Origin of the sequence: Pseudomonas sp. 8Z (genome assembly GCF_902506535.1) — a bacterium.
Lineage (GTDB): Bacteria > Pseudomonadota > Gammaproteobacteria > Pseudomonadales > Pseudomonadaceae > Aquipseudomonas.
The window spans coordinates 1,581,552-1,637,907 of the sequence record NZ_LR733827.1; the positions used below are offsets into that span (position 1 = coordinate 1,581,552).

The window sequence follows — 56,356 nt, forward strand, 5'->3', positions numbered from 1 at the left end:
ATGAGCCAACCATGATGGTCTTGCTGGTCGACGACCAGGCCATGATCGGCGAGGCCGTGAGGCGAGCACTGAGTGAAGAGAGCGACATCGACTTCCACTTCTGCTCCGACCCGCAACAGGCGGTGAGCGTGGCACAGCAGCTCAAACCAACGGTGATTCTGCAGGATCTGATCATGCCTGGCGTCGACGGTCTGGAACTGCTCGCCCAGTACCGCAGAGCGCCGAGCCTGCATGATGTGCCGATCATCGTGCTGTCGACCAAAGAAGACGCCAAGGTCAAAAGCGCCGCGTTCAGCGCAGGCGCCAACGACTATCTGGTCAAGTTGCCGGATGTGATCGAACTGCTGGCGCGCATTCGCTATCACTCACGCTCCTACCTCACCTTGCTGCAACGTGACGAAGCCTACCGCGCCCTGCGCGAAAGCCAGCAGCAGTTGCTCGACACCAACCTGGTGCTGCAGCGACTGATCAAGTCCGACGGCCTCACCGGCCTGGCCAACCGCCGTTACTTCGACGAGTATCTGGAGATCGAGTGGAGCCGCGCCCTGCGCGACCAGAGCGAGCTGTCGCTGCTGATGATCGACGTCGACTACTTCAAGGCTTATAACGACAAGAATGGGCACGTTGAGGGCGACGATGTCCTGCGCCGCGTCGGCGACACCCTGCGCGCCAGTTGCTCGCGCTCGACCGACCTGGCGGCGCGTTATGGCGGCGAAGAATTTGCCGTGATCATGCCCGGCACCGCCGCTGGCGGCGCACGTCTGCAGGCCGAGAAGATCCGCCGCGCCGTCGAGGCACTGGGCATCCCTCACGACCTACCTACGCCCGGCTCGTCGATCAGCGTCAGCATCGGTATTGCCACGTTGCGCCCGTCAATGGATAGCGAGCCGCTGAGCCTGGTGATCAAGGCCGACGAAGGCCTGTACCTGGCCAAGCACAGTGGACGTAACTGCGTCGCGCAGATGAGTGAAGGGGGCTGATGTGCGCCATGCTGAGCGGTAATCGCCCACATTTGCCGCCCTCGCCTGCACGGAGCGGCTCGCCTGCATCCCCTGCCCTGCCGGTGTTCTGCGCTTTCGGCACACGCACAGGCGCACAGCCCAAGGCCTGCTCGCAGAGTCGAGCGATTGACTGAATTAACCAGTTAGTACATTTTCTCGGGCGTTCGTCACAACAACAAGAGACGCCCCCATGTCACCCTGCATTCTGGTGCTCAACGGCCCCAACCTGAACCTGCTGGGCACGCGCGAGCCTGCCACTTATGGCCATGAAACCCTGGCCGATATTTCCCGTCTGTGCGCCGACACCGCTGCCGAGCGCGGCCTGAGTGTCGAGTTTCGTCAAACCAACCGCGAAGGCGAGCTGATCGACTGGATCCATGGCGCACGCGGGCGCTGCGCCGGCATTTTGATCAACCCAGCGGCCTGGACGCACACATCGGCGGCCATCCGCGATGCCTTGTTGGCCAGCGAGCTGCCGGTCATCGAGGTGCACCTGTCCAACGTGCACAAGCGTGAACCGTTCCGCCACCACTCGTTCGTCTCGGATATCGCCGTCGGGGTGATCTGCGGTCTTGGCAGCCAGGGTTATCGCCTGGCGCTCGAATATTTCGCTCAGTCGCTCAAGGGGTAAGCCCATGTCTTCGGTTTCTTCCGGCATTCTCGCCGGGCTCATTGGTCGCGGCATCCAGGCCTCGCGCACCCCAGCCATGCACGAGCGTGAAGGCGACGCACAGGGCCTGCGTTATCTGTATCGACTGATCGACCTGGATCAACTCGACCTCGATATCGATGCCCTGCCCGGCCTGCTCACCAGCGCCCAGCAAATGGGCTTCACCGGCCTGAACATCACCTTCCCGTGCAAGCAGGCGATCATCCCGCTGCTCGATGAACTGTCTGCCGAGGCCCGTGGCATCGGCGCGGTCAATACCGTGGTGCTCAAAGATGGCAAGCGCGTCGGCCACAACACCGACTGCCTGGGCTTTGCCGAGGGCTTTCGCCGTGGCCTGCCCGACGTCAGCCGCCGCCGCGTGGTGCAGATGGGCGCTGGCGGCGCCGGTGCTGCAGTCGCGCATGCGCTGCTGGCCGAAGGCGTAGAGCGCCTGTGCCTGTTCGAGGTGGAACCCGGTCGCGCCCAGGCGCTGGCAGACAACCTCAACGCCCACTTCGGCGCTGGCCGCGCCGTGGCTGGTGAGGATCTGGCCGGTGAAGTCGCAGCCGCTGACGGCCTGGTCAACACCACCCCCGTAGGCATGGCCAAACTGCCCGGCACGCCGCTGCCGGTGGAGCTGCTGCATGCCGGGTTGTGGGTAGCGGAGATCATCTACTTCCCGCTGGAAACCGAACTGCTACGCCACGCCCGCGCGCTAGGCTGCCGCACGCTCGATGGCGGCACCATGGCGGTGTTCCAGGCGGTGAAAGCCTTCGAACTGTTCAGTGGCCGTGAGGCCAATGCCGAGCGTATGCAGGCGCACTTCGCCAGTTTCTGAAAAACTGAATCGACAAGCCCCTGACCGCAATGCTGCGGCCAGGGGCTTCTTTTTGGGTTCTTCGCGGAGTCACGGGGAATAGTCTTGATAGCGGACTGGCAATACGGTGTTGATGTTTTGGATGTTTGTTCCGGATTGCCAGCCCTGTATTAACCAAGCAGCCCTCTAAACAACAAAGAACCTCTTCTGCAAAAGCGAAAATCAGCGCTGGATATAGCGCAGCACCGCGTCACAGATCATGGTCTTGTGCCGCTGGCGGACATCCTCGTCCGGCAGGTCGACCTGAAAAATCTCACCGATGGTGTGCCGGTTCGAGACCCGGTAAAAACAGAACGAGCTGATCAGCAGGTGCACGTCGAGCACCTCGATACCCGCGCGGAACACGCCCTCCTGTTCGCCACGGCGTAAGGTTCTACCGAGACTTTCAAGCACCACGCTGCTCATCTGGCGGATGGCCGGTGACTGTTTGACGTACTCGCCGTAGTGGATGTTCTCGATGCTGACGATCCGCACGAAATCGACGTTGTGGTCGTGGTGGTCGAAGGTGAATTCCACCAGCCGCCGGATTGCCAGGGCTGGCGGCAGCGAGTCCAGATCGAGGCGGCTTTCGGTGCCACGGATGTCGCCGTAGAGTTTGACCAACACCTCGACGTAGAGCTGTTCCTTACTGCCGAAGTAGTAATAGATCATGCGCTTGGAGGTGGCCGTGCGCTCGGCGATGGCATCGACACGGGCGCCGGAAAGCCCTTGTTGGACGAACTCGGTGATGGCGGCCTGGAGAATGCTCTCGCGAGTTTTCTCGGGGTTATTCTTGCGCGCCTTGCGCACGGCCTCGACGGGTGCGCTGGCGAAACTTGCGGCGGCTTCGGTCATACGGCTGGCTTCTTCTTATAGGTATGAGTGAGGCGGATTATGGCAGGCGGCGCAGGCACCGGGCAGTAAACTCGGCGCCATCACGGCTCACAGCCTCGGGCGTTTTAGCCCGCCGCTGCGCGCCTTGGCCATGGCCGCCAGACGTACCGCGACATTGGCCGCGCCATAGCCGACGTAACCACTCTTGCGCTGGATGATCTCGAAGAAGAAGCGTTCCTCGAACGGCTCGGTATAGACGTGGAACAGCTCGCCACCCTGAGCATCGCGGTCATACAGGACGTTGTAGTACGCCAGCTCGCTCAGGAATTCGTCATCGAAATCGAAACGCGCGGCCAGATCGTCATAGTAGTTGAGCGGGATTTCCAGCAGCGGTACGCCCGCCTCCTTGGCCCGCGCCACTTCGGCGAAGATGTCCTCGCAGGAAAACGCGATATGGTGCACGCCAGAGCCACGGTAGCTCGACAGCGCATGGGCGATGGCGGTGTTGCGGTTTTCCGAGATGTTCAGCGGCAGGCGCACCGAGCTGCAGCGGCTGCGGATGGCGCGGCTCTTCACCAGACCATAAGGGTCGGGCAGCACCACTTCGTCGTCGGCCTCGAAATCCAACAGGCTCTTGTAGAACAGCACCCAGCTATCGAGTGACTCGGCAGGCAGTGCCAGGGCCATATGGTCGATACGCTGCAGCCCGCCACTGGCCGGAGCACTGGCATCCAGGCTGAAGTCAGTATCATAGAGGCTTTGCCCCTCGGCGCCCTGCTCGACCAGATAGATCAGGCTGCCATCGGGCGCGCGTACCGCCGGCACCTCGCGCTCGTTGGGGCCGACCAGACCACGATAGGGCTGGCCACGATAGTCGCAGGCGCGTTGCAGGGCCGCCGACTCGCTCTTGACCCGCAGCGCGGTGGCGCACAGTGACGGGCCGTGTGCTTCGAAGAAGTTGTGGGCAAAGGAATACGGCTCGGCGTTGAGCACGATATTGATATCACCTTGGCGCAGCAGGCTGACATCCTTGGAGCGGTGCTGACCGGCGCGGGCGAAACCGAGGCGCTCCAGCCAGTTGCCCAAACGTGCGCCAACCGCCTCGTCGACGGCAAATTCGAGGAACTCCACACCGTCGTAGCGGCTGGCAGGCGGCGGCGTGAACAGCACCCCAGGCTCGATGGCGTGGCCCTCTTTTTCCAGACGCTTGTGGGTCTTCTCCTCCAGATACAGCAGCGAGCGCAGACCATCGGCGGCATTCTGCCGGGTCGGCGCGGCGCGGAAGCCATCGTTGAAAACTTCCAGCGACAACGGGCCGCGATAGCCGCTACACAGGATCGGTGCAAGAAAACCCGCCAGGTCGAACTCACCCTGCCCAGGGAAGCAGCGGAAGTGGCGGCTCCACTCCAGCACATCCATGGCCAGAATCGGCGCATCGGCCATCTGCACGAAGAAAATCTTGTCGCCGGGGATCTCGGCGATGGCGCTCGGATCGCCCTTGAGCGACAGGGTGTGGAAGCTGTCGAGCAGCACGCCGACCGCCGGATGATCGGCCTGACGCACCAGATTCCAGACCTGCTGGTAAGTGTTGACGTGGCGCCCCCAGGCCAGAGCCTCGTAGCCGATGCGCAGACCACGGGCACCGGCACGCTCGCCAAGCAGGCGCAGGTCATCAACGAGAATTTCCTCATCGCCCAGAGAGTCGGCGGCGACGTTGCTGCACACCAGCACCAGGTCGGTGCCCAGTTCCTGCATCAGATCGAATTTGCGCTCGGCACGGTCGAGGTTGCGCTGCAGGCGGTCGCGGCGGCAGCCCTCGAAATCGCGGAACGGTTGGAACAGGGTGATGGCCAGGCCCAGGTCGGCGCACCGCTTGCGAATCTCGCTGGGGCTGCCGTCGTAATAGAGCAAGTCGTTCTCGAAAATTTCCACCCCATCGAAACCCGCGGCGGCGATGGCTTCGAGCTTCTCGGGCAGGGTACCGCTGAGGGAAACGGTGGCAATTGAACGCTGCATAAACAGACGACTCCGGGTTGGAACGGCGCCGTGGCAGGCAGGTGAAGGATGGCTTGCGGCCTCATCACGCAGCCGGTTAGTCGGCGCTCATGAATTGTTCGTAACCTGGATTATTGGCAGCGCTGCCGCGCTCGGCAACGCAAAATGGACGAACCGGTTAGTTTTTAGTTCGATAATCGCACACTGCTTATTTCTGCGAACCCTTGCGGCTCTGCCATGCGGCGGTCAGCCCGCTCAGGCAGATGATCACAATACCGATGAGCGCCGTGGAGTCCGGCGTGTGCTGGAACGCCAGCCATCCCAGTAGCCCGGCGAAGATAATCTGCACATAGCCAAATGGCGCCAACAGCGCAGGCGCGGCATGGCGGAAGGCATGCGTCAGCAGCAGATGGGCGCCCATACCGCAACCGCCCAGCGCCAGCATCATCAGGCCATGGGTAAGGCTGGGCACCTGCCAGAAGAAGGGCACCATCAGGCTCATCACCAGCGTATTGACCAGCCCTGCGCAGAAGTTGCTCGTGGTAGCGCTGTCTATTTCACTCAAACGCCGAGTGAGGATCTGATACAGGCTGAAGCACAGCGCTGCCGCCAGCGGCAGCAGCACCGCAGGGGTGAACAGACTGCCGCCTGGATGGACGATCACCAACACACCGATAAAGCCGATGATCACGGCCACCCACTGTCCACGATTGACTCGCTCGCCAAGCAGCGGCGCCGATAGCGCCGTCACCAGCAAGGGGGCGAGGAAGATCACCGAGGTTGCCTCAGCCAACGGCATGAACATCAAACCGGAAGTGAACAACAAACTGACCGCCAGCAGGCATAACGCGCGCAGTACCTGTAGCCCAGGGCGTTTGGTGCGCAAGACGCGCAACCCCGATTGCGGCAGGAAGATCCCGGCCATCAGCAAGGTATGCACCAGATAACGCGCCCAGACGATCACAACGATCGGGTAGAACCCGGAGAGGTATTTGGACATCGCATCGTGGCTGGCAAACAGAAAAGTCGCCAGTACCATCAGGCCGATCCCTTTGAGGGGATGATTGCTACCGGACAGGGGAGTGAGGCTCATGCTGTACCTGAATGACGGGGCGCTGCTGCAGGATAGTAAGGCAACTAACTATACACCCATCGTCCACTGCGACCAGCCGCGCGTAGAGGACTGCCTGGCGCGCAAGCTGCAGCCCCAGCGCCGCTCGCCAAGACTTGCCAACTGCGGGCAATACCCGCGCCCAGTGCATGTGGAACGAGACACCAAGCGGCCTTGCCTCTGGATACAGGTCGCCAGACGCGCGATACTGCGGGCTACGAAGAATGTACTAACCAGTTCGTTCTTGTTCGTTTATCGAACAAAACCCGATTTGACGAATTGAAATGGCCCGTTGGGTCGGCCCACTATGCCGACACGCCAGAAACGTAGCGCGTCCTGCCTGATACTCAGCGCTTCGTCCATTTGAGCAACCAATAAATATAAGAAGGTCGATTAACATGCCCCAGCCCAAGCACTTGCGTGCCCCGGCCATTGCAGCGTCCACAGCGGTCGCTGCCCCCTCCAGCTTCGGCGTCATGCTCGATAACTGGACATCCCTCTCTCCCTTCGCCGTACCGGTTCTGGCCACCAGCGCCATGACCAGGCGACCTGCGCCCGCCCATTACGGTCTACTCGCTCGGCTGCCCTGGGCTCGACGCCTAGGTGCCGCCTAAGTCCCCGATTCCTACCAACGCCCTCATTCTGTCGGAGCGATAGCATGAACAAGACAGACAAGATGCTGGTCGGCGAGCGCACCTTCTGCGCGCTGCTACTGGTATTCAGCCTGGTGATTTTCTATCTGGCCTACCAGATTTCCGGTTTTTCCTCGGCCAACTCACCCGGCGCCTTCCCCATTGGCGTAGCCGTGGTGATGCTGCTGTCGGCCATCAAGATCACCCTTGAGATGCTCGGTAAGGCCAAGCCGGACTGCGACGGTTGGCTCGATGCCTTCCAGCAGTTCCGTCGCCAGCATTTTCCCAAAGCCGTCCTGATCTTTGGTCTGCTGGCCGTGGTCTACCTGGCGGCGATCCAATGGGCCAGTTTCTACGTCAGTACCTTCTTTTTCCTGGTGCTGTCGATCGTCTACCTGCGTGGCGGTAGCCGCGTGCTCAACGCTGTGATGATCGCAGGTGTGCTGCTGGTAATGATCTACCTGCTGTTCAGCCTGGCTTTCAGCGTTTACCTGCCATAACGAGGCGCCTGAGATGAGCGATAATTTTTCCTACCTGCTGATGGCCTGGAGCGACCCGCAGTTGCTGATGCTGACGGCGCTGGGCACCTTCGCCGGTATCTACATCGGCGCCATCCCTGGGCTATCGGTGACCATGGCGGTGTCGATCCTGGTGTCCTTCACCTTTTCCTGGGACGTCAACGACGCTCTGGCGCTGATCGTCGGCATCTTCATCGGCGGCGTGTACGGCGGCTCGCGCAGCGCCATCTTGCTGAACATTCCCGGTGCGCCCTCCTCCGTCGCCACGGCGTTCGACGGCTATCCGCTGGCGCAGCAAGGTGAAGCCGGGCGCGCCATCGGCCTGAGTACGGTGATGTCGGTGATTGGCGGCCTGGTCGGTACCCTGGTGCTGGCCAGCGCCGCGCCGGTGATCGGCGACCTGGCGCTGAAATTCGCCCCCCGCGACTACTTCCTGGTCGCCGCCATCGGCCTGCTGCTGGTCGGTAGCCTGTCCGAAGGTTCGCTGGCCAAGGGCATCTTCGCCGCCGCCCTGGGCGCGGTAATCGGTCTGGTGGGCATGGACCCGGTCACCGCCGAAGGGCGCTTCACCCTCGGTCAGGTCGAGCTGATGGGTGGCATCCATTACGTGGTGCTGATGATCGGCCTGTTCGGCGTCGCCGAAGCCTTCTATCAATTGCACAACCTCGACAGCCCAGCCGTGCGCCAGAAGGTGGACAAGATCCTGCCGTCCTTCGCCATGGTGCTGAAGTTCCTGCCGCTGTCGGTCCGCACCTCGCTGATCGGCGTGATCGTCGGCGTGCTGCCCGGCGTGGGTGGTGACATCGCTGCGCTGATGGCTTACGACCATGCCAAACGTACCGTAAAGAACCCGACCAAGCCGTTCGGCAAAGGCGCCTACGAGGGCCTGATAGCCCCGGAAACCGCCAACAGCGCGGCAGTCGGCGGCGCCTACGTGCCGATGCTGACCCTGGGCATGCCCGGCGATGCGGTAACCGCGGTGATCATCGGCGCCCTGGTGGTGCATGGCCTGAACCCCGGCCCGATGCTGATGGTTGAAAACCCGCACATTTTCTACTTCACCGTCGGTAACCTGCTGCTGGCCAACATCTTCCTGATGATCTTTGGCCTGATGGGCGTGAAGCTTTTCGCCAAGTTCGTGGAGATGCCCAAGGCCGTCCTGATCCCGCTGATCCTGGTACTCTGCGTGGTCGGTACCTACTCGATCAACAGCAGCATGACCGAGGTGTACTGGATGCTCGGCTTCGGCGTGCTTGGCTACCTGATGAAGATTTTCGGCTTCCAGATGGGCCCGATCATCCTCGGCGCCATCCTCGGCCCGCTGATGGACACCTCGTACCGCCAGGCTATGTCCTCGGCAGGTGACCACCCGCTGGAGCTGCTGCAAGGTCTGGTCACCAGCCCGTTGTCGATGATTCTGACCGGTGGCGTGGTGCTGATCCTGCTGAGCAACACGCCGCTGCTGAAAAAGCTCAAGAACAAACTCAGCCCAGCCTCGACGCGCGGCTGATCCGATTTCACCCGGCATGCCCCGGCCTAAAGGGGCTCACAACAACAACCGATGGAGAGTCTCCACATGCTTAAAGCTCTACTGACCGGCGCCGCTCTGGGCCTCAGCGCCCTCACCCTGGCTCTGCCGGCCCATGCCGAATATCCCGAACGCAGCATCCAGGCGGTCATCCCCTGGGGCGCTGGCGGTGCTACCGACAACGTCATGCGCAGCCTGACGCCCTACGTGGAAAAAGAGCTGGGCGGCAAATTCATCCTCAATAACCGTCCGGGCGGCACCGCCGTCATCGGCAGCACCTTCGTCAAAACTCAGCGCCCTGACGGCTACACCATCCTGCTCGGCGCCGAGAACCCGCAACTGTACAAGGTGCTGAAACTGGCTGACTTCGACTACGCCGACTTCTACCCGGTAAGCATCATCGGCCAGAACGTGGTGGTCATCGCCGCCAACGCCGACGCGCCGTTCAACAACATGGCCGAGCTGCTGGCCGCCGCCAAGGCCAAGCCGGACACCCTGCGCATGGGCTCCACCGGTGCAGGCGGCCTGCCGAGCACCGTCAGCGCAATGATCAACGCAGTCGACGAGCTGAAAGTGCGTGAAGTGACCTTCGGTGGCGACGGCCCCGGCATCACCGCGCTGATGGGCAATCACATCGACTTCATGCCGCTGAGCCTGGCCGCCGCGCGTGAGCTGGTACGCAGTGGCAAGCTCAAGGCACTGGCCGTGTTCGCCAAGGAAGAAACCCCTGAGCTGCCGGGCGTGGAGCCGATCACCAAGTCGCTGCCGGCCATCGCCGAGTACCTGCCGTGGGGCCCGTTCTGGGGCGCCTTCGTGCGCAAGGACACCCCGGATGACGTCAAGCAGAAGCTGGTTGACGCCTACGCCAAAGCCATCGCCAACCCGGAATTCCAGGGTTTCCTGAAAAACTTCGGTGCGCAGAGCCTGAACCTCAACGGTGCCGAGGCTGAGGATTTCCTCAAGCGCTGGCAGTCGGTCACCACCTGGTCGATGTACAAGGCCAAGGCCATCGAAATCGCACCGGACTCGGTTGGCATCCCCAAGCCCTGAGCCCGCGCTAATCCGCCGCCGGACAGTTGCAACCGGCGGCAACGCCCTGGCGAACACGACAGGGATTATGCACACTGCACATTCACCCAATAAAAACAAAGAGGCACAACAACAATGAAAAACACCCTTACCCCTCTACTGCCAAGCACTCTGGCACTGGCTGTCATCGCTGCCCTGCCGGTTGGCGCTCAGGCCGCCGGTTTTGTCGATGACGCCAAAGTCTCGCTGAACCTGCGCAACTACTACTTCAACCGCAACTACATCAACCATTCCGGGCCACGCCTGAACGGTGATGATCAAACCCAGGCCGAAGGCTGGACACAGAGCTTTATCCTCGATGCGCGCTCGGGCTACACCGAAGGCACCGTCGGCTTCGGCCTCGACGTGCTGGGCCTGTACAGCATCAAGCTCGACGGCAGCGACACCGTCGCCAACAGCCAACTGCTGCCGATTCATGACGGTGGCGAGCCGGCCGACCAGTTCGGTCGTACCGCCGTGGCCGCCAAGGCCAAACTCTCCAAAACCGAGCTGAAGGTCGGTGAATGGCTCGCCGTGCTGCCGATCCTGCGTGGTGATGACGGTCGCTCGTTGCCGCAAACCTTCCAGGGCGCGCAAATCACCTCCAACGAAATCGCCGGTCTGAGCCTCTACGGCGGCCAGTTCTGGAAAAACAGCAAACGCGATGACGCCAGCCGCGAGGAAATGGCTTTCAACGCAGGCGGCAACTTGGGTGTGGTCGAGGGTGATGACTTCAACTTCGGCGGCGCCGAATACCGCTTCAACGGCAACGCCACCATGGTAGGTGCCTGGCACGCGCGCCTGGAAGATGTCTACCAGCAGAGCTTCGTGCAACTGACTCATAGCCAACCTGTCGGCGACTGGGTGCTGGGTGCCAACCTCGGCTACTTCACCGGTAAGGAAGAAGGTGCGGCCAAAGCTGGCGACTTGGACAACAAGGTGTACCAGGCCAGCTTCTCGGCCAAAACCGGCAGCAACACCTTCACCGTGGCGTACCAGAAACTCAGTGGCGACACCAAGTTCCTGCGTATCGACGGCGCCAGCGGTGGCAGCCTAGTCAACGATGGCTTCACCGCGTCCTTCGACAACCCCGAAGAGCGCTCCTGGCAACTGCGTCATGACTACAACTTCGCAGGCCTCGGCATCCCTGGCCTGACCTTGATGAACCGCTACATCAGCGGCGACAACATCGAGGCCACTAACCGCAACAACGCCGAAGAGTGGGCCCGAGAAACCGAGCTGGCCTACACCATTCAGGAAGGCACCCTGAAGAACCTCAGCGTGCGCTGGCGTAACTCGGACGTCCGCCGTGACGCCGGCCAGGACGCCCATGAGAACCGCCTGATCGTCAACTATCCGCTGTCGATCCTGTAAGCGCTGTACGTTTGACTCCAATGTGTTGCGACACTTTCAGCCCGTCCTTGTGACGGGCTTTTTTCTGTAGCGCCCATAAAAAAGCGCTACCCAGATGCGTGGTCAGGGCAGCGCTCCATTCGGTTGTCAGAGGCCGAAAAATCAGCCTTCCAGCGACTCCACACCCAGCTCGTCCCACAGCGCCTCGGCCAAGTGGAAGGTGGCGTTAGCCGCCGGGATGCCGCAGTAGATGGCGCTCTGCATGATCACTTCCTTGATCTCTTCGCGGCTCACCCCGTTGTTCTTCGCCGCACGCAAGTGCAGCTTCAGCTCGCCCTCGCGGTTCATGCCGATGAGCATGGCAATGGTGATCAGGCTGCGAGTGTGGCGCGGCAGGCCCGGCCGGGTCCAGATATCGCCCCAGGCGTGGCGGGTGATCATCTCCTGAAACTCTTCGTTGAACGGCGTCAGGTTCTGCAGGCTGCGGTCGACGTGGGCGTCACCGAGCACTGCGCGGCGCACCTGCATACCGGCTTCGTAGCGTTGTTTTTCGTCCATCGATCAATCCTCGAATTGGGTCTGTAGGAGCGGCTGGGCGGCATTACGTTTTAGCCGCGAAGTCGAATCGCGGCTGAAGCCGCTCCTACAAAAAACTGTGTTCAGGCCGTCAGGAAGGCCAGTACGCGCTGGCTGAAGTCATCGCCGACCTGCACGTTGGATAGGTGCGCGGCATGGAACTGAACCAGTTCGGCGCCTTTGATGCGTTCCTGCATGAAGCGGCCATGCTCGACCGTGGTGACCGGGTCGCCGCTGCCGCAGACGATCAGCGTCGGCGCCGTGATGTTGCCAAGCTGCTCGCGGTAATCGGCATCACGCACCGCCGCGCAGTTGGCCGCGTAACCCTCGGGCGAAGTCTGCGCCAGCATGCCGACGATGGGCTCGACCTTGCCCGGATTGGCCTCGGCGAAGTCGGTGGTGAACCAGCGCGAGATCGAGGCATCGCGCAGCTCGCCCATGGCCTGCGCGCCGCCAGCGAGCACGGTTTCGATGCGCGGGTTCCACACCGCCGACGTACCGATCTTGGCCGCAGTGTTGCACAGCACCAGGCGCTCGATGCGCTCGGGCGCGTTGATGCCCAGCCACTGGCCGATCAATCCACCCATGGACAGGCCGCAGAAATGCGCCTTGGCGATACCCAGCGCATCGAGCAGGGCCAATACGTCACGGCCGTTCTGCTCGATGCTGTACGGGCCTTCACTCACCAGCGAGGCGCCATGACCACGGGTGTCGTAGCGCAGCACCTGGAAGTGCTGGGTGAAGGCCGCAATCTGCGCATCCCACATGTGCAGGTCGGTGCCCAGCGAGTTGGACAGCACCAGCACCGGCGCACCGGCCGGGCCTTCCAATAAATAGTTCAAATCGCCATCGGCGAGACGTACGGCAGGCATGGACAACTCCTAAGAGGAAAATTGCGTGTGTTCGGCAACGGCGCGCTCGACCCAACGGCGGGCCTGGCCCAGGTAATGCGCCGCATCGAGCAGAGAATCCAGCTCGGCAGCAGAGAGTTGTGCGCTGACTTCGGCGTTGGCACCGAGCACGGCACGCAGGTGGGCGCCTTCGCGCACCGCCTGTTTGCAGCACTGTTCGATCAGGTGATGGGCGGCATCGCGACCGATCTTCTGCGCCAGGGCGATGCTGACCGCCTCGGCCAACACCAGCCCCTGGGTCAGCTCCAGATTGGCGCGCATGCGTGCGGCATCCACCTCCAGCTCCGGCACTACCACTAGCGCCTGCTGCAGGGCACCGGAGACCAGGCAGCACAGCTCAGGCAGGGTGTCCCACTCGGCGTGCCACAGGCCCAGGCTGCGCTCGTGCTCCTGCGGCATGGCGGCGAACATGGTCGCCACCAGGCCCGGTGCACGGGTGGCGGCGCCGATCAGCACGGCGGCGCTGACCGGGTTGCGTTTGTGCGGCATGGTGGACGAGCCGCCCTTGCCCGGCGCCGACGGCTCGAAGACTTCGCCGGCTTCGGTCTGCATCAGCAGGCTCAGATCGCGGCCCAGCTTGCCCAGGCTGCCGGCGATCATCCCCAGCAGGCTGGCAAATTCCACCAGGCGATCACGCTGGGTGTGCCAGGGTTGCTCGGGCAGGTGCAGTTCCAGTTCCTGCGCCAGCGCACCGCTGACCGACCAGCCAGCATCACCGAGCGCCGCCAGGCTGCCGGAGGCGCCGCCGAACTGCAGGCACAGCAAGCGCGGCTTGAGTTCTTTTAGGCGCTGGCGATGGCGGGTGAGCGCGCCGAGCACGCCAGCGAGCTTCATGCCGAGGGTCACCGGTGTGGCCTGTTGCAACCAGGTGCGCCCGGCCAGCGGCGTATCGATATAGCGTTCGGCCTGCACGGCAAGGGCATCGGCCAGCTTCGCCAGATCGCTTTCCAGCAGGGCGATGGCCGCGCGCAGTTGCAGCACCAGGCCGCTGTCCATGGCGTCCTGGCTGGTGGCACCGAGGTGCACATAGCGTTCGGCTTCCGGGGCGGTGGCAGCGATGCGCTTGCCCAGCGCCTTGACCAGCGGGATGGCGGAATTACCTGCCGTGGCGATGGCCTGGGCCAGCGCCGGGTAATCGTAGAATTCGGCCTTGCAGGCCGCCTCGATGGGCGCCACGGCCTCGGCGGGGATCAGCCCCACGCGCGCCTCGGCACGTGCCAAGGCAGCCTCGAAGTCGAGCATGCCCTGCACCCGCCCGGCGTCGCAGAAGATCGCGCGCATGGCCGGCGCGGTGAAATAGGCATCGAAAAGTTGGTTGCTCACGCGCGCAACGCTCCTGGGAAAAATGTACGGCTAGTGTGGCATCAACCTACAGCGCCGCGCACGGCACCGTGGGAGGGGCTTTAGCCGCGACGGATTAAAAGCGTCGCCGCTGAAGCGCCTCCCACAAGTTTCAGGCCGTAGGGTGGGCCGGGCGGCGATCCGTTTTAGCCCACCGCCGTAAATGGTGGGCTAAAGCCCACCCTACGCGCCCGCCTCACACCCGCTCGATGGCCAGCGCCAGGCCCTGGCCGACGCCCACGCACATGGTCGCCAGGCCGAGTTTGCCGCCGGTATTTTCCAGATGGTGCACGGCGGTCAGTACCAGGCGGTTGCCGCTCATGCCCAGCGGGTGGCCGAGGGCGATGGCGCCGCCGTTCGGGTTGACCTTGGCGCTGTCGTCCGGCAGTCCTAGGTCGCGGGTGACGGCCAGGCCTTGAGCGGCGAAGGCTTCGTTCAGTTCGATTACGTCGAACTGAACGATGCTCAGGTTCAGCCGCGCCAGCAGCTTGCGCACCGCCGGCAGCGGGCCGACGCCCATGATGCGTGGCGCGACGCCGCCGCTGGCCATACCCAGCACCTTGGCGCGGGGTTTCAAGCCATATTTCGCAACGGCTTCGGCAGACGCCAGGATCATCGCCGAGGCACCATCATTGAGGCCCGAAGCGTTGCCAGCGGTGACGGTCTTGCCTTCGCCGTTGACCGGCTTGAGCTTGGCCAGGCCTTCGGCGCTGGTGTCGGCACGCGGGTGCTCGTCACGGTCGACGACGATCTCACCCTTCTTGGTCTTGATCACCACCGGGACGATTTCCTCGGCGTAGTAGCCGCTCTCCTGAGCCGCTGCCGCACGCTGCTGGCTGCGCAGGCCGAAGGCATCCTGGTCGGCGCGGCTGACGCCGTAGTCCTCGGCGACGTTGTCACCGGTGACCGGCATCGGGTCGACGCCGTACTGCGCTTTCATCAGCGGGTTGACGAAGCGCCAGCCCAGGGTGGTGTCTTCCAGCTTCTGGCCACGGCCAAAGGCGCTGTCGGCCTTGCCCATCACGTAAGGCGCGCGGGTCATGGACTCGACGCCCGCGGCGATGGCCAGCTCCATCTCACCCGAGGCGATGGCGCGGAAGGCGGCGCCCACCGCCTCCATGCCCGAGGCGCACAGGCGATTGAGGGTCACACCCGGCACCGTTTCCGGCAGGCCGGCCAGCAGCAGCGCCATGCGCGCGACGTTGCGGTTGTCCTCGCCGGACTGGTTGGCGCAGCCCATAAACACTTCATCAACCGCTGACCAGTCGACCTGCGGGTTGCGCTCGACCAACGCCTTGAGCGGAATCGCCGCCAGGTCGTCGGCACGCACCGCCGACAGCGCGCCATTAAGGCGGCCAATCGGCGTGCGGATGGCGTCGCAGATAAAGACCTCGCGGCTCATTCGTCACCTCCGGCCTGGCCGTGGGCAGTGGCGGTACGCGCTTCAAGATCGCGCAGCGCGGCCAACTCCTCGGCGGTCGGCGCCTCGGTAGTGGTCACGCTGTCGGCGAAGCGAATTTGCCAGCCGGTGTTCTCGATCACCTGCTCGCGGCTCACGCCCGGATGCAGCGAGGTGACGATGAACTCATTGCTGCCGGCTTCCGGCTCCATGATGCACAGGTCGGTGATGATCGCCACCGGGCCGTCGCCCGGCAGGCCCAGGCGCTTGCGGTGGTCACCGCCCTCGCCATGGCCGACCGAAGTGATGAAGGCCAGCTTGTCGACGAAGGTGCGATGACCCTGCTTGAGGATGATCAGCACCTTCTTCGCGCTGCCTGCGATTTCCGGCGCGCCACCGGCGCCCGGCAGGCGCACTTTCGGGTTGTGATAGTCGCCGATCACAGTGGTGTTGATATTGCCGTATTTGTCGACCTGGGCGGCGCCGAGAAAGCCCACGTCGATGCGCCCGCCCTGCAGCCAGTAGCGGAAGATTTCGCCGGTCGGCACCACGGTGTCGGCGGTTTCAGCCAATTCGCCGTCACCGATGGACAGCGGCAGCACGCTGGGTTTGGCGCCGATAGGGCCGGATTCATAGATCAGCACCACTTCCGGCGCGTGAGTCAGGCGCGCCAGGTTGGCGGCCTTGGACGGCAGGCCGATGCCAACGAAGCACACGCTGCCATTGCCGAGGCGGCGCGCGGCGGCCACGGTCATCATTTCATTGGTGTTGAACGCGCTCATCACTTGGCCTCCCCATTCACTTTCGCCTGGTACTGCGCAAAATCCTCGGTGCCACGGATGTACTCATCGATCCAGGCGCTGAAGGTGTCGCGGTCGCGGGCAATCGGATCCCAGGCTTGGTAGAAGCGGTTGTCGCGCTCGTAGTAGCCGTGGGCGTAGGACGGATGGGCGCCACCGGGCACCACGCAAACGGCGCTGATGGCCCAGGTCGGCAGTACGCAGGCGTTCATCGGCGCCTCAAGGTCGTCGACGATTTCCTCGACAGTGACGATGCAGCGCTTGGCCGCCAGAGCCGCTTCCTTCTGCACACCCAGGATGCCCTGGATCAACACGTTGCCCTTGCGGTCGGCCTTCTGCGCGTGGATCACGGTGACGTCCGGGCGCACGCTGGGGATCGCCGCCAGCTTTTCGCCAGTGAACGGGCAGTCGATGAATTTGATGTCCGGGTTGACCTTCACCAGATCCGAGCCTTGATAGCCACGCAACACGGCGAACGGCAGGTTGGAGGCACCGGCGACGTAGGCATTGGCCATGGCGGCGTGGCTGTGCTCGCTGATTTCCAGCTTGTGCGGCCAGTGCTTCTCGACCGCATCGCGCAGGCGATGCAGCGAACCGACACCGGGGTTGCCGCCCCAGGAGAAGGTCAGCTTGCGCGCGCAACCGGCACCGATCAGCAGGTCGTAGACCAGATCCGGCGTCATGCGTACCAGATGCAGGTCTTGCTTGCCCTGGCGGATCAGCTCATGGGCAGCGGCAGTGGGAATCAGATGGGTGAAGCCTTCGAGGGCGATGCAGTCGCCGTCGTTGACGTGGCGCGAAATGGCGTCGCGCAGCGTGATGATGTCGGCCATCGTATTGTTCTCGTCAGGTGGCAGTTACCGGGTGAATGCCACCTTAAAAAACAGCCTGAACGAGAACAATCCGATAATCGCCATACAGGGCGATTATCGAACACCTTCCATTCACAAAGGCCGGAACACCTGCCCGCTCAACTCACGGCTGGCGCTGAGCATCAACGGCAGGAAGCGCTTCTCCAGTTCGGCGATGGGCACGCGGCTGGCGTGGGTGCTGATGTTCATGGCGGCCAGCACGTGCCCAGCCGAATCGTAGACCGGCACCGCCAGCGAACGCAGGCCCTGCTCCAGCTCCTGGTCGACCACGCACCAGCCCTGGTGACGCACGCGCTGCAGGCATTCCCACAGTGCTTCGGGGGTGTGCAGGGTGCGGCTGGTCTTGGGCTGCAGTTCGGCGTGGGCCAGGTAGTCCTGCAACTGGTCATCATCCAGCGCGGCCAGCAGGATGCGCCCCATCGATGTGCAGTAGGCCGGCAGGCGGCTGCCGACGCTCAGATCGACCGAGATCAGCCGCTGCGGAATCGCCGAGCGTGCCAGGTACAAGACCTGCTCCCCTTCCAGCGTGGCCAGGTTGCAGGCCTCGTGCAGTTGCTCGCTGAGACGGTCGAGAAAGGGCTGTGCGGACACCGCCAGCGGCGTCGAGGACAGGTAGGCATGGCCCAGCGTCAGCACCTTGGGCAGCAGCGAGTAGGTGCGCCCGTCGGTGGTCACGTAACCCAGCTTCATCAGCGTATACAGACAGCGGCGCACGGCGGCGCGCGGGATCTCGGTGCGGTGGCTGATCTGCGCGATGGTCAGGTGGCGCTTGCGCTCCTGAAAGGCATTGATCACCGCTAGACCGCGCGCCAGAGAGGTCATGAAATTGGGGTCGCCAGCGAACTCTTCGATGCGCTTGGCCGGCGACACGTAGGGCGGCGGCGCCAGGCTGGGCAGGGGCGGACGGGTTTCGCTCATGAAGCCTCCGATGCGGGGTGAACAGCGCTTGGCGATTATCGAACCAGCGTGCGGTTATCGTAAATAGGCGAAAACAAGGAGCCTTGGGAGTAATGCCAGTCATTCAAGGGGCCATATGTGGCGTGGTTTCCCAGGCTCTCAATCATGTAGGAGCGAATTTATCCGCGATCATGGTCAGGCACGGTGCCAAACCCTATCGCGAATAAATTCGCTCCTACAGTGGCAAGCCTTATCTGACCGGCATTAGCCGTGGGAGGGGCTTTAGCCGCGACTGCCGTAGATTCGAATGGGCTTCAGAAGCTCGCCGCCCAAGCGCCTCCTACACGCATCAGCCGGGTAATAACCCTTGCCAACGCAACAACGCCAGCACCGCACTGACACTGATGAACGCCAGCACCGTGCACGCCACCAGGGCAGCAGCGCAGCGCTCTTCAAGGCCGAAACGCTGCCCTAGGATGGGGAACACGCTCATCATCGGCGCGCAGGCGAATAGCAGGCCTGCAACCATCAATGCCGGATCGACGCCCGGCATCAAACTGAGCGCCACGAACATCAGCAAGGGGTGCAGCAGCAACTTGCCGATGGACGTTTGCGCCACATCGGCAGCCATGCCGCCGACCTTGAGGCCATTGAGCGCGGCGCCAATGACGAACAGCGCCACCGGTGCCGAGGCCCCGGCGAGCATGTCGACCACCCGCGCGGCCACCGCCGGCAGGCGCAGTTCCAGCAGTGAGATAGCCAGACCCAAGGCAATGGCGATGATCAGCGGGTTGCGCAGCAAACGCAGCGACGTCTCGCGCACCACGGCCCAGCCCTGCCCATCCTGGCGACCGGCCTCGGCGATGGCCAAGGCCAGTGGAATCATCAACAGATTCTCCACCAGTACGCCCAGCACCAGCGCCAGCGCCGCCGTGTGGCCGATGACCATGGCGGCGATGGGGTAGCCGATGAAGCCGCTGTTGGACACCGACATGCCCATGGCCAGAATCGCGCTGTGCGATAGGCTCTGCCCACGCCAGCGCCGCGCCAGCAGCAGGCCGAAGCCGAACAGACTCAGCGAGGCCAACGCATAGGCGGCCATATAGGGCCAATTGAGCACCTCCCCCAGGCTGCGTTCGGCCAGCACCTTGAACACCAGCGAGGGCAACGCGAAATGAATGACGAAGCTGCCCATGCCACGCGCCTGCTCGCGGTTGATCAAACCGATGCGCGCGGAAAAAAAGCCCAAACCGATCAGAATGAAGATAGGCGCGGTGATACCTAGAACAGCCAGCATGCCAACAGCTCGTCTCAAAAAGAATCAGAAGGTGTCACGCTGCGCGCTCACGGCGCAACTGCGCCAGGCGGCTGCGGGTACGTGAGAAATCTTCATGGGCAACGCCTGCGCACAGCTCGTCCAGCGCGAGCGCACTGTGCAGCCACAGCTCGCGGCCACTGTCGTAGGCGATATCGACGAAGTTCACCAGACGCTGCTGCTCATCCAGCGAGCAACGCGCCAACGCGGGCACCTCGCCAACAACCAGATGGGTGAAGCGCTGGCACAACTGTAGGTAATCGCTGCTCGCCAGTGGTTGCTGGCACAGTGCGGCAAAATCCAGCCACAGGGTACGTGAGTCCATGCCGCGCAGTGTCAGGCTACGCCGCGCCAGAGGCAACTGCGGCACTGTCGGCAAATGCGCCAGGCGCTGCTGCAAATGCCTAGGCGACGCGTGCAGATACAACCCCCAGTGCTGCGTACTGGCGACGCGATAGTCGGGGCCAGCATCGATTTCCAGCACCAGGCAGCGTTTTTCCAGCAGGCTGGCGAACGGTTTGAAACGGCTGCGATACAGCGGATTGGGACACAGTTGTGCAGGGGCGTAGTTGGAGCTGAACAACAGGATGCAGCCACGCGCGATCAACGGCTGCAGCAGGCGCCCCAGCAGGATCGCATCACCGATGTCATGCACATGAAATTCATCGAGGTAGAGCAGCCGCGCCTGCTGGGCCAACTCATCAGCCACGCGCAGTAGCGGGTCGGCCTGGCCGACATGCGCCAGCATGCGTTGCTGCACTTCCTGCAACAGCGCATGCACGTGCACGCGGCGCTTGCTGGCCAGTGGCGCCGCCTCGAACAGCGCAGCCAGAAGCAAACTCTTGCCGCGCCCGACGCCACCCCACAGGTATGCGCCGACCGTAGGCCGACGGCGCCAGAGCGAAGGCTGCAGACGCACCTGCAACCACTCCACCAAGCGCGCCAGAGTGCGCTGCTGGGCGTCATCCAGATGCAGGCCGCGTGCCTCGATGAGGTGCGCGGCCTGGGCATACAACTCAGAAGTCAAAGAAGACCGTCTCGCCCTCACCCTGGATATGGATGTCGAAACGATAGGCTGGCTTGCCATCGACTTCGCAACGCTTGGCGATCAGCGTCTCGCGGCGCTGCGGCTGCTCGATCAGGTTGAGCACCGGATCCTTGGCGTTGGCCTCGGCTTCATCCTCGAAATACAGGCGGGTGGCAAGGTGGATGTTGATGCCACGGGCGAACAGCGCGACGTTGACGTGCGGCGCCATCGGCACACCAGCGGCGTTGTGCACCACACCCGGTTTGACCGTGTAGGCGAACCACTCGCTACCGGCATCGAAGGTGGTAGCGGTACGGCCAAATCCGTTGAAGGCTTTGGACTGGTCGTAATCCTCGTCGTAGTGGCCCTGATGGTCGGCCTGCCACAGTTCGAGGAAGGCATCGCGCACCAGATGACCATTGCCGTCGTAGACGTGGCCAAGCAGCACGATGTGCTCACCCGGTGCATCAGGCCGCGCCATCTGGTTCCAGATTTCCTGCTCGCGGGTCGGGTTGCCGGCCGCAGCCAGGGCCAGACCGATATGCACGTAAGGGCCGGCGGTTTGCGAAGGGGTTTCCGGCAGCAATTCAACAGGCATGGTCATCCCTCCTTATTTGTTCTCGAAATGAGTCTGGCGCTGCCCACGCAGCACGATATCGAAGCGATAGGCCAGGCAATCCATGGGATTGGCCGTGCTCATATCCAGCTTGGCAATCAGCGTTTGCACCGCGTCCGGGTTGGCGATGGATTTGACGATGGGGCACAGCGGAATCAGCGGGTCACCCTCGAAATACAGTTGGGTGATCAGGCGCGTGGAGATCGACGGGCCACTGATGGAGAAGTGGATATGCGCCGGGCGCCAGTCGTTGGGGTTGTTGCGCCACGGATAGGGGCCGGGCTTGATGGTGCGGAAGATGTAACGCCCCTCACTGTCGGTCAGCGCGCGGCCGACACCACCAAAGTTGGGATCGAGCGGCGCCAGGTAGCGGTCGTTCTTGTGCCGGTAGCGGCCACCAGCGTTGGCCTGCCACATTTCCACCAGGGTATGTGGGATCGGCTTGCCGTACTGATCCATCACCCGCCCGGAGACGATGATGCGCTCACCGATGGGCAAGCCACCGTTGTTGAAATTGAGCAGCAGATCGTTGTCGTGCTCGGCGAACTTCAGGTGCGAAAAGTCCGGCCCGGTGGTTTCGGAAATCGACTGCGGGATGCTCACCAACGCCTGGCGCGGCGAACGGGCGATGGAGGTCTTGTAGTCGGGGGTGAAGGCTTTCGGGTGCCAGTTGCGGTCACGAATGACGAAACGGCGATGATCCTCGGCAGGCATGGTGCACTCCTGTTATGGGTCTTGTGGAGTCACCCCGAGGGCATGCGCTCGGGGCAGTTGGCGCAGTTTCAGCCAAGGCCCGTCGCCTGAAAATTGAAAAGACGCCGCCGATACATAACCTATTGGTTATGGAAAGAGGTCTTCTCGGTAAGCCTGCGCCACCTCGCGCAATGCTTCACAGAAGCGCTCGGCAGCCAGTGGCAAGCCCAGCGCGCCATTGCGGCAGATGCCCACCGAGCCGCCCGGCTCGCGAACATGCAGTTGCAGCTCGGCCAGCTCGCCACGCTGCACGTCCAGGCAGACGGAATCCTGCGGCGCCACCCACAGCGCATCGCTGCACAACACATAGCGCCGACTCAACGCGGGGGACAGGGTTTCCAGGCGCTGCCGCGAAGGCGTCACGCCGCACTGCACGAACAAGCTGTCGGCATGCTTGCGGATGGTGGTGCCTACCGTCGGCAGCACCAACGGGTAGTCACCCAGGCGCGCCATGGTGGCCTCGCCTGCGGCGAGCAGCGGATGGCCTGGGCGCACCACCAGCGTCATGGATTCGCTGTACAGGTGCTCGAAGGTCAGGCCCTGGATATCCGGGCTGTCGGTCATGCGGCCAATCACCAGATCCAGTTCGCCGACGCGCAACTGGCTGAGCAGATAAGCGCCGGGGCCGGTGGCGACGCTGACCACCAGCGCCGCGTGACGCTCATGCAGGCGCCGCACCACCTCGGGGATCAGCAGACTCTCCACGGTAGACAGCACACCGACACGCACCTGCCCGGCCTCGTGCTCGCCCTCGCGCAGGCTGTTCACGCCATCGCGCAGAGCCTGCACGCAAGGCCCGGCGTAACGCATAAAAGCGACCCCGGCGGCGGTCAGCGTCACGCCTTGCTTGCCGCGCTCGAACAGGCTGGCACCGAGGATGTCCTCAAGCTCCTTGAGCGTCTTGGAGATAGCAGGCTGGCTCACCGCCAGCGTATCGGCGGCCTTGGCAAAACTGCGCTGGCGGGCGATTTCGAGGAAGCACAGCAAGTGGCGGAATTTGATGCGGGTGTCGACGTTCATCAGGAGCACCAGAGGCAGATGCCTGCGATGATGCCGCAAAGCGCGGCAACGGCCCATGCCTGGCGAGGACAAAAAGGCTCAGAAAGAGCGCGTGCGCCACCTAGAGCTTGTGGCAATCGCCACCAACTGAGCCAATCGACATCAAGCCCTTCGACACCCTGAACGCAAGCTATAAAGTGCGCCTGGCGCACTGCCCGTTACGAATAAATTCACCCTTACGCTTTGCCCGCATGGCGCGCCTCTGCTAGTGTCGCGCGGTTTCCAAGCTGCCCGAGACCTGCCGCCATGGCCCGCAAGAAAGCCGCCCCCGACTTCGAACACTCCCTCGCCGAGCTGCAGGCTCTGGTCGAGCGCCTGGAGAGCGGCGAGCTGTCGCTGGAAGACTCGCTGACCGCCTTCGAACAGGGCATCGGCCTGACCCGCGAATGCCAAGCTGCTCTGGCCCAAGCCGAGCAGAAGGTGCAGGTGCTCCTCGAACGCGACGGCGAGTTGCAGGCTGCCCCTTTCGAAGCGGGCGAACAAGCATGATCAAGGCCTACCAGAGCCGTTGCCAGGAGCGCGTCGACAGCGCCCTGGAGAGCCTGTTTCAGCCGCCGCGCGCGGAGCTCGAACGCCTCTACCAGGCCATGCGCTATAGCGTCATGAACGGCGGCAAACGCGTGCGCCCACTGCTGGTTTATGCCGCTTGCGAAGCACTGCAGGGGGAGATCGAGCGCGCCGACGGCGCCGCCTGCGCGGTCGAACTGATCCACGCCTACTCGCTGGTGCACGACGACCTGCCGGCCATGGACGACGATGATCTGCGCCGTGGCCAACCGACCACGCACAAGGCCTTCGACGAAGCCACCGCCATCCTCGCCGGTGACGGCCTGCAAAGTCTGGCCTTCGAGGTACTTGCCGACCGCCGCCGCAACCCGCAGAACGCCGAAGTTCGCCTGCAGATGCTCAGCACCCTGGGTAACGCCGCGGGCCCGGCGGGCATGGTCGGCGGCCAGGCCATCGACCTCGGGTCAGTGGGCCAGAAGCTCGACCGCGCGGCCCTGGAAACCATGCACCGGCACAAGACCGGCGCGCTGATAGAAGCTAGCGTATTGCTCGGCGCCCTGGCCAGTGGCCAGGCCGATGACCTCAGCCTCAAAGCCTTGCAGCAGTATTCCCGCGCCATCGGCCTGGCCTTTCAGGTGCAGGACGACATCCTCGACGTGGAGAGCGACACCGCCACGCTGGGCAAGACTCAGGGCAAGGACGAAGCCCACGACAAACCCACCTACCCTGCCCTGCTCGGTTTGGACGCGGCCAAGGACTACGCCCTGGAGCTGCGCGACCAGGCTCTGCATGCCTTGCGCCTGTTCGGCGACAGCGCCGAGCCATTGCGCGAACTGGCGCGCTATATCGTCGAACGGCGCAACTAGTGGGTAAGAAAAGTCGCCGAGCGAAGGCCTGGCACTTTTCGTACAGAGCCCAACCATCAGCTTCATCTATACCAGCCTGATCAGCGCATAAGGTTTGCTTTACCCGGCCCTTCATCGCACTAGGATGAGTGCAGTTGATATCGGAGACGGCAACCATGCACCTCGATCATCGCCTGCTGGCGGTAAACGGCATCGAACTGAGCCTGTATAGCGCAGGCCCCGAGCACGGCAAACCAGTGTGGTTGCTGCACGGGTTCCCCGAATGCTGGTACGCCTGGCACCCACAGATCGAAGCACTGACCGCCGCCGGCTACCACGTATTCGCCCCAGAAATGCGCGGTTATGGCGCCAGCAGTGCACCAGCCGATCCCACTGCCTATGACTTGCTCACCCTCTGCAGGGATATCCAGGCCGCGATGGACAGGCTCGCTCAGCGTGAAGTCGCCGTGGTCGGCCACGACTGGGGCGCACCGGTAGCCTGGCACCTGGCGCTACTGGAGCCGCAACGGGTCAAGGCGCTCGGCGCACTGTCGGTGCCCTTCGGCGGTCGGCCGAAACGCCCGGCCATCGAGATGATGCGCGAAGTCTACGCCGGGCGCTTCCACTACATTCTTTACTTCCAGCAACCGGGCCTGGCCGAAGCCGAGTTGGACGCCGACATTGGCCGCAGCCTGCGCCTACTGCTTGGCGGCCTGGGCGATGCCCTGCTGGCGCAAGACAAACCCGCGAACGCGCGGCTGTTCGACGGCATGCCGACTGACCTGCCACTGCCAGCCTGGTGCAGCGCGGCGACATTCGCTCACTACCAACGCACCTTCGAGCGCCACGGCTTTCGCGGCGCGCTGAACTGGTATCGCAACTTCGAGCGCAACTGGCAGCGCACCGAGCATCTGACGGATCTGCAAATCACGCAGCCGACGCTGTTTCTGCTCGGCGAGAACGACCCGGTGGGCCGCTTCGAGGCGCCAACGCTCAAACGCATGAGCGACAAGGTGCCGCACCTGGAACGCCACGACCTGCCCGGTGCCGGCCACTGGCTGCAGGCCGAGTGCGCCGACAAGGTCTCCAGCCTCTTGCTGGAATTTCTGGAGCGACACTACCGGTAACGGTGAAATAGACAGCGCATTGGGCTGAACTACTGGCATCAGGTAAACTGCCGCATCTTTTACACCTATAACGATTCGCCTGATGCCGACCACTTTCCACGAGATCCCCCGCGAGCGCCCGTTGACGCCGCTGCTCGACAGCGCCAACACGCCGGACGAACTGCGCCGCCTGGCCGAAGCGGACCTGGAAACCCTCGCTGACGAACTGCGCCAATACCTGCTCTACAGCGTTGGCCAGAGCGGCGGGCACTTCGGTGCCGGCCTGGGCGTGATCGAACTGACCATCGCCTTGCACTACGTCTTCGACACCCCTGATGACCGTCTGGTGTGGGACGTCGGCCACCAGGCCTACCCGCACAAGATCCTCACCGGCCGTCGCGAGCGCATGGGCACGTTGCGTCAAAAGGATGGCCTGGCCGCCTTCCCACGGCGCAGCGAGAGCGAGTACGACACCTTCGGCGTTGGCCACTCCAGCACCAGCATCAGCGCAGCGCTGGGCATGGCCATCGCCGCCCGCCTGAAAGGCGAGAAGCGCAAGAGCGTGGCAGTGATCGGCGACGGCGCACTGACCGCCGGCATGGCCTTCGAGGCGCTCAACCATGCCACAGAAGTCAACGCCAACATGCTGGTGATCCTCAACGACAACGACATGTCGATCTCCAAGAACGTCGGCGGTCTGTCCAACTACCTGGCCAAGATCATCTCCAGCCGCACCTACGCCAGCATGCGTGAGGGCAGCAAGAAGATCCTCTCGCGCCTGCCCGGCGCCTGGGAAATCGCGCGCAAGGTCGAGGAACACGCCAAGGGCATGCTGGTGCCCGGCACCCTGTTCGAGGAACTGGGCTGGAACTACGTCGGCCCCATCGACGGCCACGACCTGCCTACCCTGCTGGCCACTCTGCGCAATATGCGCGATCTTGACGGCCCGCAGTTCCTGCATGTGGTGACCAAGAAGGGCAAGGGCTTCGCCCCAGCCGAAGCCGACCCCATCGGCTACCACGCCATCACCAAGCTGGAGCCGGTGACGCCGGTAGCCGCACCGCTCTCTAGCCCGAAGCGGCCGAGTGGCCCGAAATACTCCAACGTGTTCGGCCAGTGGTTGTGCGACATGGCCGAGCAGGACGCGCGCCTGGTCGGCATCACCCCGGCGATGAAGGAAGGCTCGGATCTGGTGGCCTTCAGCGAGCGCTTCCCCGAGCGCTACTTCGACGTGGCGATTGCCGAGCAGCATGCCGTGACCCTGGCGGCCGGCATGGCCTGCGAAGGCGCCAAGCCGGTAGTGGCGATCTACTCCACCTTCCTCCAGCGCGCCTATGACCAGTTGATCCACGACGTCGCCGTACAGAACCTCGACGTACTGTTCGCCATCGACCGCGCCGGGCTGGTCGGCGAAGACGGCCCGACCCACGCTGGCAGTTTCGATCTGTCGTACCTGCGCTGCATCCCCGGCATGCTGGTGATGACGCCGAGCGACGAAAACGAGCTGCGCCGCATGCTGACCACCGGCCACCTGTTCAACGGCCCGGCGGCCGTGCGTTACCCACGCGGCAGCGGCCCCAATGCAACGCTCGACGCGGGCCTGCTGCCCCTGGAGATCGGCCGTGCGGTAGTGCGTCGTCAAGGCCAACGCGTCGCCCTCCTGGTTTTCGGCGTGCAACTGGCCGAAGCCCTGCAAGTTGCCGAGAAACTGGACGCCACCGTCGTCGACATGCGCTTCGTCAAACCGCTGGACGAAGCCCTGCTACGCGAGCTGGCTAGCAACCATGAACTGCTGGTGACCCTCGAAGAAAACAGCATCATGGGCGGTGCAGGCAGCGCAGTCAGCGAATTTTTCGCGGCTGAAAACCGCCAAGTGCCAATGCTGCATCTCGGCCTGCCCGACTATTACGTCGAACATGCCAAGCCCAGCCAGATGCTCGCCGAGTGCGGTCTGGACGCGAACGGTATCGAACATGCCGTACTCAAGCGCCTAAAAGACTAAATACCCCCTTCGGCACCATAGTTGCTAAGCGACTAGGCTACGCTGAGACGACACAGGATCGTCGAGCGGCCAACAGAGGGGGATAACCATGCCGTTACGCAGTCACGATATGGATTTTCACGGCAGCGAACGGCGCTGGTTACCTTGGCTCGGCAAGACCGGCAAGCTGGCCATGCGCTGGTCATGCCTGCTCAATGCCGGGCAGACGGCACAGGTCGAAAAGACCTTCAACGGTCTTGCCCGCAGCCGGGTTGAACTGCTGGAGAACTGACGCGTCAGCACTGGCAAGCGCTGAAACTGATTGCAGATGCCCTGGCAGCGGCATGGCCCGTAACCCACGCTGAAAGCCTTGAACAGGCGCGGCGCAACATGCCGGAAATCGCCGAACTGTTCGTGGTCGGCACTGATGGCGTCATCCTCGCCTCCACTCACGCCTCACAGCAAGGCAAGCGCTACGACCCAAAGCCCTTGCCGCAAGCCTCGGCCACACAGCGCAAGCTGCCAGCCAATACGCCGCCCAAGGCCAGGCAGCCGCCTTGTCCGCCGCCCAGGCGATGGACGAGGTCAAGCACAACATCAGTGAGGCCACCGAGCACATCCTCGACAATGAGCGCGCTTCACGTCTGGCCATGACAATGACCGAACAGGGCAGCGCAGCCGTGCAGCAAAATGCTCAGGATGTCGCGCAACTGGCCGCACGTATCGAGCAATCCAGCACCGCGCTACAGGCGCTCAATCGGCAGACCGAAGCGGTTCAGCACATCAGCGAATCGATTCGCAGCATCGCCGACCAGACCAACCTGCTGACCCTCAATGCCGCAATCGAAGCGGCGCGCGCTGGCGACAGTGGGCGCGGTTTCGCCGTGGTCACCGATGAAGTGCGCAACCTGGCCCAGCGCACGGCCCAGGCCACCCAGGAAATCGCCAGCACGCTGAGCGGCGTGCGCCAACAGACGCTCGACACCATGCATGGCATGCAGAGGCCAGGCGCAGCGTCGATCGCTCAGACGAAGCCAATGCCGCACTGGCGCGCATCCAGAGTGAGGTGCAAGCCATGCAGCAACGCCTCGGACAGCTCAGCCAGAGCATGCAGGAGCAACTGCAGCAGGCCCGAGCCGTGAGTGAGCAGGCGCAAGCCATAACAGGCGCAGCCGAGCGCAGCAGTCACAGCGCCACCGAGACGTTGCAGGCAGCTCAGTGCTCGACCTGCACAAGACCGCCAGCCGTCTCAACCGTCAGGAGCGCTCGGCAGAGAACCCCGGCGTACGCGCGCGTGCAGCCCAAGCGCAAACCTGGGCGCTACGCTAGAGCGCGCCGACGATGCGTTCAGGCAAGCTGGCGCGGGATACGGTAAAGCAGATGAATGACAATGCTGGAGAAGGTCAGCAGTACCAGCGGTACTGCTTCGAGCCCGGCGAACACCGCTAGAGCGGCAATCCAGGCTGGCGCTGCCGCGCCGAGCAAGGCACGCAGGCGCACACGGTCAAGCTCAAGCCAAGCGGCCGACTCCTCGACCGTATCGAGCGCCTTCCCCGTAGCAATCAGCGCACGCTTGTAAGCATGGAACAGCGGCAGGCTAAGAAACATCGCCGCCATGCCCGCCACGAACAACGGCATGGCCAACACCGATGGTTCGCCATCGCCGAACAGCAGGTTGAAGACCAGTACCGGCGCCACGGCCACACCCAGTTGCCGCCACCAGGCCAGAGCGAGACGCCGCTTGACCTGAGCGCGCGTCACACGGTCTCCTCGGCCTCACCCTGATGCAGGTTGCCGAGCATGTGCCCGAGCTTGCCAGCCTTGGTCGCGAGGTATTTGCGATTGTGCGGGTTCTGCCCCACCTGCAGCGGCTTGCGCTCGGCCACGCGCAGACCGAAGCCTTCCAGCGCCTTCACCTTGCGCGGGTTATTGGTCATCAGCTTGAGGCTGTTGATGCCCAGGTGTTCGAGCATCGGCAGGCAGATGGCGTAATCGCGCTGGTCGGCACCGAAGCCCAGGCGTTCGTTGGCCTCGACGGTATCGGCGCCAGCATCCTGCAGCTCATAGGCGCGGATCTTGTTGAGCAGACCGATACCACGCCCTTCCTGACGCAGATAGAGCAACACCCCACGCCCCTCTTCGGCAATCGCCTGCAGGGCTGCTTCGAGCTGGGCGCCGCAATCGCAACGCAGACTGAACAAGGCATCACCGGTCAGACACTCGGAGTGCAGGCGTCCAAGCACCGGCTCGCCACTGGCGACGTCACCAAAGGTGAGAGCGACATGCTCCTTGCCAGTCGCCTCATCGAGGAAACCATGCATGGTGAAGATGCCGAAGGGGGTAGGCAGTTGGGAGGCGGCGACGAACACGACGGACACCGAATGCTCCTGGCAATGAATACGAAACAGGGACGGCATTGTACCAGCAGGCCCCAACGACGGGTCAGTTTGAATTGCCGATCATCGGCATCGAAACGGCCAATATCGAGCTTAAATCTTCGATTCCAGCACCAGCATGCCTTGCTCCTCACGCCAGCTCACGCGTCCAAGAAAGCTCATTCCCAGCAAAGCCTCAGTAGGCGCACCGCCCTCCAGCACCACAGCCTCGACACCCAGCACCTCGATATCGCCAACTTTGACCCGATCCAGCTTGACCCGCCAGCCACGCGCCGTACCACTGGCGGTATTGACCGTAAGCGGCTGACCGCTGACGCGAAAGTCGATCCCCAGACGACGCGCCTGGCCTTCGTTGAGGGCGACCGAAGTGGCGCCGGTATCGACCAGAAACGGCACACTGTTGCTATTGATCGAACCTGTAATCCAGTAGTGCCCGCCCTGCCCTTTGGCAATGCTCAGGCGTTTCTTCACCGGCTCGGCAAAGCCACCACTGTATTCGCGGCCCAGAGGATAAAGACGCTCGACGCCATCGACACGCAAAATCGCCCCCTGCTTGTCGACACGCACCACGCTCACCCCGCCTGGGCCCACCTGCCCCTCACGCACCAGCTTGCGCTGGCCGTCGACATTGATCACCGCCGCACCAGGAAACAGCCCGACCACCTGCACCTGGGCGGCCAGGCTCACGCTCGCAGCGCCCAGTAACGAAAGGGCGAAAAGGGCACGACGCGACATAGAGACAGCCTCCAGACTCAGAACGGATAAGGTTGTTGCCAGCGCTCGAAGATAGGCCGCAGCTCACCGCTGGCCACTAGATGAGCCATGCGCTGATCGAAGACAGCAGCCAACTGACGCCCGCGCGGTGTTGCAGAGAAACCAAGCAACAACGGCAAATCAGTCAGCGCGGTCACGCGGTAACTATAGGGTTTGGGCGCAGTACGGAGCACGTCCTCTACCTCGGTTATCGAGTCGATATACAGATCCGCGTAACCGAGTTCGAGCATACCGAGGATACCGTTACGACGCTGCACTTCCCGGTATTCGCGCACATTGGGCAGGTATTTCTGGAAACCGTAACCGTGCATCCAGGCCAGGCGATATTGGTTCAGGTTCGCCAAGCTCGGCACGGGCGTGTTCACGAGCCCCAAGGCGACGACATGGTCGTTGTCATAGTGCCATTTGGGGTAAATGGCCTTATCGACTTCATCACGGTAGGCGCCAACCCAGGCATCGGCTTCGCCGCGCTGCACCAGACCGACAGAACGCGTGTAAGGCACGCTTTGAATCCGCAGGCGCAACCCAGCCGGTTCAAACACCTTGCGCAGCACATCCCAGGCCAGACCGCTGCCATCGGCATTGCTGTAGTCGCGCCAGATTTCGCTGACGATATGGATATCGCTCGTCTGCCCGTTCGCCCGCGCCAACGGCACACACACAAAAATCAGCAGCAGGGTCAGCCACCAATGTTTCATGGCCTAGAGCCCCAATAACCAGCCATAGCGGGCCCAGCTCCAAACCAGCCCTTGCATCGCCAGCCAGGCGAATACACCCGCGATCACATCATCGAGCATGATGCCGACACCACCATGCACATGGCGGTCGATCCAGCGAATCGGCCAAGGTTTGACGATATCGAACAGGCGGAACATGAGAAAGCCCAGCGCCAGCCAGACCCAGCCCTCTGGCACCAACCACAGAGTGATCCACATGCCGACCATCTCATCCCAGACGATGCCCTCGTGGTCATGCACACGCAGATCATCGGCCACCTTGCCGCACAGCCAGAAGCCGAACAGCATGGTCACCCCGAGCATCAGCCAGTAGCCCCAATCGGGCAGCATCTGCCACAGCGGCACGAACGGCAACGCCACCAACGAGCCCCACGTACCGGGAGCCTTGGGCAGAGTGCCGGAGCCGAAACCGAAGGCCAGAAAATGCCAGGGATTACGCCATACCGAAGGAGGCACGTATTCGGCGGGAACCTGTTTGGGGTGATCGGTCACACGCACTCCGCTGTGTCAGAAATGTTGGTAGCCGCGCTGCGGCACGTCGATGGCCTGCCCGGCCGCATCCAACAGGTGCACGCCGTGGCCGGCAACCACCTGGCCAATCACGCGCACGTCAGGCCAGTCAGCCTGAATGCCAGACAACCGCTCAGGCGGCAAGGTAAAGAGCAATCGGTAATCGTCACCACCAGACAAGGCGCAGGACAACGCCCCCTCCTGGCCTGCCAGCGCGCGCAAGGCAGCAGACTGCGGGATTCGCTGCGCTTCGACCTGCAAAGCCACGTGCGATGCCTTGGCAATATGCCCGCAGTCGGCCAACAAACCATCGGAGATGTCCAGGGCAGCCGTCGCCTGCCCACGCAAGGCCTGCCCCAGCGCCAATTGCGGCATAGGCGACCAATAGCGCGCCAGCAAGGGAGCCGCTATTTCTGCTGCGGCTTCGCGCTGGCCGAGCACCAGCGGCAAGGCACCGGCAGCATCGCCCAGTGCGCCACCGACGCAGAGCAGATCGCCCACGCGCGCACCCGCACGCGTTAGCGCCTGAGCAACAGGCACACGGCCAAATACGGTCAGAGTCAAACTCAACGGGCCACGGGTGGTATCGCCGCCTACCAGCGCCAGCGCACAAGCTGCAGCCATGTGCTGCAGCCCACTGGCAAAAGCTTCCAGCCACGCGGCGTCGGCCTGGTCGAGAGTCAGCGCCAGCGTAAAGGCCATAGGCATCGCGCCCATCGCGGCGAGATCACTGGCGGCAACCGCCAGGGCACGCTGACCCAGCAGAAAAGGATCGCAGACGCTAGGGAAATGCACCCCGGCCACCAGGGTGTCGGTGGACACCGCCAGTTGCTCACCGGGCGGCAACGCCAACAGCGCGCAGTCGTCGCCGATACCGCCCACCACGCCATCGCCCCCCTGCGCACAGGGGGCAGCGGCGAAGTAGCGCTGGATCAGCTCGAACTCACCCACGGCCCACTCCTAGCGCCAGGACTAACAGGCTCAACGCTTGTTCGCGCCGACTTCCGCTGCGCGCAGCTTGGGCGCCAGTTTGTCCAGAACACCATTGACGAACTTGTGCCCGTCGGTAGCGCCGAAGACCTTGGCCAGCTCGATACCCTCGTTGATCACCACCTTGTAAGGCACGTCTACGCGGTGCATCAGCTCGTAGGTGGACAGACGCAGAATGGCCAGTTCCACCGGATCCATGTCTTCCAAGGGGCGATCGAGCAAAGGCGCGAAAGCTTCGTCTAGCTCAGTTTTGTTGCGCGGTACGCCGTGCAGAATCTCGTGGAAGTAGGCCCCGTCGACCTTGCTGAAATCGTTGTCGACGCGGAACTGCGCTTCGATCTCATTCAGCGGCTGCCCGGCGATATGCCAGGAATACAGAGCTTGCATGGCCAGGGTGCGGGCTTCGCGGCGCGCCAGGATCTTGCCACTGGGGCCTTTTTTGGCCGGTTGGCCATTGCCGGAATTGCTCACTTGGCCTCCAACTGCGCCAGCAGACTGACCATTTCCAGGGCAGACAGCGCAGCCTCAGCACCTTTGTTACCGGCTTTGGTGCCGGAACGCTCAATGGCTTGCTCGATGGAGTCGACGGTCAGTACACCGAAGGCGACCGGTACGCCGTATTCCATGGAGACTTGAGCCAGACCCTTGGTGCACTCGCCAGCGACGTATTCGAAGTGCGGCGTGCCGCCACGGATGACCGCGCCGAGGGCGATGATCGCCGCGTACTCGCCACGCTGAGCAACCTTCTGAGTCACCAGCGGAATCTCGAAGGCACCCGGTGCACGGATGATGGTGATATCGCTTTCCTGCACGCCGTGACGTACCAGGGCGTCGATGGCGCCACTGACCAGACTCTCGACGACGAAGCTGTTGAAACGGCCTACCACCAGGGCGTATTTGCCCTGCGGGGCGATGAAGGTACCTTCGATGGTCTTCAGGGTCATGACGGGTCTCACATGGGTTAAAGAGCCGGGGCGGTTTGGCCCCGAAAATAAAATCCGTGCTCCCTGGGGAGCGGGCTTTGCAGCCCTCCCCCGGCAATGGGAGAGGGTCAACAGGCGCGGCTTCTCCAGCCGCCCCTTAATCAGCCGGCAGGTATTCTACAACCTCGAGATCAAAGCCGGATATCGCGTTGAACTTCATCGGCGAACTCATCAGGCGCATCTTGCGCACGCCGAGGTCACGCAGGATCTGCGAACCGGCACCGACCGTGCTGTAGGTTGCTGGCGTGCTCGACTGTTGACGCCCCAGCAACGACAGCAACTCAGGCCCGGTCAGCGGGTTGCCGAGCAACAGCACCACACCGCTGCCGGCTTTGGCCACTTCGGCCATGGCCGCACGCATGCTCCAACGCCCCGGCTGGTTGACCAGGAACAGGTCGCGCAGCGGATCCATGTTATGCACGCGCACCAGGGTCGGCTCTTCGGCGCAGAGCGTGCCCAGAGTCAGCGCCATGTGCGCGGTGTTCTCCACGCCATCGCGGTAGGTCACCAGGTTGAACTGGCCCAGTTCGGTATCCAGGGGTTGTTCGCTGATACGCTCGACCGTGCGCTCGTGGATCAGGCGGTAGTGAATCAGATCAGCGATAGTGCCGATCTTCAGGCCATGCTGCTCGGCGAATTTCTCCAGTTCCGGGCGACGCGCCATGGTGCCGTCGTCGTTCATGATCTCGCAGATCACCCCGCTCGGCTCGAAACCACCCATGCGCGCCAGGTCGCAGGCCGCCTCGGTATGGCCGGCACGCGCCAGCACACCACCGGGTTGCGCCATCAGCGGAAAAATGTGACCGGGGCTGACGATATCCTCAGCCACGGCGTTACGCGCCACGGCAGCCTGCACGGTACGCGCCCGGTCAGCGGCGGAAATGCCGGTGGTCACGCCCTCGGCGGCCTCGATGGAAACGGTGAACTTGGTGCCAAAACCCGAGCCGTTGCGCGGCGCCATCAGCGGCAGATTGAGCAGCTCGCAGCGCTCGCGGGTCATCGGCATGCAAATCAGGCCACGGGCAAAGCGGGCCATGAAGTTGATGTGCTCAGCGGTAACGCATTCGGAGGCGACGATGATGTCGCCTTCGTTCTCGCGGTCCTCGTCATCCATGAGGATGACCATTTTGCCGGCGCGGATATCTTCGATCAGTTCTTCAGCGGTATTCAGAGCCATAGCGGCGCATCTCACTTATTCAGGTAGCCGTGTTCAGCCAGAAAGCTTTCGGTCAGGCCCGAGGCCTTGGGTTCGGCAGCCTTGTCACCGAGCAGCAGACGCTCCAGGTAACGCGCCAGCAGATCCACTTCGAGGTTGACCTTACGCCCGGCCTGGTAGTCGACCATGATGGTTTCGGCCAACGTATGCGGCACGATGGTCAGCTCGAACTCGGCGCCATCGATGGCGTTGACGGTCAGGCTGGTGCCGTCGACGGTAATCGAGCCCTTGTGCGCGATGTACTTGGCCAGCTCGCGCGGGGCGCGCACCTTGAACTGCACGGCGCGGGCGTTATCGGCGCGCGAGACGATTTCGCCGACGCCATCGACGTGACCGCTGACCAGGTGCCCGCCGAGGCGGCTGGTGGGCGTCAGGGCTTTTTCCAGATTGACCGAGCTGCCAGGCTTGAGGTCGACGAAGGCGGTACGCGCCAGCGTCTCGCGGCTGACATCGGCCCAGAAGCCGTCGCCAGGCAGCTCAACGGCGGTCAGGCAGATACCATTGACGGCGATGCTGTCGCCGAGCTTGACGTCGCCCAGATCGAGTTTGCCGGTGGCCACGTAGACACGCACGTCGCCGCCCTTGGGCGTCATGGCGCGGATGCTGCCGATGGCTTCGATTATGCCGGTGAACATGCGCCCTCCGAACCTCGCTTGAAGATGATGCACAGCATGGATGAACTCCTGTTTTGGTCAAAAACAGGGCAAATGCCGATCGATAGGGATTTCACGGGCAGACACAGGCCACCCGAGGAGGGAATCCCGCTCTCTCTTTATCCGGACTATACCGTCGGCCTCGGAATCGCACCGGGTCTGCTTGACCTCGCGCGGCAGATGCCGTGGCGAGCGCTCGCGGGCTAGGTTCTACGAACCATTACCGCCGGTGGGGAGTTGCACCCCGCCCTGAGAACGTGCGGCCCAACAAAGGGCCGCGTGGCGTTTTACCATATTTATCGCTGCGCCGCATGCAGCAGGTACGAGCCGTTTGCGGCGATGTCGCGCATACCCATGCGCTTGCCGGATCTCGGGCGGGGTTGCGCTTCATTCGCGACCCTGACGGCGTCGGCGTCAGCCCTCTTCGCGGATAAATCCGCTCCTACCAACAGCGCGAGCTAGCTGCGCGCCTTGGGCACTGCGGTGATCTGCCAATCCTCGCCCACCGCACGAATATCGAGGATCTGCAGTTCCGGCGCCTCGGCCATGCGATTGAGCGGCAGGTCGAGCAAGGGCCGCGCACTGGAGCCAAGCAGCTTCGGCGCCATGAAAATGCGGTACTCGTCGACTAGCCCGGTACGAGCGAAGGCCCCGACCAAGCGTGGCCCGGCCTCGACCAACACCTCGTTGACACCACGCCCAGCCAGCTCACGCAGCAACTTGCGCAGATCCACATGACCATTGCTGCCCGGTACGGCCAACAGCTCGTGGCCATCCTCGTGATAACGGTCACGGGCAGCCGCCGCAGCACAGGTTGCGACCAGCGCCGAGCCAGCCTGGAAGAATGCCTTGTGCAATGGCACCCGCAGGCGCCCGTCGACCAGCACACGCAACGGCGGACGGCGCTGCGCCAGGGCCGTCAACTCAGCGCCCAGGCCCAACTCATCGGCGCGCACGGTCAGCCGTGCATCATCGGCCAGCACCGTGTCGGCGCCACTGAGCACCACGCTGGCCTGCGCCCGTAAACGCTGCACCTCGGCACGCGCGGCCGGGCCGGTGATCCATTGGCTTTCGCCACTGGCCATGGCGGTACGCCCATCCAGACTCATCGCCAACTTGACCCGTACGAACGGCAGGCCCTGCTCCATGCGTTTGATGAAACCGGCATTGAGTGCACGCGCCTCACTTTCCAGCACGCCACTGCTGACCTCGATGCCAGCCTCCAGCAGACGCTGCAGGCCACTGCCCGCCACCTGCGGGTTGGGATCCTGCATGGCAGCGACCACCCGGCTGACGCCAGCGGCGATCAAGCCATCGGCGCAAGGCGGCGTGCGCCCATGGTGGCTGCAGGGTTCCAGCGTGACGTAGGCGGTGGCACCACGCGCCTTGTCACCGGCCTGGCGCAGCGCATGCACCTCGGCGTGCGGCTCACCGGCACAGGCATGCCAGCCTTCACCGACGATCTGCCCATCACGGACGATGACGCAACCGACACGCGGATTGGGATGGGTGGAGTACAGACCTTTGCGCGCCAGCTTGAGGGCGCGCGCCATAAACAGGTTATCGCGTTCGTTCATCGGCTTTTCGACGGCTCACGGGCCAGACGCTCGATCTCTTCACGAAACTCGTTGAGATCCTGAAAGCGCCGATAAACCGAAGCGAAACGGATATAGGCCACTTCATCGAGCTTGCTCAGCTCGGTCATCACCAACTCGCCGAGCACCAGCGACTTCACCTCGCGCTCGCCGGTAGCGCGCAATTGCTGCTTGATACGAGCGATAGCCTCCTCCAGGCGCTCGACGCTCACCGGGCGTTTTTCCAGCGCACGCTGCATACCGGCACGCAGCTTGTCCTCATCGAAAGGCTGGCGGCTACCGTCCTGTTTGATCAGGCGCGGCATGACCAGCTCGGCAGTCTCGAAGGTGGTGAAACGCTCACCGCAGGCCACGCACTCACGGCGGCGGCGTACCTGGCCGCCCTCGGCGACCAGGCGCGAATCGATAACTTTGGTGTCGTTGGCGGCGCAGAACGGACAATGCATGGGAAATGCTGGCAAATGGCGGCAAAGGCGTCATGGTAGCGCATAGCAGCAGCAAGACAAATTAAGCTATGCAGGCCTGCCTCAAGAGCCTCAACCGCCATGATTCGACACTTACCCACCCTGACTCTCGCCCTCGCCGCCCTGCTCAGCGCCTGCACCCATGCGCCTGAAACAGAGCCAGCGCCACCTGCAGCCGCCACCCCTGCGCCAGTCAGCGCAACGGCTCCCGGCCTGCACGGACAACTGCTCGGCGTAGCCAGCGGCGCCGACGTCGAGCTGGCCCTGCTTGCCGTCGATCTGCGCGGTCGGCCTCGCCAACTGCTGGGCCAGGTGCGCCTGCGCGGCGACGGTGCGCCGTTGCCATTTCACCTGCCATTTACCGAAGCAGCGTCAGCCAGCGGCCAACGCCTCGAACTGCGCGGTCGCGTCAGCCACTCCGGGCGCCTGGTGCAGCGCCTGCCGACACGCACCATTGCCGAACTGAACGACCAGAACCTGGGCGCGCTGCATTTGGTACCGGCACCATGAATGCGCCGCAGCCACTGCAAAGCGCCTTGATCGAGCGAATCGGCGATGCTCGCCTGGTCGCCGAAACCTTGCCGCACACCGATATCGCCCTGTGGCTGATCGACGCCAGCAATATGGATCGCGCGTTCAACCCCGAGGAAACCCGGCGCATCCTCGAAGAGCCGCCCTACTGGTGCTTCTGCTGGGCCAGCGGCCTGGTGCTGGCACGCTGGCTGGCCGAACGCCCGGAGTGGGTACGTGGCAAGCGCGTGCTGGATTTCGGCGCTGGCTCAGGCGTGGCGGCCATCGCTGCAGCCAAGGCTGGCGCCGCCGAGGTAGTGGCCTGCGATCTCGACCCGCTGGCGCTAGCCGCCTGTCACGCCAATGCCGAACTAAACGCGGTGACGCTGAGCTACTCGGCGGACTTCTTCACCGAGCTCGATCGCTTCGATCTGATTCTGGTGGCAGATGTGCTCTACGATCGCGCCAACCTGCCGCTGCTCGACCACTTTCTCAGCCGTGGCCGCGAAGCACTGGTGGCCGACTCACGGGTCAAGGACTTCCGACATCCGCTGTACCAGCGCCTGGCCCTACTCGACGGCTGCACCTGGCCGGACCTGGCCGAACCCGCCGAGTTTCGCCAAGTCAGCCTGTATCATGCACACCGACCGACGTAGCCCGGATGCAATCCGGGAAACAGGCACATCAGCGCCCCCCTTGTTTCACGAACCGCCTGCCCACATAAATAGTCCATTGCCCAGCCTTTCGAGACCGACCATGAGCGACTCTCCCTACATCTTCGACATCTCCGGCGCCGCCAACTTCGAGCAACTGGTGATCGAGAATTCCTTCCACAAGCCGGTGTTGGTGGACTTCTGGGCCGACTGGTGCGCGCCGTGCAAGGCATTGATGCCGATGCTGGCGAAAATCACCGAGGAATATGCCGGTGAGTTGCTGCTGGCCAAGGTCAACTGCGATATCGAGCAGGACATCGTCATGCGCTTCGGTATTCGCAGCCTGCCCACCGTAGTGCTGTTCAAGGACGGCCAGCCGGTCGACGGTTTTGCCGGCGCCCAGCCGGAAGCGGCAATCCGCGAGATGCTCAAACCGCATGTCGCCGAGCCTGCGCCAGCCGCTGCCGACCCGCTGGAAGCCGCTCAAGCGCTGTTTACCGAGGGCCGTTTTGCCGACGCCGAAGCGCTGCTCAAGCAAGTACTGAGCGAGAACAATGAGAACGCCGCCGCGCTGATTCTCTACGCACGCTGCCTGGCCGAGCGCGGCGAGTTGGGCGAAGCCGAAGCGGTACTCAACGCCGTCAAGGGCGACGAACATAAACAGGCACTGGCTGGCGCCAAGGCGCAACTGACCTTTCTGCGCCAAGCCGCCGACCTGCCGGACGCCGCCACGCTGAAGAGTCGCCTGGCGCAGAATGCCGAGGACGACGAAGCGGTCTATCAGCTCGCCGTGCAGCAACTGGCGCGCCAGCAGTACGAAGCCGCGCTGGACGCCCTGCTCAAACTGTTCGTGCGTAACCGTAGCTATGAGGAAGGTCTGCCGCACAAGACCCTGCTGCAAGTCTTCGACCTGCTTGGCAACGACCACCCGCTGGTCACCGCCTACCGCCGCAAGCTGTACCAGGCGATTTACTGACCAAGCAGCGACAAGCAAGAGCAGTGGGATGCCACGAGCGAGCGAAGCGGAGCCTCGGTCGCTCGTAGCAAATAGTCCTCCGGGCCATACCGGCTCACAGCCAATACGCCCTGCACAGTGAATGGGGCGTCGCCAAAGTGCCGCACAATGACGCAAATCCATACTTAGCAAGTGCGGCCTTTGCCGTTACACTGCGCGGCCTTTTCGGCGGTCGTCTGGCCGCCTGCGCTGCCCCTGCCTGAGTGGGGCTTCTCGGTTGAACCTGTTCAGCCAGTCGCTATCCTGACCCCTACGAGGACAAGCCGGTGGTCAAGAAAGCCTCTTCATTTTCCGCCTTGAGCGGTCTCGTCTACTCCACCGATGGCGGTCGCCATTGCCCGGATTGCAACCAGCCGGTGGATGCCTGCATCTGCAAACAGACGCGCATCCCCGAGGGCGATGGCATTGCCCGCGTACGCCGTGAAACCAAGGGCCGTGGCGGCAAGACCGTTACCACCGTGAGTGGCGTGCCGCTGGCCGAGGAGCCGCTCAAGGAACTGGCCAGCGCGCTGAAAAAGCGCTGCGGCACCGGCGGTGCGCTCAAGGACGGAGTCATCGAGATCCAGGGCGATCACGTCGAGCTGCTGCTCGCCGAACTGAGCAAACGCGGCTTTACCGCGAAGAAGTCCGGCGGCTGAAACGTCCTTTTCTAAACTTCGATGAGGCTTGCGCGGTCAACCGCCGAGCAAACGTCATCCTGCTTTCATAATTTTTAAACTGGCCACCCGCAAGGTCAGGCTTTCTCATGGGAGAACCCGATGTCCGCACGACGCACCCGCAAAGACGACGGCAGCCAGTGGACCGTAGCCGATAGCCGCAGTGTCTATGGCATTCGCCACTGGGGGGCTGGCTATTTCTCGATCAATGATGCCGGTCGCGTCGAGGTGCGCCCCAACGGCCCGGACAGCCAGCCCATCGACCTCAGCCAGCAGGTCGAGGAGCTGCGTCAGAGCGGCCTGTCGCTGCCGCTTTTGGTGCGCTTCCCGGACATCCTGCAAGACCGCGTGCGGCGCCTGACCGGCGCCTTCGACACCAGTATCGAGCGCCTGGAATACCAGAGCCGCTACACCGCGCTGTATCCGATCAAGGTCAACCAGCAGGAGGCGGTGATCGACAACATCATCGCCACGCAGAACGTCTCCATCGGCCTCGAAGCCGGCTCCAAGCCCGAGCTGCTGGCCGTGCTGGCGCTGGCGCCCAAGGGCGGCACCATCGTCTGCAACGGCTACAAGGATCGCGAGTTCATCCGCCTGGCGCTGGTGGGGCAGAAGCTCGGCCACAACGTGTTCATCGTCATCGAGAAAGAGTCGGAAGTCGCTCTGGTGATCGAGGAAGCGGCCGAGCTCAAGGTCGCCCCGCAGATCGGCCTGCGCGTGCGCCTGTCTTCGCTGGCATCTTCCAAGTGGGCCGACACCGGTGGCGAGAAGTCCAAGTTCGGCCTGTCCGCCGCGCAACTTCTCTCGGTGGTCGAGCGCTTCCGCGCCGCCGGGCTGGATCAGGGCATCCGCCTGCTGCACTTCCACATGGGCTCGCAGATCGCCAACATCGCCGACTACCGCAAGGGCTTTCGCGAGGCCATCCGTTACTACGGCGAGCTGCGCGCCATGGGCTTGCCGGTCGACCACATCGACGTCGGCGGCGGCCTCGGCGTGGACTACGACGGCACCCATTCGCGCAATGCCAGCTCGATCAACTACGACATGCAGGACTACGCCGATGCCGTAGTCGACATGCTCAAGGAATTCTGCGACCGCCAGGAAATCCCCCATCCGCACATTTTCTCCGAGAGCGGCCGGGCGATGACCGCGCACCACGCCGTGCTGCTGGTGCAGGTCACCGACGTCGAGCGGCACAACGACAAGGTGCCGGAGATCGACCAGGAGGTAGAACAGCCGGAGGTGTTGCGCTGGCTGATCGAACTGCTCGACGACAGTGACCCGGAAATGGTCGCCGAAACCTACTGGCGCGCCACCCACTACATCGAGGAAGTGGCCGCGCAGTATTCGGCCGGCAAGCTGAGCCTGGCGCAGAAGGCGCTGGCCGAGCAGTGCTACTTCGCCATCTGCCGCCGCCTGTACAACCAGCTCAAGGCGCGTCAGCGCTCGCACCGAGCGGTGCTCGACGAGCTCAACGACAAGCTGGCCGACAAGTACATCTGCAACTTCTCGGTGTTCCAGAGCCTGCCGGACACCTGGGCCATCGGCCAGATCCTGCCGATCCTGCCGCTGTCGCGCCTGGACGAGGAGCCGCTGCGCCGCGCCGTGTTGCAGGATCTGACCTGCGACTCGGACGGCAAGATCCGCCAGTACGTCGACGAGCAGTCCATCGAGACCAGCCTGCCGGTGCACGAGGTGCGCGAGGGAGAGGACTACGTGCTGGGCATCTTCCTGGTCGGCGCTTATCAGGAAATCCTCGGCGACATGCATAACCTGTTCGGCGACACCGACTCGGTGAACATCTTCCAGAGTGCCGACGGCCGAGTGCTGCACTCGGGCATCGAAACCCACGACACCATCGAAGACATGCTGCGCTACGTGCACCTGTCGCCCGAGGAGCTGATGACCCACTACCGCGACAAGGTCGCCGGGGCCAAGATCAGCGCGCGCGAGCGCACCCAGTTCCTCGATGCGCTGCGTCTGGGCCTGACTCGCTCGTCTTACCTGTCGTCGTGAGACCTCGTTGCGGGCGCCTCAGTGCACGCTGAGGCGCTCGCAAAGGCTCAGCCAATCACGCCGTAGCCACGCGCCATCAGCACGGCCAGCAGTGGCATCACCAGCAACAGCAGCAACTCAAGGCGGATGCACCAGGTCACCAGGCGTACCTGGCGCGGGCTGGGCGTGGGCGCCTGGCCGGCCTGCAGGGTGTTGCGCCAGTTGAAGAACACCCAGGTCGGCAGGATCGACAGCAGGGTAATCAGGATGAACAGGCCGACCTTGGCGTGGAACAGACCGTTGCCCAGGTAGTAGGCGGCGCCCTTGCCGAACCACAGCACCCGCGCCACGCCTGTCAGCAACACCACACCGGCGCAGATGCCGTAGGCGATGTCGGTGATCATCAGGCTGCGTGCGCGCGAGATGTCCAGTGGCGCCTTGAACAGCACGTGCTCAATGCTGAGCAGGGCGAACAGGACGAAGATCGCGATGAAGTGCAGGTAAGCGAAGAAGGCCGTGGCCATGTGGGCTCCTGAGTCGAGGCTGTTCAGGTGGCCAGTTCGCTGCGGTTGCGACCGCCGTTCTTGGCACGATACAGCGCCTGGTCGGCGCGCTTGAGAGCATCGCCACTGTCTTCGCCGCTGTCCAGCAGGGTGCAGCCAAGGCTGACGGTCTGCTGCAGTTCGGCGTCGTCGAGGGTGATCGGCAGTTCGGCGATGGCCAGGCGAACGCGCTCGGCGATCTGCAGCAACTCCTTGGCTCCATGCACCTGGGTGAGGATGACGAATTCCTCGCCGCCGTTACGCGTCACCACGTCCTGCGGCCTGACCGCCGCACTCATGCGTCTGGCGCTCTCCCACAGCACACGGTCGCCGCCATCGTGGCCGTGGCGGTCGTTGACCTGCTTGAAGTGATCGAGGTCGCAGTAGATCAGCCCCAGGTGCAGGCCGCTGCGTTCGGCGGCCGCTCTCTGCAGGGGCAGAAAGTGCAGCAGCCCGGCGCGATTCCACAGTTGGGTCAGTGGGTCGAGCATGCCTTTGCGCTGTTCGCGGTCGAGGGCGTCGCGCAGTTCCTGCGCCTGCTGCGAGCTGTGCTGCAGACGCAGATAGCCTTCGGCCAGGTAAGCCAGATCGCGTAGCTGACATTTCTGCCGGGCATTGAGTCGTCGCACGTGCGGGTCTGCCAGGCACAGGGTGCCCAGCGGCATGCCGCTGACGTCGTGCAGTGGCCAGCCGGCGTAGAAGCGCGCGCCGGGGTTGCTCTTGGCCAGGTCGGTGTCGGCGAAGCGCGAATCCGTCTCGCTGTCCTCGATGAGCAGCGGCATGTCGGCCAGTACCGCATAGGAGCAATAGGAGATGTCGCGGGAAGTCTCTGCCACGTCCAGACCCTGGCGACTCTTGAACCACTGGCGGTCGCGGTCGACCAGGCTGATCAGCGCGGTTTTCACGCCGAATAGTTCGCGCGCCAGACGGGTGATCGCGTCCAGGCAGGGATCGGCGGGCGTGTCGAGCACTTCCAGGCGATCCAGGGCTGCCTGGCGTTCGGCTTCATTCGCGGGTACGGGCACGCTGAGCATGGGCGATCTCTCCTTCTGCTGGCGGGGGGAGCCACAGGTCGCGGTGACTCAAAACCCAAGCATAGCCAGCCAATACCAGACTTCGCAGGCTCATGAAGGCGAGAAAGGCCAGCCACAGGCCTTGATTGCCCAAGCCTTGCAGCAGCCACGCCAGGGGTAGGCTCAGCACCAGGGCGATGAGCATGGCATCGCGCATCTCACGGGCGCGGGTGGCGCCGATGAACAGGCCATCGAGCAGATAACTCCAGACGGCCAGTAATGGCAGCACGGCCAGGTAAGGCAGAAATTGTCCTGCCAATTCGCGCACCTCGGCGATATCGGTCAGCAGTGCCACGAACGCATGCCCGCCGACTAGGAAGAACAAGGCGAAGCAGGCGCTGGCCAGCACCGACCAGGTGCCGGCCACCAGCAACGCGCGGCGCAAGGCGGTGCGGTCACGCGCGCCGAGGGCATGCCCGCACAGCGCCTCGACGGCATGGGCCAGGCCGTCCAGGGCGTAGGCGGTCAGGGTCAGGCCGTTGAGCAACAGGGCATTGGCCGCCACGGTGGTATCGCCCAGACGCGTGCCCTGCACGGTGATCAGGAAGAACACCAGTTGCAGGGCCAGGGTGCGGATGAAGATGTCGCGGTTGACCGCCAACAGCGGCCGCCAGTTACTCCAGCGGCGCAGCGCGGTCAGGTCGAGCTGGCCGGGGTAGCGCGCCAGCGCGCCGCGAGTCAGCCACAAGCCGATTAGCGCGCCGCTCCATTCGGCGATCACCGAGGCCCAGGCCGCACCTGCCACACCCCATTCCAGGCCGAGCACGAACAGCAGATCCAGCGTCACGTTGAGCAGATTAGCGGTGAGCAGAATGGCCAGCGGGCCGCGTGCGCTTTGCGTGCCGAGCAACCAGCCGATCAGCGCGTAAGTCGCCAGGCTGGCAGGCAAGCCGAACAGGCGGATCTGGAAATAGTCGCGGGCCAGTTGATCCAACTCGGCCGATGGCTGCATCAGACTCAGCGCCGCTGCGCTGAACGGCAGCGCCAGCACGCTTAGCAGCAAGGCGAGTAGTACCCCCAGACCGAGCCCCTGCAGCAGCACCTGACGCAGCGCGCCGCCATCCTCGCGGCCTGCAGCCTGGGCGGCGAAGCCGGTGCTGCCCATGCGCAGAAAACCCATGGCCCAGGTCAAAAGGGTGTAGAGGCTGCCGCCGACCGCCACTGCCGCCAGTTGGTGGGCGTGCGGCAGATGGCCGACCACGGCGGTATCGACCAGCGCCACCAGCGGCACCGAGAGGTTGGAGAGAATCATCGGCACGGCCAGTGCCCCGACCTTGCGTTGGGTCGGAGCGTGGCGCCAGGCATCGAGCAAGGCGGACATGAGGGGTTCCGGCAAAGCGCCGATTATAGGCACGAACGGCGCCTCGGCGGAGTGTGCCCGGCTTGGCGTATTCGTCGCCTGGCCGCCGCGGCCTGCACGGCGCTCGGCTATAGTATGGTCCCCGCGCCCCCCTTCTACCGGAGCCCGTAATGCCGAACAAAGGACTGCTTCTGGCCTTGGCCCTGAGCCTGCTTAGCGCCTGTGACTCATCCCAGTCGCCTGCCACCGTAACCGGGGCCCCGCCCGCTGCCGATCAGCCGCAGACGCCAAAGCCAGCGGTTGACCGTGATGCCCTGAGCAAACGCTACGCCAGTCGTGAACTGGAGGTGGTGGACGTTTCCGAAGTGCAGCTCGACGGTGCCAGCGCGCTGTCGGTGACCTTCTCCGTGCCACTTGATCCCGACCAACGCTTCGCCGAACGCCTGCATCTGGTCGACAGCAAGGCTGGCAAGGTCGACGGTGCCTGGGAGCTGACCGATAACCTCAACGAGCTGCGCCTGCGTCATCTGGAGCCCAAGCGCAAGCTGGTGCTGACCATCGATGCCGGGCTCAGGGCGATCAATGGCGGCAAGCTGGCTGCCGAGCATGTCAGCCGCTTCGAGACGCGTGATCTGCAGGCCAGCGTCGGCTTCGCCAGCCGTGGTTCGTTATTGCCGACACGACTGGCTGAAGGTCTGCCGGTGATTGCGTTGAACGTCGACAAGGTCAACGTCGAGTTCTTCCGCATCAAGCCTGAGTCCTTGCCGCGCTTCCTCGCGCGCTGGGGCCGCGCCAGCAACCTCGATACCTGGGAGGCGCGCGAGCTGCTGCCAATGGCAGACCTGGTCTATGGCGGGCGCTTCGACCTCAACCCGGCGCGCAACACCCGTGAAACCGTGCTGCTGCCCATCGCCGGACTGGAGCCGTTCAAACAGCCCGGCGTGTACCTGGCGGTAATGCGTGAGGCTGGTAGTTACAGCTATTCGCAACCGGCCACGCTGTTTTCGCTCAGCGATATTGGCCTGTCGGCGCACCGCTATCGTGATCGTCTGGATGTTTTCACCCAGGCGCTGGAGGGCGGCAAGGCGCAGTCTGGCGTGCAACTCGAATTACTCGATGCCGAGGGCGCGCTATTGGCTGAAGGTGAGACGGATTCGACCGGTCATGCGCAGTTGCCTCTGCCCGCCAAGGCCGAGGTTTTGCTGGCCAAGCAGGATGAGCAGACCAGCCTGCTGCGTCTGAATGCGCCTGCGCTGGATCTGGCCGAATTCGATATCACCGGGCCGAGCGCCAGCGCGCTGCAGTTGTTCGTGTTCGGCCCGCGCGACCTCTATCGCCCAGGCGAGACCGTGCTGCTCAATGCGCTGCTGCGCGATGCCGACGGCAAGGCGGTCAAGGCCCAGCCGGTCAATGTCGAGGTGCGCCGCCCGGATGAGCAGGTCAGCCGCAAGTTCGTCTGGAACACCGATGCTCAAGGCCTCTATCAATATCAATTGGCGTTGGCCGATGAGGCGCCGACCGGGCGCTGGCAACTGCTGCTCGATCTGGGTGACGGCAATCCACAGGTTTACGAATTTCTCGTCGAGGACTTTCTGCCCGAGCGCATGGCGCTGGAACTCAACGGTCAGGACCGCCCCATCGCACCGAGTGCCGAGGCCCGTTTCAGTGTGACCGGGCGTTATCTCTACGGTGCCCCGGCGGCCGGCAATCGCCTGTCCGGGCAGCTTTATGTCAGGCCGCTGCGTGAGGCGGTGGCGAGCCTGCCGGGCTATCAGTTCGGCGATATCACCGAAGCCGATTTGACCCAGGAGCTGGAACTGGCCGAGCAGAGCCTGGATGATCAGGGCCGTGCCACCATTACCCCGGAAAATCGCTGGGGCGATGCCCGCTCGCCGTTGCGCCTGATCCTGCAGGCCAGCTTGCAGGAGTCCGCCGGGCGGCCCATCACCCGCCGGGTGATTCAGCCGGTATGGCCGGCCGAGCGGTTGCCGGGTGTGCGTGGGTTGTTCGATGGCGAGGAAGTCGATGCCGACAGTCTGGCCGAGTTCGAGGTGCTGGTGGCCGATGCCGAGGGCAACAAGCTGGCCGCCGATAACCTCAGCGTGCGCCTGGTGCGTGAACGGCGCGATTACTTCTGGAGCTTCTCCGACGGCGAAGGCTGGCGCCACAACTACACCGAGAAATACCTCACCCTCAGCGATGAGCCGCTCAAGGTTGCGGCGGGGGGCACGGCCAAGGTCAGCTTCCCGGTGGAGTGGGGGCCATACCGCGTCGAGGTGGTGGACAACCAGACCGGCCTGGTCAGCAGCCTGCGTTTCTGGGCCGGCTACCGCTGGCAGGACAATGCCGATGGCGGCGCGGTGCGCCCTGATCAGGTCAAGCTGGCGCTGGACAAACCCGCCTACGCCGCTGGCGACGTGGCCAAGATTACCGTTACCCCGCCGACGGCCGGCAGTGGTTACCTGCTGCTGGAGTCCAGCGATGGCCCGCTGTGGTGGCAGGAAATCAGCGTGCCTGCCGAGGGTGAAACCTTCGAGCTGCCCATCGACGCGAAGTGGGCGCGGCATGACCTGTACCTCAGCGCCCTGGTGATTCGCCCCGGCGAGCGCAAGGCGCAGGTCACGCCCAAGCGCGCGGTCGGCCTGCTGCACCTGCCGCTGGATCGCGCGCCGCGCAAGCTGGCGGTGAGCCTGCAGGCGCCTGAGAAGATGCGGCCCAAGCAACCGCTGAAGGTCAAGGTCGTGGCGCGCAATGCCGACGGCAGCATCCCCGACAAGGTGCATGTGCTGGTTGCGGCGGTGGACGTGGGCATCCTCAACATCACCGACTTCGCCACGCCCGATCCCTTTGCCAGCTTCTTTGGGCGCAAGGGCTATGGCGCCGATCAAATGGATATCTACGGGCAACTGATCGAAGCTCAGGGCCGCGTCGCCAGTCTGGCCTTTGGTGGTGATGCCGGGCTCGAAGCCGGCGGCAAGCGCCCGGATACCAGTGTGTTGATCGTCGCCCAGCAAAGCGATGCACTGCAGTTGAACGCGCAGGGTGAGGGCGAAGTGAGCCTGGATATTCCCGACTTCAACGGCGAGTTGCGCCTGATGGCGCAGGCCTGGAGCGACGAGCGTTTCGGCATGGCCGAAGCCAAGACAGTGGTGGCTGCACCGCTGGTCGCCGAGCTGTCGATGCCGCGTTTTCTGGCCGGTGGCGATGAAACCACCCTGGCGCTGGATGTGACCAACCTCTCCGGCAGCGAGCAGACGCTCGATGTGCAGCTCGATGTCAGTGGCCAGTTGCGCCTGCTCGGCAAGGCGCAGGCAGCACTGAGCCTCAAGGACGGCCAGCGCACCACCTTGCGCATCCCGGTGCGCGCCGTGGGTGGCCTGGGTCAGGGGCATATTCAGATCAAGGTGCAGGGCTTGCGCCTGGCCAATGAGCCGCTCGACAGTTTCAGTCGTGACTGGACGCTGGGTGTGCGCCCGGCTTACCCGGCGCAGTTGCAGCATTTTCGCGCGGTGCTCCACGAGGGCGAGCCGTGGAGTCTGCCGCCGGGCACGCTGAGCCAATTCGAACCAGCCGGTCTGGAGGCGGTGCTGGCGCTGTCGAGTCGCCCGCCGCTCAATCTTGGCGAGCAGATCCGCGCGCTCAAGGCGTACCCCTACGGCTGCCTGGAACAGACCACCAGCGGCCTGTACCCCTCGCTTTACGCCGATGCCGCCAGCCTCAAGCGCCTGGGACTTAGCGGCGAGCCGGACGCGCAGCGGCGCAAGAGCATCGAGCTGGGTATCGAGCGCTTGCTTGGCATGCAGCGCTACAGCGGCGGCTTCGGCCTGTGGAGCGCTGAAAGCGATGAGGAGTATTGGCTCACCGCTTATGTCACCGACTTCCTCTTGCGTGCCCGCGAGCAGGGCTTCGGCGTGCCCAACGAAGCGCTGAAAAAAGCCACGGATCGTCTGCTGCGCTACCTGCAACAAAGCAGCCTGATCGAGGCCAGCTACAGCGAGGACAACGCGCATACCCGCTTCGCCGTGCAGGCCTATGCCGGCTATGTACTGGCGCGCAGCCAACAGGCGCCACTGGGCTCGCTGCGCAGCCTGTTCGAGCGCCGCAGCGATGCCCGTTCTGGTCTGCCGCTGGTGCAACTGGCCGCCGCGCTGAAACTGATGGGCGATGCGCCACGGGCCGAACAGGCGCTGGCCCAGGGGCTGATCCAGCAACGCGATGGCGAGCGCTGGATGGCCGATTACGGCAGCGTCCTGCGCGATCAGGCGCTGATCCTCGCCGTGCTGGAAGAGAACGACATGGCCGCTGGGCAGCGTGAACAGCGCCTGTTCGACCTGGCGGATGTACTGGCCGGCGAGCGCTGGCTGTCGACCCAGGAGCGCAACGCGCTGTTCCTGGCCGGGCGCGGCATCCTCGGCAAACCGGAACAGGCCTGGAGTGCGGCACTGGCCAGCGGCGCCTTCCAGTTCAACCTGAGCGACCAGCAGCCGGGCTTGAAGCTTGAGCGTGACGAGTTGGCCGAGCCGCTGAGTGTGAGCAATGCCGGCAGCGCCACGCTGTATCAGCAGCTCACCCTGTCCGGCTACCCGGCTCAGGCGCCGCGTGCCGGTGGCGAGAACCTCAGCATCGAGCGCCAATACCTGGGCATGGATGGCCGTCCGCTCGACCTGCAGCACCTGAACAGCGGCGAGCTGGTGCTGGTGCACCTGGCTGTACGGGCCAAGCAGCGTGTGCCCGATGCGCTGGTGGTGGATCTGCTGCCGGCCGGGCTGGAACTGGAAAACCAGAACCTGGCACAGAGCGCCGCAAGCCTTGATGACGCGGGCGGTAACGTCAAGCAATGGAGCCAGGCGATGCAGAACGCGCGGATCAAGCACCAGGAATACCGGGGCGATCGCTATGTGGCGGCGGTGGATGTCGACAGCTATGACACCACCCACCTGCTGTACCTGGCCCGCGCCGTGACGCCCGGCAGCTACCGCGTACCGCCACCGCAGGTGGAATCGATGTACCGGCCCAACTGGCAGGCACTGGGCAGTGCGCCGCAAGGGATGGTGGTGCGGGGGCGGTAAGAACGGCCCCACTTCGCGCCGGCGCCACAGGAAACGTAGCCCGGATGCAATCCGGGAATTCTGAGCACAAGGAAGTGCGCGATGGTGAACTACCTTAGAGCAAAGGTCGCTGGCGGTTGTTATTTCCTGACGCTGACCCTACAAGACAGGCGTAGTGATTTACAGACACTCCGCCCTGCTGCGGCAGTGCTTGCGTGATACACAAACACAACGGCCCTTTCGCGTACCTGCTCTGGTGGTGTTGCCGGATCATCTGCATATGCTGATGACGCTGCCAACTGATGATGCCGACTTCTCTGCGCGAATCCGTATGCTCAAGGCCTCCTTCGTGGTCACGCTGCGCCAACAGGCAGGCTGCGATGTGCGAATCAATGCCAGGGGTGAAGCCAATATTTGGCAGCGACGTTTTTGGGAACATCTGATTCGTGACGAGCAGGATTACCGCAATCATCTGGATTACATCCATCTCAACCCGGTCAAACACGGTCTGGTCGCTCGTGTACAGGATTGGCCGTTTTCCAGTTTTCATCACTATGTGCGTCAGGGCTTGCTGCCTATCGATTGGGCGGGGGGCGCAGACGTCGGGATCGAAGAAGCTGGCGAATAAGGCAGTCCCCGGATTGCATCCGGGCTACGCGAAACCAGTAACACGGATGCAATCCGGGGGCTTGTGCTGAAAATGCCATCCAAACGCCGGCGTCGATGGACGCTCATCGTTCTACTCCCCCTGGCTCTACTCTGGCTCGCCGACCGCCTCTTCCCGCTACCGTTGCCCGAAGACGATCTAGCCCGCGTGGTGTTGGCCGAGGATGGCACGCCGCTGTGGCGTTTCGCCGATCACGATGGTGTGTGGCGTTACCCGGTGACGCCGCAGGAAGTTTCGCCCTATTACCTCGACGCGCTGCTGACCTACGAGGATCGCTGGTTTCGCCAGCACCCAGGCATCAATCCGTTGGCACTGGCGCGCGCCGCTTGGCAGAACCTGTCCGGTGGGCGCGTGGTGTCCGGCGGCAGCACACTGTCGATGCAGGTGGCGCGGCTGCTCGATCCGCATGCGCGTGACATGGCTGGCAAACTCAAGCAGCTCTGGCGCACCGCGCAGTTGGAGTGGCACCTGTCCAAGGACGAGATCCTCACGCTGTACCTCAATCGCGCGCCGTTTGGTGGCACCTTGCAGGGCGTGGCGGCGGCGAGCTGGAGCTACCTGGGCAAGCCACCGAGCCAGCTCACCCGCGCCGAGGCCGCCTTGCTCGCGGTGCTGCCACAGGCGCCCAGTCGTTTGCGCCCGGATCGTCACCCCGAGCGTGCCCAGGCCGCGCGCGACAAGGTGCTGCGGCGCCTGGCCGAGTTCCGGGTGTGGCCACAGGCGCAGATCGACGCCGCACTGGAGGAGCCGGTGTTTCTCGCTCCGCGTCGCGAGCCGAGCCTGGCCCCCCTGCTGGCGCGAAGGCTGGATCGCTCTGCTCGCTCGCCGCTGATCCGCACCAACCTCGATGCCACGTTGCAATTGCGCCTGGAGGACTTGCTGCTGGGCTGGCGCGCACGTCTGCCAGAACGGACCTCGGCGGCGATTCTGGTGGTCGAGCACGAGAGCATGGCGGTGCGCGCCTACCTTGGCTCGGTGGATATCGGCGATGCCTCGCGCTTCGGCCATGTCGACATGGTGCGCGCGTTGCGCTCGCCCGGCTCGACACTGAAGCCCTTTCTCTATGGCCTGGCCCTGGACGCCGGACTGATTCACTCCGAGTCGCTGTTGCAGGACGTGCCCCGGCATTACGGCGATTACCGCCCCGGCAACTTCGCCGCCGGTTTCAGCGGCCCGGTGTCGGCCAGCAGTGCGCTGGCGACCTCGCTCAATCTGCCGGCCGTGCAACTGCTCGAAGCCTATGGGCCGAAGCGTTTTGCCGGTGAGCTGCGTGCGGCCGGCCTGCCGATTCGTTTGCCGGCCCTGGCTGAGCCCAGCCTGGCGCTGATCCTCGGCGGCGGCGGTACGCGCCTGGAGTCGCTGGTCGGCGGCTACAGCGCCTTCGCCCGTGGCGGCATGGTCGCGCGCCCACGCTTGCAACCGAGCGATACGCTGCGCGAACGACGCCTGCTTTCACCGGGCGCGGCATGGATCATCCGGCGCATTCTCAGCGGTCAGGCGCGGCCTGATCGTGACCCACGCGCGCAGTTGGCGCAGCGCCCCGGCCTGGCCTGGAAAACCGGCACCAGCTATGGCTTTCGCGATGCCTGGGCGATTGGCGTCGGCCCGCGTTATCTGGTTGGTGTTTGGATTGGCCGCCCGGACGGCACGCCCGTACCCGGCCAGTTCGGCCTGGCCTCCGCCGCGCCCTTGTTGCTACAGGTGCATGATTTGCTGGTGGGGCGCGACAGTCAGCGCGGGCTGGCGCCGCCGCCTGATCCGCAGCCCGCGACGGTCGGTGTCGCGGCAATCTGTTGGCCACTGGGGCAGCCCATGGACAAGGGCGACGCCAATTGCCGCCGCCAACGCTTCGCCTGGACACTCGACGGCACCACGCCGCCGACCCTGCTGGCCGCTGATCAGCCCATGGGCAGTGGTTTGCGTGAGCGCTATTGGGTCAATGCCCAAGGGTTGCGCGTGGCGTCCGATTGCCCCGCTGCTCAAGCCCGTGAACTGGTGCTCTGGCCCGCGCCGCTGGAGCCCTGGCTGCCACCGCGTGAACGGCGTGCCGCGCGCCTGCCTGCCAGCGACCCACAATGCCCGCCGCCGCCGAGCAGCCAGGCGGCGCCGCTGAGCATCGTCGGCGTGCGCGAAGGTGACCGTTTGCGTCGCCCGCAAGGCAGCAGCGAGGCACTGCGCCTGAGCCTGTCGACCCTCGGCGGCAGTGGTCGGCGTTGGTGGTTCGTCGATGGCGAGCCGCAGGCCGAGACCCTGGCCGCTGCCCCGTTCGAGCATGCCTTTGCGCTTGGCCACCACCAAGTCAGCGTGCTCGATGAGGGTGGGCAGACGGCCAGCCTTAGGTTCAGCGTCGGGCCTTGATGGAGCGACTGGGACGATGGCTACTCGTTTACCCATAAACGAATAGCCTGATCTATCTGGCGGATTTGCATGGCGTCTGCCTGGACATGCTACGGGTAATAGCTAAGCGCGCGCCTTATAACGGCTTCTCCATCGCTATCAATGCCGCCCTGTCGCCAGCGGCTGAGCAGCGTTCGACGATGGCGACGGGTTTGTAGCCCAGACGGGTGTAGAGCAGCAGACCGCTCACGTTGGCGTTGAAGCACGACACTTTCATCAGTGGCGCCTTGTAGCGCTGCTGGGCGAGGCTTTCCATCACCGCTACCAGATACTGGGCCACGCCTTGGCTGCGTGCCCAAGGCGCCACCATCAGGTTGCCCAGGGCGCAGAATTCGCCATGCTGCCATTGGTAGAAATTGGCGAAACCGGCGATCCGGCCGTCGAGCTCTACCACGGTGCTTTCGCGGCGCTCGGCGATAGCGGCGGCCAGTTGACCGACATTCAGCGGCCAGATGGCCTTGGGGTAGCTGAAGAACAGTTCCTCCATGGTCTGTGGAAAACCGACCACCTCACTCAAGTCAGCGGCGCTAGCTGGGCGGTGTTGCAGGGCTGAATACAAGCGGGGTTCCTCGGTCAATGTGGCGGATATTGCGCGAGAATCTGCGTCACGGTTTCCCGGATCGTCCGCTCACGTTCAGCCGGGCTGAGCGCCTGGCTGCTCACAAGTTGTTCGCCACTACCACGCCAAACCAACTTGCCGTCCTTGGCGTCGTAGAGGTCGATCTGCAAGGTGGCGACCTTGTAGTCCAGGCGGCGCGTTTCACTGAACGCCGGACCGCCCCAGTAACCGCCCCAATGGCCACCCCAGCCGCCGTATTGGGTGGTGATCTGATCCTGGCGCTCATCGACGCTCAAGACGACTTGCACCTTGAGATCGCCCTGGCTAGCGCCAGTCTGGCGCAAGCCGCGCTGCTCCAGTTGATCATGCAGCGCCTGGCTGATGCGCTGTTCGGTCAGGTCGCTCTTGAGGCGAGCGTCGTCGGGTTGGTAGACGAAGGCTTTATCCATCCAGCGCCAACTGCGGTAGGCGCTGAAGTCGCGATTGGGGTCGAAGTCATGCTCCAGGTTGATGCTGGCGCAGCCCGTCAGCAGCAGGGCGAAAAGCAGACTGAGCAAGGTACGCATGCTGAACTCCTGATGATCAGTGCGGCGGGTAGCCGCTGAGCGCTTTACCGATAGCCGCGCGTACGGCATCGGCCTGGGCACGTTGATCCTTATTGGCCAGCGCTTCGCCGCTGCCGGACCAGACCACTTGGCGGTCGTGGGCGTCGATCATTTCCAGGCGTACCACCAGCACTTTTTCCTCATAGGTCCGCACGATGGGCGTGCTGCCCCAGGCACCATACTGCCGTCCCCAGGGGCCGCCGCCATAGTAAGCACCGGCATCGTCCTGGTACTGGCGCAGGCGGGTTTCCTGGGTCATGCGGGCATTGATCAGCAGATCGCCGTTGCCGCTCTGGGCCGGGCGCAGGCCGTATTGGTCGAGCCCGGCGCTGACGCTGTCGGCCAACTGCGCGCCACCGAGCCAGGCCGCGCCAGATGGCGCCCTGCCGCCATCCCAGCTCCAGGTGCGATAGCGCCCGTAGTCGCGCACGGGCGCCGGGTAGGCGCTGCGGTCAAAGGTGTTGGCGGCCCCTGGCGGTGCCGGTGGCATCGGCAGGGATTGGGCCTGGTAAGGGTTCTGGCTCTGGCAGGCGGCCAGCAGTGGTAGGACGAGTAAGGCTATGACGCTGCGCATGGTCATCTCCGGGTTACGCTCGACATCAGCGCTGTGCATTCAGGCTACGCCTGGCTTTTGGTCGGCTTCAACTGCGTTCACAGGGGCCGACAGATCCAGTGCAGGTAACGGCCGAGCCCTTCGAAACTGGGATGGCGGCGGTGCGCCAGCTCCATCTCCAGCAGGTCGAGCAGGTCGGCCTTGGCCTGAAACTCCTGCGGCATGTAGTCGTGGAACACGCGCACGCCGCTACGGCTTTCGACCTGCCAGTGCGTGGCGAGTTGCGTGCCCAGCTCGCGCGGGTCGAGCGGTTGCTGTGGTGTCAGGCTCTGCCCTTCGCCAGCGAAGCGCGCCTTGCGCAGCTTGCGAAAGTGCCCCTTGAGCAGGTTGCGGTAGATCAGTGCGTCCTTGTTGTAGAAGGCCAGCGACAGCCAGCCGCCCTTGGCCGTCAATTGATGCAGCACTGGCAGGATGGCGGCGGGCTCGGCCAGCCATTCCAGCACGGCGTGGCACAGCACCAGATCGTAGGGCTGTGGCAACTGGCCGAGCAGTTCCTGCCAGGGTGCCTGGATGAAAGTGGCGCTCTGGCCTGCTTCGGCAAAGCGCTGGCGGGCGCCTTCGAGCATCGGTTCGGCGGGTTCGGCGAGGGTCACATCATGGCCCTGCTGAGCCAGCCATAGGCTCATATGACCGAGGCCTGCGCCCACGTCGAGCACACGCAGCGGGCGTTCGGGCAGGGCTTCGGCCAGGTCGGCCTGCAGCACAGCCAGGCGGATGGCGCCTTTGGCGCCACCGTAGATTTTCTCGGCGAAACGGGTGGCGAGTTCGTCGAAATGGCGGTCGCTCATCGGGCAAAACGCCTTTCGCTGTCGGCCAGTTTGGCGCGTACCACTTCGTCCATATCCAGCCCCAGTT

Annotated in this window: 56 protein-coding genes, 1 pseudogene and 1 riboswitch (2 of these 58 only partly in view); of the genes and pseudogenes, 22 read left to right on the forward strand and 35 right to left on the reverse strand. The window is 63.9% G+C overall.

The annotated features are described in order from the left end of the window. From AERO9A_RS20150 to AERO9A_RS20160, 3 genes are all read left to right on the forward strand, one after another. Positions 1–980 carry the 3' portion of a PleD family two-component system response regulator gene (locus AERO9A_RS20150; RefSeq protein WP_159973685.1) on the forward strand. Its footprint begins 43 nt before the window's first position, so 980 of the gene's 1,023 nt are visible here — the last part of the coding sequence; the start codon falls outside the window, past its left edge; it ends in the stop codon at positions 978–980. A 211-nt stretch (positions 981–1,191) separates the two neighbouring features. Next, entirely contained in the window at positions 1,192–1,632 is a 441-nt protein-coding gene (gene aroQ / locus AERO9A_RS20155) for a type II 3-dehydroquinate dehydratase (RefSeq protein WP_159973686.1), read from the forward strand. A 4-nt stretch (positions 1,633–1,636) separates the two neighbouring features. After that, the gene (locus tag AERO9A_RS20160) at positions 1,637–2,488 is read left to right on the forward strand and encodes a shikimate dehydrogenase (RefSeq protein WP_159973687.1); all 852 of its coding nucleotides are present in this window, start codon (positions 1,637–1,639) and stop codon (positions 2,486–2,488) included. 201 nt (positions 2,489–2,689) lie between these two features. Here AERO9A_RS20160 and AERO9A_RS20165 read toward each other — a convergent pair whose 3' ends face one another. The 3 genes from AERO9A_RS20165 to AERO9A_RS20175 form a co-directional block, all read right to left on the reverse strand. After that, complete coding sequence (locus AERO9A_RS20165) at positions 2,690–3,361, reverse strand: TetR/AcrR family transcriptional regulator (RefSeq protein ID WP_159973688.1); 672 nt, start codon at positions 3,359–3,361, stop codon at positions 2,690–2,692. An 87-nt stretch (positions 3,362–3,448) separates the two neighbouring features. After that, positions 3,449–5,356 carry a 3-dehydroshikimate dehydratase QuiC gene (quiC, locus tag AERO9A_RS20170; protein WP_159973689.1) on the reverse strand — a complete coding sequence of 636 codons (1,908 nt, stop codon included), beginning with the start codon at positions 5,354–5,356 and terminating at the stop codon, positions 3,449–3,451. Positions 5,357–5,543: 187 nt separating this feature from the next. After that, positions 5,544–6,428 carry a DMT family transporter gene (locus AERO9A_RS20175; RefSeq protein WP_159973690.1) on the reverse strand — a complete coding sequence of 295 codons (885 nt, stop codon included), beginning with the start codon at positions 6,426–6,428 and terminating at the stop codon, positions 5,544–5,546. Between the two features lie 416 nt (positions 6,429–6,844). Here AERO9A_RS20175 and AERO9A_RS20180 point away from each other — a divergent pair, with 416 nt between their 5' ends. The 5 genes from AERO9A_RS20180 to AERO9A_RS20200 all read left to right on the forward strand — a co-directional run bounded on the left by AERO9A_RS20180 (position 6,845) and on the right by AERO9A_RS20200 (position 11,566). After that, entirely contained in the window at positions 6,845–7,060 is a 216-nt protein-coding gene (locus AERO9A_RS20180; RefSeq protein ID WP_159973691.1) for a hypothetical protein, read from the forward strand. 44 nt (positions 7,061–7,104) lie between these two features. Then, entirely contained in the window at positions 7,105–7,578 is a 474-nt protein-coding gene (locus AERO9A_RS20185; RefSeq protein ID WP_159973692.1) for a tripartite tricarboxylate transporter TctB family protein, read from the forward strand. 13 nt (positions 7,579–7,591) lie between these two features. Then, on the forward strand, positions 7,592–9,106 hold the full coding sequence (locus AERO9A_RS20190; protein ID WP_159973693.1) for a tripartite tricarboxylate transporter permease: 1,515 nt from the start codon (positions 7,592–7,594) through the stop codon (positions 9,104–9,106). Positions 9,107–9,172: 66 nt separating this feature from the next. Continuing rightward, positions 9,173–10,174: a tripartite tricarboxylate transporter substrate binding protein gene (locus AERO9A_RS20195; RefSeq protein WP_159973694.1), complete on the forward strand. Its 1,002-nt coding sequence runs from the start codon at positions 9,173–9,175 to the stop codon at positions 10,172–10,174. Between the two features lie 114 nt (positions 10,175–10,288). Then, entirely contained in the window at positions 10,289–11,566 is a 1,278-nt protein-coding gene (locus AERO9A_RS20200) for an OprD family porin (RefSeq protein ID WP_159973695.1), read from the forward strand. 141 nt (positions 11,567–11,707) lie between these two features. Here AERO9A_RS20200 and pcaC read toward each other — a convergent pair whose 3' ends face one another. From pcaC to pcaQ, 12 genes are all read right to left on the reverse strand, one after another. Then, entirely contained in the window at positions 11,708–12,103 is a 396-nt protein-coding gene (gene pcaC, locus AERO9A_RS20205; protein ID WP_159973696.1) for a 4-carboxymuconolactone decarboxylase, read from the reverse strand. Positions 12,104–12,204: 101 nt separating this feature from the next. Then, on the reverse strand, positions 12,205–12,993 hold the full coding sequence (pcaD, locus tag AERO9A_RS20210) for a 3-oxoadipate enol-lactonase (protein ID WP_159973697.1): 789 nt from the start codon (positions 12,991–12,993) through the stop codon (positions 12,205–12,207). Between the two features lie 9 nt (positions 12,994–13,002). Then, positions 13,003–14,355 carry a 3-carboxy-cis,cis-muconate cycloisomerase gene (locus tag AERO9A_RS20215; RefSeq protein WP_159973698.1) on the reverse strand — a complete coding sequence of 451 codons (1,353 nt, stop codon included), beginning with the start codon at positions 14,353–14,355 and terminating at the stop codon, positions 13,003–13,005. A 214-nt stretch (positions 14,356–14,569) separates the two neighbouring features. Next, positions 14,570–15,775, reverse strand: a complete 1,206-nt coding sequence (gene pcaF, locus AERO9A_RS20220; protein WP_159973699.1) for a 3-oxoadipyl-CoA thiolase — start codon at positions 15,773–15,775, stop codon at positions 14,570–14,572. Then, positions 15,772–16,554 carry a CoA-transferase subunit beta gene (locus AERO9A_RS20225; RefSeq protein WP_159973700.1) on the reverse strand — a complete coding sequence of 261 codons (783 nt, stop codon included), beginning with the start codon at positions 16,552–16,554 and terminating at the stop codon, positions 15,772–15,774. Before AERO9A_RS20225 ends, pcaF begins: the two co-directional genes overlap by 4 nt. Beyond that, a complete protein-coding gene (locus AERO9A_RS20230) occupies positions 16,554–17,405 on the reverse strand; it encodes a CoA transferase subunit A (RefSeq protein WP_159973701.1) in 852 nt (283 codons plus the stop codon). Before AERO9A_RS20230 ends, AERO9A_RS20225 begins: the two co-directional genes overlap by 1 nt. Before the next feature lie 111 nt (positions 17,406–17,516). Next, positions 17,517–18,362 (reverse strand): IclR family transcriptional regulator, encoded by an 846-nt coding sequence (locus AERO9A_RS20235; protein ID WP_159973702.1) that lies wholly within the window; start codon positions 18,360–18,362, stop codon positions 17,517–17,519. 328 nt (positions 18,363–18,690) lie between these two features. Next, complete coding sequence (locus AERO9A_RS20240) at positions 18,691–19,638, reverse strand: AEC family transporter (RefSeq protein ID WP_159973703.1); 948 nt, start codon at positions 19,636–19,638, stop codon at positions 18,691–18,693. Between the two features lie 34 nt (positions 19,639–19,672). After that, entirely contained in the window at positions 19,673–20,683 is a 1,011-nt protein-coding gene (gene zapE / locus AERO9A_RS20245; RefSeq protein ID WP_256666016.1) for a cell division protein ZapE, read from the reverse strand. Next, on the reverse strand, positions 20,673–21,281 hold the full coding sequence (pcaG, locus tag AERO9A_RS20250) for a protocatechuate 3,4-dioxygenase subunit alpha (RefSeq protein ID WP_159973705.1): 609 nt from the start codon (positions 21,279–21,281) through the stop codon (positions 20,673–20,675). Before pcaG ends, zapE begins: the two co-directional genes overlap by 11 nt. Before the next feature lie 12 nt (positions 21,282–21,293). Then, positions 21,294–22,013 carry a protocatechuate 3,4-dioxygenase subunit beta gene (gene pcaH, locus AERO9A_RS20255; RefSeq protein WP_159973706.1) on the reverse strand — a complete coding sequence of 240 codons (720 nt, stop codon included), beginning with the start codon at positions 22,011–22,013 and terminating at the stop codon, positions 21,294–21,296. Between the two features lie 126 nt (positions 22,014–22,139). Next, entirely contained in the window at positions 22,140–23,072 is a 933-nt protein-coding gene (gene pcaQ / locus AERO9A_RS20260) for a pca operon transcription factor PcaQ (protein ID WP_159973707.1), read from the reverse strand. Positions 23,073–23,357: 285 nt separating this feature from the next. On the opposite strand from pcaQ, the gene AERO9A_RS20265 reads away from it, so the two are divergent. From AERO9A_RS20265 to AERO9A_RS22985, 6 genes and pseudogenes are all read left to right on the forward strand, one after another. Continuing rightward, complete coding sequence (locus AERO9A_RS20265; protein ID WP_159973708.1) at positions 23,358–23,600, forward strand: exodeoxyribonuclease VII small subunit; 243 nt, start codon at positions 23,358–23,360, stop codon at positions 23,598–23,600. Beyond that, complete coding sequence (gene ispA, locus AERO9A_RS20270) at positions 23,597–24,484, forward strand: (2E,6E)-farnesyl diphosphate synthase (RefSeq protein ID WP_159973709.1); 888 nt, start codon at positions 23,597–23,599, stop codon at positions 24,482–24,484. Before AERO9A_RS20265 ends, ispA begins: the two co-directional genes overlap by 4 nt. A gap of 155 nt (positions 24,485–24,639) precedes the next feature. Continuing rightward, positions 24,640–25,590, forward strand: a complete 951-nt coding sequence (locus tag AERO9A_RS20275) for an alpha/beta fold hydrolase (protein ID WP_159973710.1) — start codon at positions 24,640–24,642, stop codon at positions 25,588–25,590. Between the two features lie 82 nt (positions 25,591–25,672). After that, the gene (dxs, locus tag AERO9A_RS20280; RefSeq protein ID WP_159973711.1) at positions 25,673–27,571 is read left to right on the forward strand and encodes a 1-deoxy-D-xylulose-5-phosphate synthase; all 1,899 of its coding nucleotides are present in this window, start codon (positions 25,673–25,675) and stop codon (positions 27,569–27,571) included. Positions 27,572–27,659: 88 nt separating this feature from the next. Further along, the gene (locus tag AERO9A_RS20285; protein ID WP_159973712.1) at positions 27,660–27,842 is read left to right on the forward strand and encodes a hypothetical protein; all 183 of its coding nucleotides are present in this window, start codon (positions 27,660–27,662) and stop codon (positions 27,840–27,842) included. A 364-nt stretch (positions 27,843–28,206) separates the two neighbouring features. Further along, positions 28,207–28,495, forward strand: a pseudogene (locus AERO9A_RS22985) (methyl-accepting chemotaxis protein); the annotation flags it as partial. A 402-nt stretch (positions 28,496–28,897) separates the two neighbouring features. Here the strand turns inward: AERO9A_RS22985 and AERO9A_RS20295 are convergent. The 12 genes from AERO9A_RS20295 to nrdR form a co-directional block, all read right to left on the reverse strand. Then, positions 28,898–29,311, reverse strand: coding sequence for an MFS transporter (locus AERO9A_RS20295; RefSeq protein WP_159973713.1), 414 nt, complete (start codon positions 29,309–29,311; stop codon positions 28,898–28,900). Continuing rightward, positions 29,308–29,928 carry a GTP cyclohydrolase II gene (gene ribA, locus AERO9A_RS20300; RefSeq protein WP_159973714.1) on the reverse strand — a complete coding sequence of 207 codons (621 nt, stop codon included), beginning with the start codon at positions 29,926–29,928 and terminating at the stop codon, positions 29,308–29,310. The genes AERO9A_RS20295 and ribA overlap by 4 nt, the downstream gene beginning before the upstream one ends. A 111-nt stretch (positions 29,929–30,039) precedes the next feature. Beyond that, the gene (locus tag AERO9A_RS20305; protein WP_159973715.1) at positions 30,040–30,681 is read right to left on the reverse strand and encodes a TIGR02281 family clan AA aspartic protease; all 642 of its coding nucleotides are present in this window, start codon (positions 30,679–30,681) and stop codon (positions 30,040–30,042) included. A gap of 17 nt (positions 30,682–30,698) precedes the next feature. After that, the gene (locus AERO9A_RS20310; RefSeq protein WP_159973716.1) at positions 30,699–31,418 is read right to left on the reverse strand and encodes an ABC transporter substrate-binding protein; all 720 of its coding nucleotides are present in this window, start codon (positions 31,416–31,418) and stop codon (positions 30,699–30,701) included. Positions 31,419–31,421: 3 nt separating this feature from the next. After that, on the reverse strand, positions 31,422–31,949 hold the full coding sequence (locus AERO9A_RS20315) for a phosphatidylglycerophosphatase A (RefSeq protein ID WP_159973717.1): 528 nt from the start codon (positions 31,947–31,949) through the stop codon (positions 31,422–31,424). 15 nt (positions 31,950–31,964) lie between these two features. Next, positions 31,965–32,918 carry a thiamine-phosphate kinase gene (gene thiL, locus AERO9A_RS20320; RefSeq protein ID WP_159973718.1) on the reverse strand — a complete coding sequence of 318 codons (954 nt, stop codon included), beginning with the start codon at positions 32,916–32,918 and terminating at the stop codon, positions 31,965–31,967. Positions 32,919–32,948: 30 nt separating this feature from the next. After that, positions 32,949–33,428, reverse strand: a complete 480-nt coding sequence (gene nusB / locus AERO9A_RS20325) for a transcription antitermination factor NusB (protein ID WP_159973719.1) — start codon at positions 33,426–33,428, stop codon at positions 32,949–32,951. Then, the gene (ribE, locus tag AERO9A_RS20330; RefSeq protein WP_074858119.1) at positions 33,425–33,901 is read right to left on the reverse strand and encodes a 6,7-dimethyl-8-ribityllumazine synthase; all 477 of its coding nucleotides are present in this window, start codon (positions 33,899–33,901) and stop codon (positions 33,425–33,427) included. The genes nusB and ribE overlap by 4 nt, the downstream gene beginning before the upstream one ends. 136 nt (positions 33,902–34,037) lie before the next feature. Further along, a complete protein-coding gene (gene ribBA / locus AERO9A_RS20335) occupies positions 34,038–35,117 on the reverse strand; it encodes a bifunctional 3,4-dihydroxy-2-butanone-4-phosphate synthase/GTP cyclohydrolase II (RefSeq protein WP_159973720.1) in 1,080 nt (359 codons plus the stop codon). Between the two features lie 11 nt (positions 35,118–35,128). Continuing rightward, on the reverse strand, positions 35,129–35,791 hold the full coding sequence (locus AERO9A_RS20340) for a riboflavin synthase (protein ID WP_159973721.1): 663 nt from the start codon (positions 35,789–35,791) through the stop codon (positions 35,129–35,131). Positions 35,792–35,915: 124 nt separating this feature from the next. Next, positions 35,916–36,070, reverse strand: a riboswitch (FMN riboswitch). 197 nt (positions 36,071–36,267) lie between these two features. Beyond that, positions 36,268–37,386, reverse strand: a complete 1,119-nt coding sequence (gene ribD / locus AERO9A_RS20345; protein WP_159973722.1) for a bifunctional diaminohydroxyphosphoribosylaminopyrimidine deaminase/5-amino-6-(5-phosphoribosylamino)uracil reductase RibD — start codon at positions 37,384–37,386, stop codon at positions 36,268–36,270. Next, on the reverse strand, positions 37,383–37,850 hold the full coding sequence (gene nrdR, locus AERO9A_RS20350) for a transcriptional regulator NrdR (RefSeq protein ID WP_159973723.1): 468 nt from the start codon (positions 37,848–37,850) through the stop codon (positions 37,383–37,385). Before nrdR ends, ribD begins: the two co-directional genes overlap by 4 nt. A gap of 99 nt (positions 37,851–37,949) precedes the next feature. On the opposite strand from nrdR, the gene AERO9A_RS20355 reads away from it, so the two are divergent. From AERO9A_RS20355 to speA, 5 genes are all read left to right on the forward strand, one after another. Beyond that, positions 37,950–38,378 (forward strand): YbaY family lipoprotein, encoded by a 429-nt coding sequence (locus AERO9A_RS20355; protein WP_159973724.1) that lies wholly within the window; start codon positions 37,950–37,952, stop codon positions 38,376–38,378. Further along, positions 38,375–39,034, forward strand: coding sequence for a methyltransferase (locus AERO9A_RS20360; protein ID WP_159973725.1), 660 nt, complete (start codon positions 38,375–38,377; stop codon positions 39,032–39,034). Before AERO9A_RS20355 ends, AERO9A_RS20360 begins: the two co-directional genes overlap by 4 nt. A 100-nt stretch (positions 39,035–39,134) precedes the next feature. After that, a complete protein-coding gene (trxA, locus tag AERO9A_RS20365) occupies positions 39,135–40,007 on the forward strand; it encodes a thioredoxin (RefSeq protein ID WP_159973726.1) in 873 nt (290 codons plus the stop codon). Positions 40,008–40,312: 305 nt separating this feature from the next. Continuing rightward, the gene (locus tag AERO9A_RS20370) at positions 40,313–40,684 is read left to right on the forward strand and encodes a translation initiation factor Sui1 (protein ID WP_003242637.1); all 372 of its coding nucleotides are present in this window, start codon (positions 40,313–40,315) and stop codon (positions 40,682–40,684) included. Between the two features lie 120 nt (positions 40,685–40,804). Beyond that, the gene (speA, locus tag AERO9A_RS20375; protein ID WP_159973727.1) at positions 40,805–42,718 is read left to right on the forward strand and encodes an arginine decarboxylase; all 1,914 of its coding nucleotides are present in this window, start codon (positions 40,805–40,807) and stop codon (positions 42,716–42,718) included. Positions 42,719–42,765: 47 nt separating this feature from the next. On the opposite strand, the gene AERO9A_RS20380 is transcribed toward speA, so the two are convergent. The 3 genes from AERO9A_RS20380 to AERO9A_RS20390 are packed head-to-tail and all read right to left on the reverse strand — an operon-like array spanning position 42,766 to position 45,633. Continuing rightward, positions 42,766–43,221, reverse strand: a complete 456-nt coding sequence (locus AERO9A_RS20380) for a DUF2214 family protein (RefSeq protein WP_159973728.1) — start codon at positions 43,219–43,221, stop codon at positions 42,766–42,768. A 23-nt stretch (positions 43,222–43,244) separates the two neighbouring features. Beyond that, the gene (locus AERO9A_RS20385; RefSeq protein WP_159973729.1) at positions 43,245–44,273 is read right to left on the reverse strand and encodes a sensor domain-containing diguanylate cyclase; all 1,029 of its coding nucleotides are present in this window, start codon (positions 44,271–44,273) and stop codon (positions 43,245–43,247) included. Next, positions 44,245–45,633, reverse strand: coding sequence for an MATE family efflux transporter (locus AERO9A_RS20390; RefSeq protein ID WP_159973730.1), 1,389 nt, complete (start codon positions 45,631–45,633; stop codon positions 44,245–44,247). Before AERO9A_RS20390 ends, AERO9A_RS20385 begins: the two co-directional genes overlap by 29 nt. 149 nt (positions 45,634–45,782) lie before the next feature. Between AERO9A_RS20390 and AERO9A_RS20395 the strand changes: the two genes are divergently transcribed. The 3 genes from AERO9A_RS20395 to pbpC all read left to right on the forward strand — a co-directional run bounded on the left by AERO9A_RS20395 (position 45,783) and on the right by pbpC (position 53,685). After that, positions 45,783–50,681, forward strand: a complete 4,899-nt coding sequence (locus tag AERO9A_RS20395; protein ID WP_159973731.1) for an alpha-2-macroglobulin — start codon at positions 45,783–45,785, stop codon at positions 50,679–50,681. A 154-nt stretch (positions 50,682–50,835) separates the two neighbouring features. Further along, complete coding sequence (locus AERO9A_RS20400; protein ID WP_306109809.1) at positions 50,836–51,288, forward strand: transposase; 453 nt, start codon at positions 50,836–50,838, stop codon at positions 51,286–51,288. A 72-nt stretch (positions 51,289–51,360) separates the two neighbouring features. Beyond that, positions 51,361–53,685 carry a peptidoglycan glycosyltransferase PbpC gene (gene pbpC / locus AERO9A_RS20405; RefSeq protein ID WP_159973732.1) on the forward strand — a complete coding sequence of 775 codons (2,325 nt, stop codon included), beginning with the start codon at positions 51,361–51,363 and terminating at the stop codon, positions 53,683–53,685. A 115-nt stretch (positions 53,686–53,800) separates the two neighbouring features. On the opposite strand, the gene AERO9A_RS20410 is transcribed toward pbpC, so the two are convergent. From AERO9A_RS20410 to AERO9A_RS20430, 5 genes are all read right to left on the reverse strand, one after another. After that, the gene (locus AERO9A_RS20410; RefSeq protein ID WP_159973733.1) at positions 53,801–54,283 is read right to left on the reverse strand and encodes a GNAT family N-acetyltransferase; all 483 of its coding nucleotides are present in this window, start codon (positions 54,281–54,283) and stop codon (positions 53,801–53,803) included. A gap of 14 nt (positions 54,284–54,297) precedes the next feature. Next, positions 54,298–54,849 (reverse strand): DUF4136 domain-containing protein, encoded by a 552-nt coding sequence (locus tag AERO9A_RS20415; RefSeq protein WP_159973734.1) that lies wholly within the window; start codon positions 54,847–54,849, stop codon positions 54,298–54,300. Between the two features lie 16 nt (positions 54,850–54,865). Then, entirely contained in the window at positions 54,866–55,462 is a 597-nt protein-coding gene (locus tag AERO9A_RS20420) for a DUF4136 domain-containing protein (protein ID WP_159974117.1), read from the reverse strand. Between the two features lie 77 nt (positions 55,463–55,539). Further along, positions 55,540–56,289: a methyltransferase gene (locus AERO9A_RS20425; RefSeq protein ID WP_159973735.1), complete on the reverse strand. Its 750-nt coding sequence runs from the start codon at positions 56,287–56,289 to the stop codon at positions 55,540–55,542. Continuing rightward, on the reverse strand, positions 56,286–56,356 hold the end of the coding sequence (locus AERO9A_RS20430) for a MazG-like family protein (protein ID WP_159973736.1). The gene runs 235 nt beyond the window's last position; 71 of the gene's 306 nt are visible here — the last part of the coding sequence; its start codon lies beyond the right edge, outside the window; its stop codon occupies positions 56,286–56,288. The genes AERO9A_RS20425 and AERO9A_RS20430 overlap by 4 nt, the downstream gene beginning before the upstream one ends.

Coding starts and splice junctions, on each gene's coding strand:
- nrdR (WP_159973723.1), bottom strand. CDS start 37,850: ATGCATTGTCCGTTCTGCGCCGCCAACGACACCAAAGTTATCGATTCG.
- quiC (WP_159973689.1), bottom strand. CDS start 5,356: ATGCAGCGTTCAATTGCCACCGTTTCCCTCAGCGGTACCCTGCCCGAG.
- AERO9A_RS20285 (WP_159973712.1), top strand. CDS start 27,660: ATGCCGTTACGCAGTCACGATATGGATTTTCACGGCAGCGAACGGCGC.
- pbpC (WP_159973732.1), top strand. CDS start 51,361: ATGCCATCCAAACGCCGGCGTCGATGGACGCTCATCGTTCTACTCCCC.
- AERO9A_RS20225 (WP_159973700.1), bottom strand. CDS start 16,554: ATGAGCGCGTTCAACACCAATGAAATGATGACCGTGGCCGCCGCGCGC.
- pcaD (WP_159973697.1), bottom strand. CDS start 12,993: ATGCCTGCCGTACGTCTCGCCGATGGCGATTTGAACTATTTATTGGAA.
- speA (WP_159973727.1), top strand. CDS start 40,805: ATGTCCGCACGACGCACCCGCAAAGACGACGGCAGCCAGTGGACCGTA.
- AERO9A_RS20340 (WP_159973721.1), bottom strand. CDS start 35,791: ATGTTCACCGGCATAATCGAAGCCATCGGCAGCATCCGCGCCATGACG.
- AERO9A_RS20180 (WP_159973691.1), top strand. CDS start 6,845: ATGCCCCAGCCCAAGCACTTGCGTGCCCCGGCCATTGCAGCGTCCACA.
- AERO9A_RS20165 (WP_159973688.1), bottom strand. CDS start 3,361: ATGACCGAAGCCGCCGCAAGTTTCGCCAGCGCACCCGTCGAGGCCGTG.
- pcaH (WP_159973706.1), bottom strand. CDS start 22,013: ATGCCTGCCGAGGATCATCGCCGTTTCGTCATTCGTGACCGCAACTGG.
- AERO9A_RS20415 (WP_159973734.1), bottom strand. CDS start 54,849: ATGCGTACCTTGCTCAGTCTGCTTTTCGCCCTGCTGCTGACGGGCTGC.
- dxs (WP_159973711.1), top strand. CDS start 25,673: ATGCCGACCACTTTCCACGAGATCCCCCGCGAGCGCCCGTTGACGCCG.
- AERO9A_RS20380 (WP_159973728.1), bottom strand. CDS start 43,221: ATGGCCACGGCCTTCTTCGCTTACCTGCACTTCATCGCGATCTTCGTC.
- AERO9A_RS20200 (WP_159973695.1), top strand. CDS start 10,289: ATGAAAAACACCCTTACCCCTCTACTGCCAAGCACTCTGGCACTGGCT.
- AERO9A_RS20275 (WP_159973710.1), top strand. CDS start 24,640: ATGCACCTCGATCATCGCCTGCTGGCGGTAAACGGCATCGAACTGAGC.
- ispA (WP_159973709.1), top strand. CDS start 23,597: ATGATCAAGGCCTACCAGAGCCGTTGCCAGGAGCGCGTCGACAGCGCC.
- aroQ (WP_159973686.1), top strand. CDS start 1,192: ATGTCACCCTGCATTCTGGTGCTCAACGGCCCCAACCTGAACCTGCTG.
- pcaC (WP_159973696.1), bottom strand. CDS start 12,103: ATGGACGAAAAACAACGCTACGAAGCCGGTATGCAGGTGCGCCGCGCA.
- pcaF (WP_159973699.1), bottom strand. CDS start 15,775: ATGAGCCGCGAGGTCTTTATCTGCGACGCCATCCGCACGCCGATTGGC.
- ribBA (WP_159973720.1), bottom strand. CDS start 35,117: ATGGCTCTGAATACCGCTGAAGAACTGATCGAAGATATCCGCGCCGGC.
- AERO9A_RS20235 (WP_159973702.1), bottom strand. CDS start 18,362: ATGAGCGAAACCCGTCCGCCCCTGCCCAGCCTGGCGCCGCCGCCCTAC.
- AERO9A_RS20160 (WP_159973687.1), top strand. CDS start 1,637: ATGTCTTCGGTTTCTTCCGGCATTCTCGCCGGGCTCATTGGTCGCGGC.
- AERO9A_RS20355 (WP_159973724.1), top strand. CDS start 37,950: ATGATTCGACACTTACCCACCCTGACTCTCGCCCTCGCCGCCCTGCTC.
- pcaG (WP_159973705.1), bottom strand. CDS start 21,281: ATGCCTGTTGAATTGCTGCCGGAAACCCCTTCGCAAACCGCCGGCCCT.
- AERO9A_RS20185 (WP_159973692.1), top strand. CDS start 7,105: ATGAACAAGACAGACAAGATGCTGGTCGGCGAGCGCACCTTCTGCGCG.
- AERO9A_RS20360 (WP_159973725.1), top strand. CDS start 38,375: ATGAATGCGCCGCAGCCACTGCAAAGCGCCTTGATCGAGCGAATCGGC.
- ribD (WP_159973722.1), bottom strand. CDS start 37,386: ATGAACGAACGCGATAACCTGTTTATGGCGCGCGCCCTCAAGCTGGCG.
- AERO9A_RS20395 (WP_159973731.1), top strand. CDS start 45,783: ATGCCGAACAAAGGACTGCTTCTGGCCTTGGCCCTGAGCCTGCTTAGC.
- AERO9A_RS20390 (WP_159973730.1), bottom strand. CDS start 45,633: ATGTCCGCCTTGCTCGATGCCTGGCGCCACGCTCCGACCCAACGCAAG.
- AERO9A_RS20265 (WP_159973708.1), top strand. CDS start 23,358: ATGGCCCGCAAGAAAGCCGCCCCCGACTTCGAACACTCCCTCGCCGAG.
- AERO9A_RS20305 (WP_159973715.1), bottom strand. CDS start 30,681: ATGTCGCGTCGTGCCCTTTTCGCCCTTTCGTTACTGGGCGCTGCGAGC.
- AERO9A_RS20190 (WP_159973693.1), top strand. CDS start 7,592: ATGAGCGATAATTTTTCCTACCTGCTGATGGCCTGGAGCGACCCGCAG.
- trxA (WP_159973726.1), top strand. CDS start 39,135: ATGAGCGACTCTCCCTACATCTTCGACATCTCCGGCGCCGCCAACTTC.
- AERO9A_RS20230 (WP_159973701.1), bottom strand. CDS start 17,405: ATGGCCGACATCATCACGCTGCGCGACGCCATTTCGCGCCACGTCAAC.
- AERO9A_RS20425 (WP_159973735.1), bottom strand. CDS start 56,289: ATGAGCGACCGCCATTTCGACGAACTCGCCACCCGTTTCGCCGAGAAA.
- ribE (WP_074858119.1), bottom strand. CDS start 33,901: ATGACCCTGAAGACCATCGAAGGTACCTTCATCGCCCCGCAGGGCAAA.
- AERO9A_RS20175 (WP_159973690.1), bottom strand. CDS start 6,428: ATGAGCCTCACTCCCCTGTCCGGTAGCAATCATCCCCTCAAAGGGATC.
- AERO9A_RS20420 (WP_159974117.1), bottom strand. CDS start 55,462: ATGCGCAGCGTCATAGCCTTACTCGTCCTACCACTGCTGGCCGCCTGC.
- AERO9A_RS20310 (WP_159973716.1), bottom strand. CDS start 31,418: ATGAAACATTGGTGGCTGACCCTGCTGCTGATTTTTGTGTGTGTGCCG.
- AERO9A_RS20385 (WP_159973729.1), bottom strand. CDS start 44,273: ATGCTCAGCGTGCCCGTACCCGCGAATGAAGCCGAACGCCAGGCAGCC.
- AERO9A_RS20240 (WP_159973703.1), bottom strand. CDS start 19,638: ATGCTGGCTGTTCTAGGTATCACCGCGCCTATCTTCATTCTGATCGGT.
- pcaQ (WP_159973707.1), bottom strand. CDS start 23,072: ATGAACGTCGACACCCGCATCAAATTCCGCCACTTGCTGTGCTTCCTC.
- AERO9A_RS20195 (WP_159973694.1), top strand. CDS start 9,173: ATGCTTAAAGCTCTACTGACCGGCGCCGCTCTGGGCCTCAGCGCCCTC.